This is a genomic window from Collinsella aerofaciens (genome assembly GCF_040926265.1).
Taxonomy (GTDB): Bacteria; Actinomycetota; Coriobacteriia; order Coriobacteriales; family Coriobacteriaceae; genus Collinsella; species Collinsella aerofaciens_BB.
On the sequence record NZ_JBCOIL010000016.1, the window covers coordinates 1 to 56,337 of the forward strand.

A 56,337-nucleotide genomic window follows, 5' to 3' on the forward strand; every position below is an offset into this window, starting at 1 on the left:
GCTCGACCTTCTCCCTGCTGTACATGCGAACCTCCAGTCCGGACCGCCCCGCGGTCCAACTTTCTGTCCGCACCCCCCTTTAGCTGCATAAACAGTCCCTATTTCACCGCAACTTAGGTGGGGTTAGCGGGTGGGGTGCCAGACGTGGAGGGCGCCGGCGAGGATGTCGACCTCGATGCGCGAGGCGACAACGGGCTCGCCGTCGGCCTGAATGGGGTAGTCGGGCTCCTCAAAGGTAAGCTCGGCATGGCGACAGCGGCGCATGCGAACCGGTGGCAGCTTGGTATGGTGGCCATCTTTGGCCGAAAGGAACGTGGGAAGCGCGACCGCGCGCGGAACGGGGCCGCAGGCGTAGCAGACGTCGAGTATGCCGTCGCACGGGTCGGCGTTGGGACAGATGCGATAGCCCGAACCATAGGTGGGTCCCAGCTGGATGGCCATGATAATCGCCCGCACGCGCTCGGCGGGCGCGCCATCAAAGCTGATGGTCATGGGGTAGTTGCGATAGCGTAGGCCAAACTGCTCAAGTCCCGAGAGAGTGTAGAGCGGAGCGCCCGTCAAGCCCGTCTTTTTGCGCAGCTTGGTGGTGCCCAGGCCGATGGCGGCATCGATGCCGACCGAAAGTGTCTGGTCGTAGTACTCAACGGTAGCCTCGCCGCTGCCGCTCGCAGGGCTCCACGAGCGAATGCGCCCGATGTCCTGACGCTGCAGCTCGCAGGTGAGCAGCGCGCCAAAATCCTTGCCGGAGAAATCGTCGATGCCGAGCGTTTGGGCAAAATCGTTGCCGGAGCCCACGGGCAGGACGGCAAGGGCGGGGCGGGTGCCCTCCTCTTGCGTCATAAGCCCGTTGACGACCTCGTGAATCACGCCGTCGCCGCCAAGGGCGATAACGGTGCGATAGCCCTGAGCCTGTGCGGCCAGCTCCTTGGCGTGTCCCATGCGCTCGGTCAGCACCAGGTCAAACTGGGATGCGCGCGCGGTCATATCCAAAAAGCGTTGCAGGCGCTCGGCAACTTCGCGCGCCGCACCCGACTGGGCGGCTGGGTTGGCGATGATGAGCGTGCGGGCAAAATCAGTTGCATGCATGGGGCGACTCCCGGCGTATGACGTGACGGTGCGGTCGCGCTCAGGTCGAATTGCCCCCGATTGTGGCTGCACGGCGAATACTAACGTCTACTCTATCAGGTCGTTGTGGCGCTCGATGGCATCCGCTACCGTACCGCCCTCATCCACAATAAGCGAACGGCGCTTGGGTGAGATGATGCGCTGGGCGGGGTACACGCCGCGGTGACCGGCGGTTAGGTAGCTGATAAAGGCCACGATGACAAAGAACCCGGCTGCCGTGCCGTGGAACAGGTCGATGGCCATCATACAGGTGGTGATGGGCACGTTAAGGCCGGCGCAGAACACACCGAGCATGCCCAGCGCTGCCAGAAAGCTGGGATCGATTCCGACGAGGCAACCTATCCAGCCGCCGAGCGCCGCACCGATGCCAAACAGGGGCGTGACCTCGCCGCCTTGGAAGCCCGCGCCCAGGGTAAGCGCTGTGACGAACAACTTGATGGCTGCGTCCGCCAGGGTGGTGTTGCCGGCAAATCCGGCGCCGGAAAGCCACGTGGAAAGGCCGGCGTAGTTCCAGGCGTCGAGGAGGGCATAGGCGGCCAAAACCACGAGTGCGCCGATGAGTGCGCGAACGAGGTAATTGGTGATAAAGCGACCGTACAGGCTCTTGACGGTTCGAACTGACCAGGCAAAGAGGCGTGCCGTCAGACCGAAGATAATGGCACTGATAACAACGATGACAACCGTCCGTGGTGTCATGTTGGGAACGCTGGCGATAACATTCGCCTCGTACTCGGTTCCCAAGGCAAGCGACGTAAAGTAGCCGGTAAACGAAGCGACCAGGCAGTAGATGCCCGCGGTGTAGTCGATCTTGCCGATGAAGCACATCTCCATGCCAAAGAAAGCCCCGGCAAGGGGCGAGCCGAACACGGCGCCAAAGGCCGACGAGATGCCGGCGAGCATGAGGTCGTGGTGGTCATGCTTTTTGAGGTGGGCGAGGCTCGAGATGTTGCTGGCGATGGTGCCGCCAATCTGCACCGCAGCTCCCTCGCGACCGGCCGAGCCGCCGGTGAGGTGCGTGAGCGTGGAGCAGACGAAGGTGAGGATGGCCATGCGCATATGGATGAGGCGTGTGCCCAGAGCGGAGTCGATGACCAGGTTGTTGCCACGCTTGGCGGCGAGACCGTGGTTTTTGTACACCCATGCGGTGGCAACGCCCACAACGGGAAGCAGCGCGTAAATCCACGCATGGTGCTCGCGATAGTCGGTCGCGATATTTAATGAGGCCAAAAACGCCCAAGCGGCAACGCCCATGGCGAGCGAGACGGTGACGACGAGTACGAGCAACTTAGTGCTCGCTAGTAGGTTGCGGGCGTTGCGGCGCGTGTCGGCAGCCAAGAGATGCTCGGAGCGGGTAAGTTGATGCCTGCCTGCCGTGATGACGTCATTAAGGGGGAAAAAACCGCCGTCGTCGAGCGGCTGGAAATGATCCTGCGCTTTGTTTGCGCTTTCGGGTTTGTCGTTATGAGCCATACGTTCCTCTTTTAGGTTGCAACGCAAGCAATTATAAAACGCGGTAAACGCGACGAGCCGGTGGGTTGGTTTCCATTCTGTTTCGCGGCCTGCAACCGACAGGTGTATTTGCGGGTACAGGCCGAGTCGCGGTCGTGCGTCGGGGGATTATACTGAGACAAGCATAAAGAATTGGCGCCCCTGTTGTGCGCCGTGGCATTAAGAGGTGCATATGGCAGAGAAACTCATACCGTTGGAGGATGCGCAGTCGATTGTTTTGTCGCACGTTGCTCCGACGGATCTCATCGAGATTCCCGTGTGGCAGGCGGCTGGTTTTCCCTTGGCCGAGGACGCGGTGGCCGATATCGACATCTCGCCGTTTGCCAACAGCGCTATGGACGGATATGCCGTGCGCTCGGCGGACTTGGCGCAGGCATCTGGCGAGGCGCCGGTGACGCTCGACGTTATCGGACACGAGGCCGCGGGCCATGTGTTTGAGGGCGCAATCGGCGCGGGCGAGACGGTCCGCATCATGACGGGCGCGCCGGTACCCGAAGGTGCCGATGCCGTGGTGAAGTATGAGATCGTTGATGTGCTCGACGGTGACGGCAACGAGGGCTCGCGTGTGAGGTTCTCGGCGCCGGCCAAGGTGGGGGAGAACGTTCGCTCGGCTGCTGAGGAAGCTCATGCCGGCGACGTCGTGATGCGCGCCGGCGAGGTTGTGGCTCCGGCGGGCGCCGGCCTGCTGGCGAGCGCCGGGTATGCGAACGTGAAGGTGCATGCCGCTCCGCGCGTGGGCATTATCTCGCTGGGCACGGAGCTGGTCGCGCCGGGTGAGCTGCCGGCGCGCGGGCAGATTCGCGATTCCAACTCGTCGGCGTTGATGGCCGAAGCACTCGATGCCGGCGCGGAGCCCGTGTTCTACGGCATTGCGCCCGATGATGAGCAAGCGATCGCCGAGCTGGTGCATCGTGCCGTGCAGGAGTGCGACTTTGTCATTACGAGCGGTGGCGCCTCGGCGGGCGATTACGACTATGTGACGGCGCTCGTCCGGCGTGAGGGCGAGGTGCTGTTTGACCGCATCTCGATGCGTCCGGGCAAGGCCATCACGTTTGGCTTGCTCGGGGGTAAGCCCTACCTGGGGCTTTCGGGCAACCCGGCCGCGGCGTATGTGGGCTTTGAGATGCTTGCCCGTCCGGCGATTCGCAAGATGCGCGGCTTTGCCGAGGGTGCGCGTCCCGTGCAGCAGGCGACGCTAGCGCATAGCGTGAAAAAGCGACAGCATCGCCGCTTCTTCGATCGCGCCACGGTTTTGCGCGACCCCGAGACCGGTGAGTTGTTGGTGACCGAGGCCAAGACGCAGAATTCGGCGCTGCTTGGAACCATGCAGCGTGCGAACTGCCTGTTGCGTATTCACGAAGGACCGTGCGACCTTGCGGCGGGCGACGTCGTGGATGTCGTGCGTGTCGACCTGCCTGAGGGCACGGTGCTATAGGAGGAATGCTATGGAGTTGAAGATTTCGATTGTGACGTGCTCGGATACGCGCGATCTTGCCCAGGACGAGGCGGGTGCTGCGCTCGAGGAGCTTATCGTGGCACAGGGCTGGACGGTCGCCTCGCATGTGGTCGTGCGTGACGACGTCAGCGAGATCGGTGATGCCATTGCGGAAGCCGCCGATGAGTGCCACGCCAATGTCGTGCTCACCTGCGGCGGTACGGGGCTTTCGATGCGCGACGTAACACCCGAGGCGACGCGTGCCGTCTGTGACCGCGATGTGCCGGGTATTGCCGAGGCAATCCGTGCGTATTCGATGACCAAGACGCGCCGCGCTATGCTCTCGCGCGCTATTTGCATGCAACGAGGTCATACACTTGTCGTAAACTTTCCCGGTTCTACGAAGGCCGCCCGCGAAAGCTGGGAGGCCATAGCAGACCAGCTGGAGCATGCGGCTCAGATGACAGCGGGCGGCGGACATACCAACTAAGCGGTTTACCTGCGGCGGGGCGACCTGAACGGCCGCTCCGCCTTTGTTTTCCGCCGAAGCGACGCCGAGGTGCACGGCAACTCGAAACTATATTCTCTAGCGAGAATAATTTCTCATTATCATTATTTGCGCGGAAGTATAATCTAGTAACAGAATAAAGCCTGCGGCGGGGTGCCCGGGCATAGCGTTCGAAAGGGTTGAATATGTTCGATATGGTTTCACGCCGCGGTTTCGTCTCGCTTTCTGCTGCCGCCGGCCTTGGCCTTGCCGGTTGCTCGGGCAAAAAGACGTCCGAGCCCGCTGGTTCCGATGCCGGCTCCGCCAAGTCTTTCTCTAAGAAGAAGGCTGTCGAGCTGCAGGTCTTTGCCGCCAACTCGCTCGAGAAGGCTCTGCCCGAGGTTCAGGAGCTTTACACCGACCAGACCGGCACCACCTTTGCCGACACGCAGTTTAAGGCGTCTGGCGACCTTGTCGAGCAGATGCGCGCCGGTGCCGCCGTCGACGTGCTCATCACCGCTTCCAAGGGTACCATGGACGACGCCGAGGCCGCCGAGCTCGTCGACGCCGACACGCGTGAGGACATGTTCGTCAACGATCTCGTGATCATTCGCGCCGAGGGCTCCGACACCAAGGTCGAGGCCATCGCCGACGTCGCGAACCTGGACGGTAAGATCGCCATTGGCGACGCCAAGACCGTCCCCGCCGGCAAGTACGCCAACCAGGCGCTGGCTTCCGCGGGCCTCTACACCGGCACCGAGGGCGACGACGGCGAGTATGCGCCCGAGATCGCCGAAAAGGTGGCCCTGGCCGACAAAGTTGGTACCGCCGCCGCCTATGTGTCCACGGGCGACTGCGTGGCCGGCTTTGTCTACAGCTCCGATATCTTCCGCTACGACGGCATCGAGGAGGCCTTTGTGTGTCCCGAGGATTCGCACAAGCCCATCGTGTATCCGGGTGCCGTTGCCGAGAGCTCTGAGCACGCCGACGAAGCCAAGGCGTTCATCGACTTCTGTCTGTCCAACAGGAAGGCTCAGAAGATTTGGGCTAAGTACGGCTTTGAGCTTTCCGCGTAGTGCGGCTTGGCGCGATAATTCCATCGTTTTGTGTCTCACTCCGTCCTTATATTCGCTTGGAGCTTTTCGTGCTTAATAGATTCCGCATGCTTGTCGCCTGTGCTTTGACCTTCGCGCTTTGCTGGGTGCCGGGATTTGCGTTTGCTGGGGACGCTGAGCACGGGGCCCAGGTTGCTGCGACCGCTCATGGGCTTTCCTATGGGATCGAAGGTTTTGAGCGGTTGGCCAAGGGGACCGCTCGTGCCATGGAGGGCCAGCCTGAGGGCTACCGGTTTCCCGTTGACGAGGACGTGGACCTTGTAGTGGCGCCTGCCGCCGATCGCGTTGTGGTGTGGATATCGCCCAAGGCGGTCGAGAAGTATGGGTTGGATCCGCAGGACAACGAGTGCGTATCGGGTCTCAAGGCCCTCGTCTGTGAGCTCGACAGCGCAAACTGTATGGGAGGTGCGCAGCTAGGGGACGTGGATCTTCCTTGGTATGTCACGGCGGAAACAACGTTTGATGCCGGCGGGTATACCTATGGCTTTGACGAGCGCGGTGCGGATGGGGGCCGCTATGTGGTGATTGCATCAGCCTCGGGTGATGCCAAAGGCGGCGCGCGTTGGCTTGATAGCGCTCAAATGGTAGAAGCATCGTCTGTCGTGTTGCGGGATGAGCAGGGGCCCTTGACCTCTCTGGCCTCCTTATTGGGCGGCATCGACTACCGACCGTTTTGGGTGTCCATTAAAACGAGCGGCCTTGCCCTGCTGATCTCCTTTGCGCTGGGCCTGTTTGCCGCGTGGAAGACCATGGGCACCTCGAGTCGCATCAAGGGCCTGCTCGACTCGGTCTTTACCATCCCCATGGTGTTGCCGCCCACGGTCTGCGGCTTTCTGCTCCTTATGCTGTTTGGCCGCTCGACCGGGGTGGGCCAGTGGCTTATCGCGCACGGCGTCTCGATTGTCTTTACGTGGCCGGCGGCGGTGATCTCTGCCGTGGTGGTATCGTTTCCCCTGGTCTACCGTACGGCGCTCGGCGCCTTTGAGAGCCTCGACACGCAAATGCTCGATGCGGCGCGCACGCTGGGCTGGTCCGAGCGACGCATCTTCACCAAACTCATGATGCCGCTCGGCTGGCCCTCGATTGCCGCCGGCACGGTGCTCGCCTTTGCCCGCGCCATGGGCGAGTTTGGCTGCACCCTGTTCTTTGCGGGCAACTATGCCGGTATTACGCAGACCATTCCCATTGCGATTTACTTTGAATGGATGGGCGGCAATACGTCGGTGGCCCTCTTTTGGGTCGTGGTCGTAATAGCGTTCAGCTTCCTAGTCATCCTGTTCATCAACATGTACACGGCGCATTCGCAAAAATACCGCGAGCGTGGCCTTTCCCGTGCGGAACGTAAGCAGGCCAAAGATCTCGCCGGACAGGGCGATTCACTCGACCCGGCGGGCGGTGATGCCTTGCGTATCGATCGCGAGGCACTGGCCGAGCTCATGCGCGATGAGCCCGCTATGCAGGGAGGTCGATAGGCCATGTCACTCGTTCTGGACATAAAAAAGCGCTATCCGGGGTTTATGCTCGATATGCAGCTTGAGGCCGGCGAGGAGCGTGTGGCGCTGCTTGGTGCCTCGGGCTGCGGCAAGAGCTGCACGCTGCGCTGCATTGCCGGCGTGGAGACGCCCGACGAGGGCAAGATCGTCGTCAACGGCGTGACCTTTTTTGACTCGGCGGCTGGCATCAACCTGTCACCCCAGGAGCGAAAATGCGCCCTGTTGTTTCAAAACTATCAGCTGTTTCCCAACATGACGGTGGCCGATAACGTATGCGCCGGTGTAAAGGATGCTGGCGACGCCGCCGCGCGCAAAAAGCTCGCCGAGCGCTATTTGGGCATTTTCGGTCTGGCCGATTTTGTCGATCGCTACCCCGCGCGACTCTCGGGCGGGCAGCAGCAACGCGTGGCGCTTGCCCGTATGGTGGCGGCGCATCCGGGCATTTTTATGTTCGACGAGCCCATGAGCGCGCTCGATGCGTATCTCAAGAGCGCGCTTGAGCAAAACATGCTCGACCTGTTCGATGTATGCAACCGCACCGTGCTCTACGTGAGCCACGACATCGACGAAGCGTGCCGCCTGTGCCAGCGCATCTGCGTGATGCACGACGGGCATGTTGAGGAGATCGGCTCCGTCGAGGACGTGGTCCGCCGTCCGCAGACGCTGGCGGCGCTGCGCCTGACGGGCTGCAAGAACACAAGCCGGGCGCGCAAGATCGGGTCTCAGGAAGTTGAAGCCCTGGACTGGGGCATGACCTTTAACGTGGGCCATGAGGTTCCCGATAACGTGACGTACCTCGGTATTCGTGCGAGCTACTTCCATGTTGACAATCGCGCTGAGCGCGGTCGCAACAGCTACGATTTGCACGTGGCCCGTGTGAGCGATTCGCGCTTTGAGCGGCTGGTGCTGCTGGACGTGCCGCGTGCTGATGCGCCCACGCGTCTGCAGTGGAAGGTGAATAAGGTGAGTGTACCCGTGGAAGAGCTGCCGCAGGCGGGTGAGACTCTGCGCATGCATTTTGATGCAAGCAGGATTCATCTCGTTTGCCGATAATGCGGGTGCGATGCGGTCGAGGAGGTAGTCCTCGACCGCTTTGTTTTCACTTCGCCGTTCGCCGATTTCTACATGACTAAACCTTATCAGTCTGATAATTAATTATCAGACAGCGAGATGCTCACATCCCAACGTTGTCGTACGCGTGTCGACGGTGTTCGTCTTGACGACAACCGTTGATATAGTTACCTTCGACGAGAAAAGGAGGGCGCGCCGATGCTGCAGAAGACATATTCGCGTCGCGTTGCCGCGCGCGCCCTGTATATGGCTCGGAGCCGCATATGAGCAGGTATGTTCACGGCTCCGGGAGAGACGACGCACAACTAAATAATCGACCGCAAAGCGGGTTCCCCAAAATTCCGGGTTTGAGCACGGCTGGGTTTTCGCCATCCACCGTGCAGAAATACCGTAGCTATTCATTTTTGGTTCGAGAGGGGAACCGTCATGGCTGAAGAATTTGATTTCCATCCGATGTGGGAGAGCCTCGGCATGAATCTTGCCGACCACGACATGCTGCTGGGCGCTGTGGGCCAGATGTACGGCGATATGTTCCTGACGCAGAACAATCGCCCCAAGTCCACGTCCTACCTGGATTTTGTCGCCACCAACATCCACAGCGGCCGTATTAAGGAGATGCTCGACAAGAAGGAGGCCGGCGAGGCCACCAAGATCGTCGGTTCGTTCTGTGTGTACGTGCCCGAGGAGATCGTACTTGCCTGTGACGGCATTCCCGTTGGTCTGTGCTCGGGTGCCGACTGGGCGACCGACAAGGTCGAGGAGCATCTGCCGCGCAACACCTGCCCGCTCATCAAGAGCTTTGCCGGCTTTAAGCTGGGCGAGGTCTGCCCCTACATTGAGTCGAGTGACTTGGTGGTAGGCGAGAACACCTGCGATGGCAAGAAGAAGGCCTACGAGTTCTTTGCCACGCAAAAGAACATGTACGTCATGGATATTCCCAACGTGCACGACGAGTCGACGCTCGTGACCTGGAAGGCCGAGGTTAAAAAGCTTGCCGCCAAGATCGAGGAAGAGTGCGGCGTCACGATTACGCCTGAGCGCCTGAAGGCTGCCATCCACGCCGTCAACGAGAAGCGTCGCGCCCTGCAGCGTCTGGCTGCGACCCGCGCTGCCGATCCGGCGCCCATCAGCGGTCTCGACAGCCTGCTGACCGTTCAGGCCGCCTTTATGGATGACACGCCGCGTCTGACCGGCGCCATCAACGAAATGGCGGCTGAGTGCGAGCAGCGCGTTGAGGCCGGCGAGGGTGTGGCGCCCAAGGGCACCAAGCGCATCCTGTACACCGGTACGCCCATGGCCGTGCCCAACTGGAAGCTGTTCAACCTCATCGAGAAGGCCGGCGGCGTCGTGGTGGGCGAGGAGTCCTGCACGGGCTCGCGCTACTACAAGGACCTGGTCGACGAGTCCGGTGAGACGGTTGACGAGATGCTCGACGCCATCGCCGAGCGCTACTTTAAGATCAACTGCGCCGTCTTTACGCCCAACGACCAGCGTATGAAGGACATTGTCCAGATGGCCAAGGACCTGCATGCCGACGGCATCGTCGACGTGGCCTTGCAGTTCTGCACGCTCTACGAGATGGAGTCGTTTGCCGTGGAGAAGGCCGCCGAAGAGGCCGGCATCCCGTTTATGCACATCACGACCGACTACGCCGGCGAGGATGCAGGCCAACTGCAAACCAGGATTGAGGCTTTCTTGGAAACCATTTAGGGCTATCCGGTCCAGCGGCTTCCCCAAGCACCCGATCTTGCCGTTCAAACCATCGCTTGCATACCAAAGTACGCGGCGCTCCTCTTTCACGGCAACCTCGGGCACCTGGGAAAGCCGTTTCCTTGGTTGGTTAAAAGGTTTGTTAAGGAGTTATATGTCGGAAAATATTGAGCAGCCGTTGCCGTCCACGTTTGAGGAGTTCAACGAGCAACGCAAGGCGGCGTTTATTCGCGTCAAGGATTATAAGCAGGCGGGTAATCGCCTGGTCGGTTTTCTGTGCAGCTACACGCCGCTCGAGATTATCGATGCCGCGGGGGCTGCGAGCGTGGCGCTGTGCGGCACGTCCGACGAGGTGATTCCCGAGGCCGAGAAGGTGCTGCCGGCAAACCTGTGCCCGCTCATCAAGTCTACGTATGGTTTTGCCTATTCGCAAAAGTGCCCGTTTACGTACTTTAGCGACATGATCATCGGTGAGACCACCTGCGACGGCAAGAAGAAGATGTACGAGCTACTCAACGAGCTCAAGCGCACGCACATTCTGCATCTTCCGCAGGGTCGCGATCGCGCCTACGAGCGTGAAGGCTGGTACGAGGAGTGCTGCCTGCTCAAGGAGGAGCTCGAGAACTTCTACGGCATCACGATTACCGACGATGACCTGCGCGCTGCCGTCCGTCGTCGCAACCGCTTGCGTGCGGCCCAGCTCGAGATGTTTGCGCTGCAGGCCAACCAGCCGGCGGCCATGAGCGGCGTCGACCTGATGAGCACCATGTTTGCCGGCACGTTCAGCTTTGATATCGAGGCCTATGCGCAGCAGCTGGAGCAAAAGATTGTCAAGCTGCGCGAGGCCTACGACGCGGGCGAGCGCCCGGTCGCGGCGGATGCCAAGCGCATTCTGATCACCGGCTGCCCAGTGGGTGGCGTAATCAACAAGATCGGTCGCACCATCGAGTCCAACGGCGGTGTGGTCGTGTGCATGGACGACTGCTCGGGTGAGCGCACGGCGGCCATGATGATCGACCCGGAGGCTCCCGACATCCTGCGCGCCATCGCCGACCGCTACCTGGATATCAACTGCTCGGTCATGACGCCCAACGACGGTCGTATGGAAAACACACTGACCATGTGCGAGAAGTATCATGTCGATGGCGTGGTCGAAAACGTGCTCCAAGCCTGCCACACCTTTAACGTGGAGAGTGCGCGCATGCAGGAGGCTGTCGAGGGTGCGGGTATTCCGTATATGAAGATCGAGACCGATTACAGCAACGGCGACATGGGTCAGATCGAGACGCGCATCGCCGCCTTCATCGAAACCCTCTAGCTTCCTCAGGCACCGGATCTTGCTCCTCAAACCGTCGCTTGCGTACCCAAAGTACGCTGCGCTCCTCTTTCGGGGCAATCTCCGGCACCTGAGAAACCTAGAGCTAAGGCGCCTGAACGCGCCACTGTCTTTGATGTTTAGATTGGGAGAGAGCCATGATAGGGATCGGGATCGATATCGGGTCTACGGCGGCTAAGGCTGCTGTGGTCGATGGGGAGGGTTCGGTGGCGTGGACGTGCGTGCAGCCAACCGGGTTCTCCTCGGTCGATGCTTCCGAGCGGCTGCGCGAGGCACTGGAAGCGGCCGGCTATGACGTGACGGCCGAAGATGCTCGCGTGGTCGCGACCGGCTACGGTCGTGTCGCCGTGCCCTATGCGCACAAGGTCGTGACCGAGATCACCTGCCACGGCACCGGTGCCGTGCGCCTGTTTGGCGATCACGGCACGGTGATCGACGTGGGCGGTCAGGACACCAAGGTCATTCAGCTTAAAAGTGGCCGCGTGGCCAAGTTTGCCATGAACGACAAGTGCGCCGCCGGCACGGGGCGCTTTTTGGAGATCATGGCCGATCGCCTGGGCATTTCCCAGCAGCAGATGGCCGACCTGGCGCGTTCCGGCGAGCCCACCAAGATCAGCAGCATGTGCACGGTGTTTGCCGAAAGCGAGGTCATCAGCCTGATCGGTCGCGGTGAGCCGCGCGAGAACATTGCGCGTGGCGTGATCGACAGCGTGGTCTCGCGCGTGGCGACCATGGCCGGGCAGGCCGCGGGCGCCCCGTACTACCTGACCGGTGGCCTGTGCGAGAACGCCTTCGTGGTGGAGCGGTTGGGCGAGCTGCTGGGGTCGCCGGTGACCACCTCGCCCCAGGCTCGCTTTGCCGGTGCCATCGGCGCGGCGATTCGCGCACAGGCGCTCAATTAATGCATCCGCCGCAGGCTCGCATTCATGCGTATACTGGGAGAAAATGATTGACCGATGAGAGGAGGTATCGATGGCTGACGATCAGATTAAGCTCACGTCTATGACTGCCGCGAGCGGTTGAGCCGCTAAGTTGGCTCCTGGAGCCCTCGCCCAGGTCCTGGGCGATTTACCCAATGTGCATAACGACAACTTGCTCGTGGGGTTCGATACCTCCGACGATGCGAGCGTCTTTCGCGTTGGCGATAACTTGGGTCTCGTGCAGTCCATCGACTTCTTCCCACCGATGGTCGACGACCCGTTTTTGTTTGGCCAGATCGCCGCGGCAAACTCGCTGTCGGACATCTACGCCATGGGCGGGCGGCCGAGCCATGCCATGAACTTGCTGTGCATCCCGAGCTGTCTGGGCGTTGAGGTTGCCGGTCAGATTCTGGCGGGCGGCGCCGACAAGTGCGTCGAGGCGGGTTGCTCCATCGCGGGCGGTCACACCATCAACGACGACGAGCCCAAGTACGGCCTGTCCGTGAGCGGGTTTGTCGCGCTCGACCGCATGCTCGCCAACAGCGGCGCGCGCGTGGGCGATGCGTTACTGCTGACCAAGGCGGTTGGCTCGGGCATCATCACCACGGCCATTAAGGGCGAGCTCATCGAGCAGGACGAGGCCGCAGCCATGTTTGACTCGATGCGCACCCTCAACGAGGCTCCGATTCGTCTGGCCGAGGGACTTGAGCTTCACGGCTGCACCGACATCACGGGCTTTGGCCTGATCGGGCATGCGTGCGAGATGGCCGAGGGCTCGGGCGTGCAGATTGAGCTTGCGTCGGGGGCGGTGCCGCTCTTTGACCAGGTGCTCGACATGGCGCGTTTGGGCATTATCCCCGCGGGCTCCTACCGCAACCAGGACTTCTTTGGCCCGCGCGTGACGGCCGACGAGGACCTTGAGCCGGGCATGCTCGACGCGCTGTACGACCCGCAGACGTCTGGTGGCCTGCTTATCGCGGCACCTGCTGCCGATGTGGATGAGCTTGCGCGCCGTCTGCATGCCGAAGGACGTATTGCCGCCGTCGTCGGTCGCGTGTGCGAGTCGGTGCCAGGCGGTCCTGCCGTCCACGTTGTTCGCTAGCCCGCACGTTTATGTAACTGTTTACCGTTCTCTAGAACGGTTCTTTCGAAAGGAAAAGCTATGTCTACCAAAATTGAAGTCAATGCCATGGGCGATGCCTGCCCGCTGCCCGTCGTCAAGACGCTCAAAGCCCTGAAGCAGCTCGATGGCGAGGGCGCCGTCGTGACCTCGGTCGATAATGAGACCGCCGTCAAGAACATTTCCAAGATGGCGCAGGAGAAAGGCTGCACGGCCTCGGTCGAGAAGGTTTCTGACGCCGAGTGGCACGTGACCGTGGCGACCTCTGGCGCCGTTGCCGTGGCCGATCCCGAGCAGGATGGCGCTGCCTTCTGTGATGCCAGCGCCGGCAAGGGCAAGCTCGTCATTTCCGTCTACACCGACTGCATGGGCCGTGGCGACGACGAGCTGGGCCACAAGCTCATGAAGGCGTTTATCTTTGCCGTGACGCAGCAGGAGGAGCTGCCCGCGACCATGCTGTTCTACAACGGCGGCGCCAAGCTCACCGTCGAGGGCTCGCCGGTGCTCGACGACCTGAAGGGTCTGGCCGAGCAGGGTGTCGAGATTCTCACCTGCGGTACCTGCCTCGATCACTATGGCATTAAGGACCAGCTCGCGGTGGGCGAGGTCACGAATATGTACGTGATTGTGGAGAAGATGGAGCAGGCCGTGCGCGTCGTGCGCCCGTAGCGTATTGGTTGGAGTTGCCATGAGGGAGAAGCGCCCGGCGCTTGTCATCACGTTTCCCACCACGGCGGCCGCCATGGGCTGCGAGTCCCTGTGCATTGAGCGCGGTCTTCCCGGGCGAACGATTCCCGTACCCGGGGAGGTCGCTGCCGGCTGCGGTCTGGCGTGGAAGGCGTTGCCTGCCGATGAGGAACTGCTGCGCGGCGAACTCGCCGCGGCGGGCGTTCCCACCGAGGACTTTACGGTGATTGATATGTGGGAGGTCGTGCGATGATCTACCTGGATAACGCGGCGACGACCATGCACAAGCCGCAGACGGTCATCGATGCCGTGACGCAGGCGATGTGCTCGCTCGGCAATGCCGGACGCGGCGCCACGTCGGGTGCCCTCGATGCCGCTCGTACGATTCACGGTTGCCGCGCCAAGCTCGCGCGCCTTTTGGGTTGCCCGAGGGCGGACCATGTGTGCTTTACGCCCAACTCTACGGCGGCGCTCAACACCGCCATCAACGGGGTGGTGTGCCCCGGCGACCGTGTGGTCACGACGGTGCTCGAGCACAACTCCGTGCTACGTCCGCTTAACCGCCTGGCGGTAGAGCGGGGCGTGACCGTTGAGCATGCGGGCTGCGATGCGAGCGGCGCGCTCGACTACGACGAGCTCGAGCGGCTGGTGACGCCTGACACGCGTGCCGTAGTGGTGACGCACGCCTCCAATGTGACCGGCAATGAGGTCGACATTGCGCGCGTGGCCGCCATGGCCCATGCGGCCGGCGCGCTGGTGATCGTCGATGCCTCGCAGTCTGCCGGCACGGCGCATATCGATATGCAGGCCATGGGGCTCGACGTGGTGTGCTTTACTGGCCACAAGGGACTCATGGGTCCGCAGGGGACCGGCGGGCTGGCCGTGGCGGAGGGCATTGACGTGTGGCCGTGGGCCATGGGCGGCACGGGCGTGCACAGCTTCGATGCGCTGCAGCCGCTTGAGTGGCCCACGCGCCTTGAGGCGGGCACGCTCAACGGCCACGGCATCGCGGGCCTTTCCGCAGGCCTCGACTTTATCGAGGCCCAAGGCGGAGTCGAGGCGATCGCGGCACACGAGCGAGCACTGGCGGATCGCTTTCTCGCTGGCGTGCGCGAAATCCCGGAGATCAAGCTCTACGGTGCGTTTGATCAGCCCGTGCGCTCGGCGATCGTCTCACTCAACGTGGGCGATATCGATTCGGCCGAGATCTCGGACGCGCTCATGCAAGGGTGGGGGATTGCCACGCGCCCCGGTGCCCATTGCGCTCCGCTCATGCACCGCGCGCTCGGGACCGAACGCCAGGGTGTCGTTCGCTTCTCGTTTGGGTATTTCAACACGGACAAGGAAGTCGACACCGCGATTGACGCTTTGCGCGATTTAGCCTGCTAGAGCGTATATACTTGCGGGACGGGTGTTTTTGCCCGTCCCGTTTTTGTTTCGACCCGAAAGGTGTGCCTATGGCCTCATCCGCCCCGCGCGGCCTGCGCTCCGACCATGTCGTTACCGTCGGCATTGCGCTGTTCTCGATGCTCTTTGGCGCCGGTAACCTCATCATTCCGCCGTTGCTGGCACTTCAGGCCGGTACCGCCACGCCACTTGCCATGATTGGCTTTTTGATTGCTGCCATCGGCCTGCCTGTTATGGGCTTTATCGCCGTAGCGCTCGCCGGAACGGCGCGTGAGCTTGCCGGCCGCGTGCACCCCAAGTTCGGTGAGTTCTTTGTCGCGGCGGTGTATCTGGCCATCGGCCCGTGCCTGGCTATTCCGCGCACGAGCTCCACGGCCTTCGAGATGCTGGTGCCGCTGCTGCCCGAGGGCGTCTCGCTCGGTACGGCTCGCCTGGTGTTTGCCGTTAGCTTCTTTGTCGTCGCGTTTGCGCTCACGCTGCGCCCGGGTGTCATCACACGCGTGCTCGGCCGCATTACGGGCCCCGCGCTCATTGCGCTCATTGTGCTGGTCGTGGGTGCTGCCGTGATTTCGCCGCTGGGACCGGCTGCCGCGCCTCAGGCTCCTTACGATGCAGGCGCCGCCGTGCAGGGCTTTCTGACTGGCTATCAGACCATGGACCTGCTCGCGTCGCTCGCCTTCGGCATCATCATCGCCGAGACCATCCACGAGTTGGGTGTTACCGATGACAATCGCGTGGCCTTTGAGATTTCGCGCTCCGGTGTGATCGCCGGCGCACTCATGGCCGTCATCTACTGCGGTCTGGCGCTTGCCGGCATGCAGCTCGGCACGGTTATGCCCGATGTCACCAACGGCGCCGCCATCCTCGCCCGTTCGGCCTCTATGCACTTTGGTCTTGTCGGCACGGTCGTGGTCTTTGCGATTTTCTTCCTCGCCTGCATGAACGTGTGCATCGGCCTCATCAGCTGCTGCTCGCGCTACTTCTGCGAGACGTATGTGGTCGAAGGGGGAGCGGAGGCCTCCGAGGAGGCCATGCGCCGTCCCTTTGCGGTTCTCGCCTTTGTGTTCGCGGCGTTTTCGTGCGTGCTTTCCAACGTGGGCCTCGACGTGATTCTTATGTTCTCGGTGCCCATGCTCAACGCCTTGTATCCCGTTGCCATCGTGCTGGTACTGATGGGCCTGGTGCACGGCTTTTGCGACGCTCATCCGCAGGTGTGGGTCTGGGTCGGCGGTGTTGTCGCGGTGCAGAGCGTAATCACTTCGATCCGCGATGCGTTCTTTGCTGGCGCGTGGCTACCGTTCGATGCGTTGCCGCTGGCAGATATCGGTGCTGCGTGGGCGCCGGTTGCTGTGGTGGCGTTTGTGATTGGTCTGGTTCATAGCAAGTTTGTCGCTCATTCGAGGAGCTAGGGTTTCTGCGCTTGCACGGGCGGGGAGTCTCCCCTATAATTTCCTTCGCTTTGGGACACGCAAGGTTTAGACCTTAGCTGCTCAACACCTTCGGGACGTGGCGCAGTTTGGTAGCGCGCCTGCTTTGGGAGCAGGATGTCGCAGGTTCAAATCCTGTCGTCCCGACCATATCTTGCGGGCGTAGTTCAATGGTAGAATCCCAGCCTTCCAAGCTGATGACGCGGGTTCGATTCCCGTCGCCCGCTCCATAGGATATCTTTAACGGCTTTGGCTCCTTTTGGTGCCAGAGCCGTTTTCATATACATGCCGGGGACCCCACATCCCCTCCTAAGTTGCGGTGAAATACGGACTGTTTTTCGGCTTTTATGGCCCATGTAGTCCGTATTTCACCGCAACTATTTGTAAGGTTGGATTTTGATGCCGTTGGGAGGATCGTAGCGACCGTCTACCGAGAGTGGAAATATTTTTTGAAGCTCTGACCTGCGACGTCAAGCTTTTGGTCAGCTTTTGGCAAGGCCTGCGGACGGAAGCATGCGATAGCGTAATGGTATTCTCTCCGCCGTGATGGTTATGGGGTTGGCCATGCTCGATAAAGGCAAACATTTTCCGCAGTCCTATGCAAGGATGCTATTCTCGGCCGTTGGAATTCATCAAGATGGACAGCTGCTTATAACAATTGATCCTTGGGATGAACGCCGTGCGCGCGAGCTTATGCAGGAAGAGCTCATGCTTCGTCTTTACAACCATGTGTATGCGGATCCGGTCTATTGGAATAATCTTGGGGTTGAAGATCGTATCTTTCAGCTGGCATCCGCTATTGCGGTCGTTGAACCGGATGCTGTGTTTTGCGGAGCGACAGCAGCGCTGCTCTACGGCATCGGCTCGGCGTATACGCTTCTGGATAAAGTGCAAGTGCTGCTGCCACGGTCTACAAGGCGTGATACGTATGAGTTCGTTGAATACAAGCGCTGGCGCCCGGGCGAAGTGTGGCGGCTTGGTCTGTTTACACTGACGGATCCGTGTCGAACGGTTGTTGATATCGCGCGATCGAGCGCCTTTCGCTATGCGCTGGGTTATGTCGATGGCTTGGCCCGTGAGTACGATGTCGAACGCGAAGAGCTGCGAGCATATGCGCAGGCAAATTGTCGAGGGCTGCATGGCATCGCGCGTGCTTTTGACGTTTTTGAGTATATGGACGGCAGGTCAGACAATGGCGGCGAGTCTGAGGCGAGAGCAGCGATGATTCTCGCTGGGGTTGCCGCGCCCGAGCTTCAAGTTGAGATAACGCGACCGGGAAACGCTGGCTATTATCTAGCAGATTATGGCTGGCAGATGCCAGACGGCTCATGGACGCTGGCAGAGCTGCATGGGCTAGGCAAGTTTGAAGACGAGGCTCAAAATGATCCAGAGCGGGCGGCGGCAAAAACGTATCGAGCGGCCCTCATGCGCGACGCGAACCTTCGCGCCATGGGCCACAACGTCATTCATTTCAAACTCTCGGACACCTACGACGTAGAATCGTTCGGTGCCATGATGCGCGGTTACAGCATTCCGACAATAAAACCCTACGCCGACTCCCGATAGCGAAATCGTTCGCGGTCCACCTTCAATAAGTTGCGGTGAAATACGGACTGTTGTGGCCTTTAAAGGCATAAATCAGTCCGTATTTCACCGCAACTTAGGTGGGGATGGGTTTATCTGCGGGGGCGGTGGCGGAGCTTGTCGATGGTGGAGTCGGTACTTCGGCTGCGGGCTTCGGCGGCGCGGTCGCGGGCGTCGGCGGCGGTTTGGCGCTGGCGGCGGTAGTCGATCATGCCTTGGATGATGGGCTTGCCAAAGCTCACGACATCATCGTTGTAGATGGCGGTTCGGGCTGCGAGGAGGCAGTCGGAAAAGTCCATATGGGTCTTGCCAAAGAGTTTGACGGCAAGGGCGACAACGGTGGGCTCGTCGACCATTACGTCATCGAGCAGCCTTTTCATGGCCGTAGCAATCTCAACGCGGGGAACCTTATAGACGTCGCGCAGCGTGACCACGACGCGCGTGATAATCTCGGGGTAGACGCGAGCGGTGCGCGTGGCGATGACCTTGGCGGCGCGCGGTGACAGAACTTCGTCGTCGTCAAGCAGGTAGCGTAGGATGACGGTCTCGTCGATGATGGTGCTACTCATGGATATCTACTTCCTCGGGACCCAAAATCGAATCGTCGCATTCTGTAGCAAGGTACTCAATCCAGGCATTGCGCTCCTCGGAGCGGCGATTGGGGTCCCCATATGCTTTGAGCAGTCCATAGGCGGACATGCCGTCCTTGGAGCGCACGGCGACCGGCTGAAAGGGGAGCTTGCGCATCAAAATACTCTGCGCGACAAATAGACGGACAGCCTCGGCGAGCGATGTGCCCATGGCGTCGTAGAGGCGCTCGGCATGCTGTTTGTCCTCTTCGCGAATGCGCACCTGCAGGATGGCTCGTTTTTGCGTCGATGACATCACTGGCCCCCTTAATGAGCGTGCAATATGAATGGTCAATTACAACATTGGCTAATAATAGCCAATGTTGTAACCACTGCTTTATTGCACTCAAGTAAATGAGCGCGAAATATATATCAAACGTATTACATCCTTTATAAACGAGCGTGAAATCTCCCTTGGATGTACGCGTGTAATACACTCACCTTTATAGCTTCTAGAGAATAATTCCAACCTGCCAAAACCCCTGCAATACACCCGTATTGCAGGGCCTATGCTCACGGTTACCCCCTGCAACTGCGTATATTCAATCTGTATATCGTTGGAGGAATTCTATCGAAGCGCCTGTTTCGCCGCATGCGCTCGATACGCCGATGCCGGGCCACGGGCGGTCCGGGGCAACGTCGACAGGGTCTCTCCGGCATGGGATTCAGGAGGGAGTGAACAACATGGGCAATAAACGAGTCGTGGCTGATTCTTCACGCTGCATTGGGTGCCAAACCTGTATGGCGGCGTGCATCGAGGCGCACGATATTCCCGGCAACATCGCCGCACCTCGCTTGCGCGTAACGCGCACCTACGAGATTTCCGCGCCGGTGGCATGTCACCACTGCGAGGACGCTCCGTGCGCCAAGGCCTGCCCTACGGGCGCCTTGTTCTTTGATCCAAAGAACCATCGCATCGGCGTCAACGAGGACAACTGCATCGGTTGCAAGAGCTGCGTCATGGCATGCCCCTTTGGCGCCGTGAGCGTGGCGACCACGCAGGTCCCCGTCTTGATGGGTGACGTGCGCGTGGGTTCGCAGACTAAGAGCTTCGTGCTCAAGTGCGACCTGTGCGTGGACCGTCCCGGCGGTCCGGCGTGTGCCGAGGCGTGTCCGACCAAGGGCCTCACCCTGGTAGACGAGGAGCGTTTGGCGGAACTGACTGCCGAGCGTGCCCGCGCCACCATCGAAAACGAGGCGTAAGCGTCGGGCGACAGGCCCAATGATTGTCAAATAAGTACCGAGTATTCGGTAGCAGAGAAAGGAAGGAGGGTGTCATGGAGAAGCATAAAGTGATTTGCCCGTACTGCGGCGCCGGTTGCCAGTTTAACCTCTTGGTCCAAAACGGCCAGGTTGTGGGTACCGAACCGCTCAACGGCATCACCAACCAGAGCGAGCTGTGCCTTAAGGGCATGAGCGGTTACGACTTCATCAACGACACCAAGATCTTGACTCCTCGCGTACTGCACCCGATGATCCGTCGCACTAAGGGCGCGGATCTTGAGCGCGTAAGCTGGGACGAGGCACTGGATTTCACCGCATCTAAGATGCAGGCCATAATTGACGAATATGGTCCTAACGCTGTCATGACCACCGGCTCTTCGCGAGGCGGCGGCAATGAGGCGAACTACGTCATGCAGAAGTTTACGCGTGCGTGCATCGGCACCCACAGCGTGGACAACTGCGCCCGTACTTGACACGGCCCTACTGTCCTCGGTCTGATGGACACGGTTGGTTCAGGTTGCATGTCATGCTCCATCCCCGGTATGGAGGATGCGGGCTGCATTTTCCTCTTCGGCTATAACCCTGCCGATTCGCACCCCATCGTCGCAAGGCGTATCGTGCGAGCCAAAGAAAAGGGTTGCAAGATCATCGTCGCCGACCCGCGCCATATCGAAACCGCGCGTATCGCCGATCTCTACCTTCCGATCAAGAACGGTTGCAACGTCGCGTTCCTCAACGCCTTTGCCAACTGCTTGGTCAACGATGGCCTCTACGACAAGGAATTCGTCGCCGAGCACACGAACGGCTTTGACGAGTGGTGGGAGACCATCAAGAACTACACTCCCGAATCCGTACAGGACATCACGGGTGTTGAGCCCGCGTTGATCCACCAAGCTGCCGAGATGTACGCCACGGCGAAGCCCTCTGCCATCATTGGCTGGGGCATGGGCGTATGCCAGCAGAAGCAGAACCTGAAGACGGTGCACACCATCGCCTCCATCGCCTGCGTTGCCGGCCAAATCGGCAAACCCAATTCTGGCCTCGCGCCCGTGCGTGGCCAGAATAACGTCCAGGGCTCCTGCGATATGGGCATGCTGCCCAACCTGTACCCTGGCTACCAGAAAGTCACCGACCCGGCTGTGCGCGCCAAGTTTGCAAAGGCTTGGGGCGTGCCCGAGGAAAAGCTCCCGCTCGAGGAGGGCTACAAGCTCACCGACCTGGGCCACCTGGTCGACGAGGGCAAGGTGCACTGCTTCTACAACTACGGCGAGGACCCGGTGCAGACCGAGCCCGATTCGGCCGGTATGCGCAAGACGCTCTCCGAGCTGGATCTGTTCATTTGCCAGGACATCTTTATGACGCAGACGACCATGCTCGCCGACGTCATCCTGCCTGCCACCTCTTGGGGCGAGCACGAGGGTGTCTTTACCGCATCCGACCGTAGCTTCCAGCACTTTGACGCGGCCGTTCCGCCCAAGGGCGAGTGCCGTCACGACTGGGAGATCTTCGCGGACCTGTCCACGCGCATGGGTTACCCCATGCACTACGACAACACCGAGCAGATTTGGAACGAGTGCATTAGCCTGTGCCCCAACTTTGTGGGCGCGACCTACGAGAAGATGGCTCCCGAGGGCGGTTACGCCCAGTGGCCGGTCAAGAGCACCGATGTGAACGACCACGGTACGCCCGACATGTTCGCCGGTGGCAAGTTCACCACCAAGGACGGCCGCGCCAACCTGATGGCGCACGACTGGGAGGCGCCCTCCGAGCTTCCCGATGATGAGTACCCGCTCATCCTGTGCACCGTCCGCGAGGTCGGTCACTACAGCTGCCGCTCGATGACCGGCAACTGCAAGACGCTGGCGCTGCTTGCCGACGAGCCCGGCTTCGTTCGCATGAACCCTGCTGACGCGAAGGCCCGCGGCATCAAGAACGGCGACATCGTGAGCATCCACTCCCGCCGCGGCCAGGTTTACAGCCGCGCGGACGTGTCCGACCGTATCAACAAGGGCACGGTCTATATGACCTACCAGTGGTGGATCGGCAAGTGCAACGAGCTGACCATGCACAAGGTCGACCCGGTCTCGCACACGCCCGAGGACAAGTTCTCTGCCTGCCAGGTCGACGCCATCGCCGACCAGGTGTGGGCCGAGGGCGAGGTGGAGCGTCAGTACACCGAGCTCAAGCAGGCTCTGGTGGACGCTGCCGCTCCCCAGGACGTTGAGCCCGGCGCCGCCAAGTTCGACGACGAGACGCACGTGAACCAAATCGTGTAGTCCCGTTCTCGTTGGCTTTTTGGGCCGGGCGTCCAAGCGCATCGGACGCCCGGCCCGTTATTTTGAAAGGAAGTGGGGATGAACCGCTTCATCGATATCAACCCGGAGAGGTGCATCGGCTGCGGAACATGCCAGTCCGCCTGTGCCGACGCCCACCGGATGCAGGGTCTTCAGGACACGCCGCGTCTGGCGCTCGTGAAGACCGGCGGCATCTCGGCCGCCCTGGCCTGCCACCATTGCGAGGGTGCCCCTTGCGCCGAGGTCTGCCCGGTGAACGCCATCGAGCACGATGGCGACCGCATCCACGTTAAGGAGCAGGAGTGCATCGGGTGCAGGCTGTGCGCCATCGCGTGCCCCTTCGGCGCCATCCATCCGGACGGCACGTCTATTGCCGGTGTCGCAGGCATGTGCGACCCGACGCCTTCGTACCCTAAGTCCCTGAGCAGCCTGCTTACGTGGGCTCCTGGTCAGTACACCTGCGCTGTCAAGTGCGACCTGTGCGCATTCGATCCGGACGGCCCGCATTGTGTGGCGGCGTGCCCCACCAAGGCGCTGACCGTCATGGGCGGCGCGGCTGATCGCGAGCTCGACGAGGCCAAGCGCCTGCGCTCGATCGAAAACGGTCCGGCCGTCGACGTTGCCGCTGTGGCCCAGGGCCTGTCCGAGAAAGCAGAAGGGAGCGTAAACAATGGATAGCATGACGCTGTTTATCGCATCGCTTGCCGTCTCGTGCATCGGTGCGCTCGCCTCGGTTCTGCTGATCAAGGCCGATAACGCCGCCAAGACCGCCGGCTGCCTGATCGGCGCCGTCGCGGCCGTGCTGTCGTTCATCGCGGGCCTCGAGGCCGTGCTTGGCGACGTTTCGTCCCTCAACACGGTCTTCTTCTTCCCGTTCGCCCGTCTCGAGCTCTTGCTCAACGGCCTTGCGGGCCTGATCGTGGTCCTCATCTCGATTCTCGCCTTTGCGGGCTTCATCTACGGTCTGTCCTACTTCGACGAGTACCCGGGCAAGGTCGGGCGCGCCGGCTTCTTTATGAACACCTTCGTCGCCTCGATGATGCTCGTCATCACCGCCGACAACGTGTTCTGGTTCCTGGTCGCCTTTGAGCTCATGTCCCTTACGAGCTACTTCCTTGTCGTTATCGAGGAGAACAAGAACTCCATTAGGGGCGGTTGGCTCTACTTCGTCATCGCGCACGTGGGCTTCGTTCTCATCATGGCGAGCTTCCTGCTCATGACCAACGGCGTGGGCGGTTCCTTCAGCTTCAGTGATTTCCGTACGCATGACTTTGGACCCGCCGTCTCCTCCGCGTGCTTCGTCCTCGCGTTCTTCGGATTTGGCGCGAAGGCCGGTATCATTCCGCTGCACTCCTGGCTGCCCCAGGCGCACCCCGAGGCGCCGTCCAACGTGTCCGCCCTCATGTCCGGCGGCATGATCAAGATCGGCATCCTGGGAATCCTCAAGGTCGGTCTCGACCTGCTCGCGGGTTCGGGCGTCCAGCTCTGGTGGGGCCTCATGGTCCTGGTCTTCGGATCCATCTCGTCGGTCCTGGGTGTCGTCTACGCCCTCCACGAGCACGACATCAAGCGCCTGCTTGCCTATCACTCCGTCGAGAACATCGGCATCATCTTGCTCGGTGTCGGCGCGTCCATGACGGCGCACGCCCTGGGCAACGACGTCATCGCGACGATCGCGCTCATGGCCGCCCTCTACCACACGCTCAACCACGCCATGTTCAAGGGCGAGCTGTTCCTCGGCGCGGGCTCCCTGCTCTATGCCACGGGTACGCGCAACATGGAGAAGATGGGCGGTCTGTTCCGCCGCATGCCGGTCACGGCCGTCTGCTTCCTCATCGGTGCCCTTGCCATCTCGGCCATCCCGCCGCCCAACGGCTTCGTTTCCGAGTGGTTCACCTACCAGTCCCTGTTCAACATCTCGACGCTCTCCGACCCGGTCGTCATGGTGTTCGCCGTCGCCTCCGCGGCCGCCCTCGCCATCACCGGTGCCCTGGCCGTCACGTGCTTCGTGAAGGCCTACGGCGTCTCGTTCGCGAGCAGCCCTCGTTCCCAGGAGGCCGCGAACGCCAAAGAGTCCCCGGCTCCGATGTTGTTCTCGCAGATGCTCCTCGCGGCCATCTGCGTGGTACTGGGAATCGGCTCCCCGGTCATCGCCCCGGTTCTGGGCGACGTCGCCCAGAGCGTGCTTGCCGGCTCCGCCGTCACAGCCACCTCGGGCGTGTCTCTCGTGAACGAGATTTCCGGTGCCGCCACCTCCACCCCCGCGATCGCCATCGCGCTCGTGGTCCTCACCGGCCTCGCGTTCGCGTTGAGGTCCTGCCTCGGCGCCAAGGCCCCCGCTAAGAAGACCGACCCTTGGGCGTGCGGCTACGAGCCCAACGAGCACATGCCCGTCGTCGCCACGAGCTTCGCGTCCGACGTCGAACTCTTCATGGGCCCGCTCTACACCCTGCGCGAGGTATGCACCAAGATCTGCTGGTCCATCGCGCACGTGTTCCAGAAGCTCACCGGTGTCGCCCAGGGCGTCGAGCCCCTGCCCGACCGTTTCCTGGTCGATGCACCGAGCGAGGGTGCCGACAAGCTGACCGGCCTCGCCTCCAAGATCGAGGGCGGCAACTACTCCGTATACATCTGCTACATCGTCGCGGCGCTCGTGGTCTTCCTCGTGCTCGCCGTGGTCATGGTCTAGAGAGGGGAGAGGATATTATGAACATCGTTCTTGCGATGGCGCAGGGCCTCGTGGTCATGCTGGTCGCGCCCTTCTTCTCCGGCCTCGCCCGTGTGATTCGCGCGAAGATGCACAATCGCCGCGGTCCGTCCATCCTTCAGGATTACCGGGACCTCGCGAAGCTCATGGCGCGTCCCGAGTCCGTGAGTTCCGACTCGAGCTTCGTGCTGCGCATCATGCCGCCGCTGTTCCTCGCGGTGTCGTTTATGCTCGCCATGGGCCTGCCCATGTTCACGCTCCAGAGCCCCATGCCCGTCTTTGGTGACGCCATCACCATCATGTACGCGCTCGCGCTGTCCCGCTTCTTCTTCGCGCTGTCCGGCGTGGATTCCTCCAACGCCTACGCGGGCTTCGGCGGTATCCGCGAGCTCCTCATGAGCGTGCTCATCGAGCCGTCCATGCTCATCGCGCTGTTCACCGTCGCCATCGTGTGCGGCTCCACGGACATTGCGACCATGGGTCAGCACATCGTTACGGGCAACGTCTCGAGCGTCGTCGCCGTTATCCTCGCCGGCGTCGCCTTCGCGGCCGCCTGTTACATGGAGCTCGGCAAGCTTCCGTTCGATCAGGCCGAAGCCGAGCAGGAGCTCCAGGAGGGCCCGCTCGCCGAGCTCTCCGGCCCGTCCCTGGCCATGATGAAGCTCGCCATGGGCATGAAGCAGGTCGTGGTCGTCGCTTGGTTCACCTCCATCTTCATCCCCTGGGGAGAGCCCGCGACCATCGGCGTCACCGCTCTCGTGGGCGCCGTCGTCTTCCTCGTCAAGTGCCTGGTCGATTTCGTCGTCTGCGGCGTGCTCGAGAACTCCGTTTCCCGTTCGCGCTTCAAGGTGCTCGGTAACCAGACCTGGGCCGTCGTCGGCATCGCGGTCCTCGCGTTCGTCTTCGTCGTCGTAGGCGTGTAGGGAGAAGGGAGAAACTATGTCAATCGAATCGAGCTTGTCCCTCTTTGCCATGGTGGCGATCGCCGTCCCCATGCTGGGCTCCCTGCTCATCGTCATGCTGCCGCGTCCCTACGCTAAATGGATCTGCGCCTTTGCCGGCGGCATCGCCACGGTCGCTTCCGTTGGCTTGGCCGCGACGTTTGCCGGAAACGGCATGAACGCGGTCGATGTAACCTGGGCGAGTATGGGCCAGACCTTGGTCATGGGCTTCATATTCGACCGGATGAGCACGCTGCTCGCACCCGCGTTCGTCGCTATCGGCCTGCTCGTCGTCATCTATTCGTTCCCGTACATGAGCGATAAGAATAAGGAGCATCCCGACGCGCCCCGTCGTCGCTTCTACGTGTACTTCTCCACGTTCATCGGCGCCATGGCCGGTCTCGCCTACAGCTCCACCATCGTCGGCCAGCTCGTTTTCTTCGAGATCACCGGTGTGTGCTCCTGGGGCCTCATCAGCTACTACATGACGCCCACGGCCAAGAAGGCCGGTATGAAGGCGCTCATCATCACCCATATCGGCGCTCTGGGACTCTACATCGGCGCGGCCTTCCTGTTCGCCGGAACCGGCACGTTCGCGCTGAGCGCGATCTCCCAGCTCGATTCCGGTATGAAGACCGTCGTGCTGCTGCTCATCCTGTTCGCTGCTTGGGCCAAGTCCGCCCAGTTCCCGCTCTACATGTGGCTGCCCTCCGCAATGGAGGCCCCCACGCCCGTTTCCGCCTACCTTCATGGCGCGTCCATGGTTAAGGTCGGCGTGTGCGTGTTCGCCCGCGCTCTTGCGAGCGCCGGCGATATCCCCGAGATCGTCGGTTGGGTCGCCATCATCGACGCCGTCGTGACCATGCTCTTCGGCTTCCTCATGTACCTGCCCCAGAAGGATATGAAGCGCCTGCTCGCCTTCTCGACGATCGCGCAGCTCGCCTACGTGTTCTTTGGCCTGGGCCTCTCCGTGTTCGGAAGCCAGATGGCGTTTAACGGCGCCGTCGAGCACATCTTCAACCACGCGTTCACCAAGACCCTGTTCTTCCTCATCGCCGGCTCCCTCAGCTTCACGCTGGGAACCCGTATGCTGCCCAAGATCCAGGGCCTCATGAAGAAGTACCCGGTCACGGGCGTGGGCTTTGCGGTCGCCGCGACCGCTATCGCCGGCGTGCCCCCCATGAGCACGTTCTTTTCCAAGTTCCAGATCATTTCCGGTGGCTTCGCGGTTGGTGCTACCAACACGGTCATCTTCGTCCTCGTGTGCGTCATGGTCGTCGAGACCGTCGCCACCTTCGCATGGTTCCTGCGTTGGATGGGTAAGGTCCTGCCCGGTGAGCCGAGCGAGACCGTGGCCGCCGGCCAGCCCCTTCCGCGCGCCATGGCGTTCGTGTTCGTCGTCCTCATGATCATGGTCGTCGTCGCCGGTCCTCTGTCCTCTAGTTGGATGGGTTAGGAGGTAGGACATGGGTTATTCGTTAGTCAATATCCTGGGCGGTCTTCTGATCGTGACCTCCACCATGGTGGTCGTCTCGAAGACCATCCCGTCCGCCATTAAGTGGTACGCGATCCAGTCGGTTGTCCTGGTGGGCGTGCTGCTCACCCTGGGCCTCACCACCGGTGCCACCGAGCTTCTCATGTGGGCCGCGTCGGCCTTCGTCACCAAGGTGATCCTCGTTCCGTTCATTCTCAACCGTGCCTACAAAAAGATGGGTTCGCCTGCCGATAGCACGCTGACCTCCTCCATCAAGCCGGCCTGGACCATCATCCTCACCGGTCTGGAGGTGGCCATCTGCTTCGCGGTGGTCACGCGCCTGAGCCTGCCCACCGCTGAGGTGGCTACTCCGGCCCTCGCCATCAGCTTCGCGCACTTCTTCGTCGGCCTCACGTGCATCATCTCCCAGCGCAACATCCTCAAGCAAATCTTCGGGTACTGCCTTATGGAGAACGGTAGCCACGTGACGCTCGCCCTGCTCGCGCCCACGGCCCCCGAGATCATCGAGATCGGCATCGCCACCGACGCCATTTTCGCCGTCATCATCATGTCCGCCGTCGTCGTGAGGATCTGGAACGACACCAAGTCGCTCGACTCCCACGACCTGACCGAATTGAAGGGGTAGGCCATGGATGTTTCAATGCTGACGGTCGCCCTGCTCGCTTGTCCCCTCGTGTTCTCCCTGATTATGGCTGCGCTCCCCAAGACGACGTCCTACAGCGTCTTTGCGGGGCTCAACACCATCTCCGTCGCGGCGACCCTCGTCCTTTCGGTCGTCACCGCGGGAACCATGCTCTCGAGCGGGCAGAATATCGACGCTTTGGGCCTGTGGCTCCATCTCGATTCGCTCTCGTCGATCTTCGTCCTTCTGGTAGGCATCATCGGGTTCATCACCGGCGTGTACTCCATCTCCTATATCAAGATCGATATCGAGGAGAAGACCATGCCGGCCGAGCGCACCAAGCAGTACTACGCGCTGTTTAGCCTGTTCGTTTTCACGATGCTGCTCGCCTGCCTGTCCAACAACATCATCCTCACCTGGGCGGCGGTCGAGGCCACCACGCTGTCGACCGTGTTCCTCGTGGGCATCTACAAGAACAAGCAGGCGCTCGAGGCGTCTTGGAAGTACGCGATGGTCTGCACCGCCGGCGTGGCCTTCGGCCTGTTCGGCACGCTGCTCATCTACGCGAACGCCGCCGATATCATGCCCAACGCGCATGAGGCAGCCTTCCTCACCTCCATCATGCCCTACGCCGACCAGTTCGACCCGATGCTCGTGCGCCTCGCGTTCGCGTTCATCGTCATCGGCTTCGGCACCAAGGCGGGCCTGTTCCCCATGCACACTTGGCTGCCCGACGCGCACTCCCAGGCTCCGAGCCCGGTCTCCGCGCTGCTCTCGGGCGTGCTGCTCAAGTGCGCCATGCTGGTGATCATCCGCTTCTACTCCCTGTCCATCATCACGGTGGGCGACACCTATCCGCGTACGCTCCTGCTCATCCTGGGCACGCTGTCCATCCTGGTGGCCGCCCTGTGCATCTTTAAGCAGGACGATATCAAGCGCCGCTTCGCGTACTCCTCCGTCGACAACGTCGGCGTGGTCGCGCTGTGCCTGGGTATCGGTGGTCCGCTCGGTATCGCCGCCTGCCTGCTGCACTGCATCTTTCACGGTTTCACGAAGGCGCTCGCCTTCTGCATGGCCGGCAACATCCAGCACATCTACCACACCCGCGACCTGAACAAGATCAAGGGCGTCGTCGAGATCGCTCCCGTCACGGCAGCGCTCACCATCATCGCCCTGCTCGCGCTCGCCGCCTTCCCGCCGTTCGCCCTGTTCATCTCCGAGTTCCTCACCTTCGTGGCCGGCGTCCAGTCCGGTCCCATCTGGGTGGTCGTGCTCGTGGCCATTGGCCTCACCGGCGTGTACTTTGCCCTTACCGGCATCGCGCTCAAGTCCATCTTCGGCAAGGCGCCCGAGGGCATGAAGCGCCACGAGGTGCCCGCCCTCATGATCATCCCCGAGATCGCCCTCGCGATCGTGGTCATGTGGTTCGGTATCGCCACCCCGGTCGCCATCACGAGCGGCGTCGAGGATGCAACGTCCGTCGTTTTGAACCAGAGCGTCGAAGAGCTCCACGAGGCTCCTCTCTACCGCATGGTGTTCAGTTCCCAGACCAAGACAAGCGAGGTGAATTAGCACCATGGCAGAACCTGAAAAGAAGGACTACGCTCGTCGTTGCGAAAGCCACGTCGAGGCCCTGCGCCGCGCCGTTCCGGGCTGCATCGAGAAGGTCGAGTGGCAGTGCGAGGACCAGCTGACGATCACCGTCAAGCAGGACAAGCTGCCCGAGGCCGTCCACTACCTGTACTACGAACGCTACGGCTGGATCCCCGTGATCATCGGCAACGACGAGCGCAGCCTGTGCGGCCGTTATGCCGTGTACTACGTCATCTCCATGGAGGGGGAGGACCCCGGCTGGGTGACCGTGCGTGCCGAGGTCGATCCCGCCAAGATGACGTTCCCGTCCGTGACGCCGTTCGTTCCCGCCTGCGTGTGGGGCGAGCGCGAGCTGCGCGATATGTTCGGCCTGATCCCCGAGGGTCTGCCCGATCGTCGTCGCCTGGTGCTGCCCGACGATTGGCCCAGCGGCCTGTACCCGCTGCGCAAGGACTCCATGGACTACCGCTTCCGTCCCGCTCCCGCGAGCGACATGGAAAACTACGAGTTCTTGGCCGATACCAAGGGCAAGGAGACGACGCTCGTTCCCATGGGCCCGTTGCACATTACCTCCGACGAGCCTGGCCACTTCCGCCTGTTCGTTGAGGGCGAGACGATCGTCGACGCCGACTACCGTCTGTTCTACGTGCACCGCGGCATGGAGAAGGTTGCCGAGACGCGCCTGAACTATGACGCCGTGACGTTCCTCGCCGACCGCATCTGCGGCATCTGCGGCTGCGCCCACTCGGTGGCCTACGCCGAGGCCGTCGAGCGCGCTCAGGGCATCCATGTCCCGCCGCGCGCCCAGTACATCCGCGCCATCATGCTCGAGGTTGAGCGCCTGCACTCGCATCTGCTCAACATTGGCCTGGCGTCGCACTACACGGGCTTCGACTCCGGCTTCCAGCAGTTCTTCCGCGTCCGCGAGAAGTCCATGGACCTGGCCGAGAAGCTCTCCGGTCACCGCAAGACCTACGGCCTCAACGTGATTGGCGGCGTGCGTCGCGACATTTTGGCTGAGCAGAAGCTCTCCACGCTCACGACCATCCACCAGCTGCGCTCCGAGGTTCAGGAGCTCGTCGACGTGCTGCTCTCCACGCCCAACTTTATTGAGCGTACGAGCGGTATCGGCATCTTGGACCGCAAGATTGCACGCGACTTCTCGCCGGTCGGCCCGCTCATGCGTGGCTCGGGCTATGCCCGCGACGTGCGCTTTGACCATCCCTTCGACGGCTACGCCGATCCGGACGTCCAAAAGATGCACGCCGCCACGGCCGACACCTGCGACGCCTTCGGCCGTACCGCCGTCCGCATCCAGGAGGTCTACGATTCGATCGACATGATCGAGACCATGCTCGAGAACTGCCCGTCGGGCCCCATCCTCACCACGGATTGGGAGTACACCCCGCACAAGTACGCCATCGGCGCCACCGAGGCGCCGCGCGGCGAGGTCGTGCACTGGGCCATGCTCGGCAATAACCAGAAGTGCTACCGCTGGCGCGCCAAGGCCGCCACGTACAGCAACTGGCCGGTCCTGCGCTACATGTTCCGCGGCAACACCGTGGGCGACGCGGCGCTGATCGTCGGCTCGCTCGACCCGTGCTACTCCTGCACCGATCGCGTGACGGTGACCGATGTCGCCGCCAAGCGCGACCACGTGCTCGACAAGGAGCAGTTCGAGAACGTCTGGCGCGACAAGTCGCCGCTTGCGGGCGAGGGCACCATGGCCGCTCCGCTCGATGAGGAGGCGCTCTAATATGCTGAAGCTTTGGAAGGTTAACGCCAAGGCCGGCGACGCGACGGTCAAGTACCCGTTTGCGCCGTTCCCCACCAACAAGGACATGCGCGGCAAGCCCGAGCACAATGCCGAGCTCTGCATCGCCTGCGGTGCCTGCGGCGTGGCGTGCCCGGCCGATGCCATTCGCATGGATACCGACCTTGCGGCCGATACCATCACCTGGTCAATCGACTACGGCCGCTGCATCTTTTGCGGCCGCTGCGAGGAAGCCTGCCCCATGGAGGCCATCAAGCTCACCGAGGAGTTTGAGCTGGCCGTCATGAGCAAGGACGACCTCACCAGCAAGAGCGTCTATGCGCTCGAGCACTGCTCGCGTTGCGGCAAGCCGTTTGCCCCGCACAAGGAGATCGACTATGCCAAGCGCCTGCTGCAAAAGGCCGGCGGCATGGAGGCCGAGCAGGCCGCCCGCACCGTCGGTATGTGCCAGGAGTGCAAGCGCGAGCTCGACGCCCTGCGCGCCGCATCGGCCGTAAAGACCGGCAACGCACACGGCATGGCTGCCAACGAGACGCTTGCGTCCGGCGAGCCCCAGGGCCCCGGCATGGAGTATCTGGGCGGCCACGGCGTGAACCCGGAGTATATCGACCGCGAGCTTAACCCCGATGCGCCCGAGATTCCCGCCGGTCCGGCGCCGGTCGAGGGCATCATCATGGATTTTGAAACGAAGGAGGAGTAACCATGGCCGAACCCACGCTTTTGCCCGAGCGGCTTCAGTACCGCCCGACCAAGATCGAGCTCGACGAGAGCATCGAGAAGGCCAACGCGACCCTTCTTAAGAAGATCAAGCGCTCGGTGTACGTCTACCGTGTCGACTGCGGCGGCTGCAACGGCTGCGAGATCGAGATCTTCGGTTCTATCACGCCCGTCTTTGACGTCGAGCGCTTTGGCATCAAGGTCGTGCCCTCGCCCCGTCACGCCGACGTGCTGCTGTACACCGGCGCCGTGACGCGTGCCATGCGCATGCCGGCCCTGCGCGCCTTTGAGGCCGCACCCGATCCCAAGATCGTGGTGTCCTATGGCGCGTGCGGCTGCACCGGCGGTATCTTCTACGACAACTACTGCGTCTGGGGCGGCACGGACAAGATTCTGCCGGTCGACGTCTACATTCCCGGCTGCCCGCCCAGCCCTGCGCAGACCGTCTACGGCTTTGCCATGGCGCTCGGTCTGCTGGACCAAAAGCTCCATGCCGAGACCACGGTGGAGGCCGCCGGCGAGCAGGCCGATATCCTGCATCCCGGCGTGCCGTACAAGCTGCGCGTTGCCATTGAGCGCGAGGCTCGCGCCATGAGCGGCTACCGTTACGGCCGCGACCTGGCCAACGAGTTTATGGATACGCTCGAGGGCGCACCCAAGGGCGATATCCGCGGTGCCATGGCGCTGCTCATCGACAAGCAGGACGATCCGCGCCGCGTTGAGGTCTACTCTGCGCTGCAGGATCTGGTGCTGGCCGGAGGTCGCTAGATGGAGCTCACGGACCGCTCTGGTTACTTTGCGGGCCCCGGTATGCTCGGCGGCTCCTTTGGCGACGCCTCGCGCGCAAGCGTCGAGGCCGCCGAGGGCGTCGCCGACCCCTGCCTGGGCCATGCGCCCGACCAGGTGGTCTTCTACGAGCTCACGCGTAAGTTTGTGGAGACCGAGGAAGACGTTCCCCAGGAGGCCTGCGACGTGCTGTACTACACGCTCGCCGTGGGCCACCACACCGGCGTGCTCGACTGCTTTGAGCCGCGTCTGTCGGTGCCGGTGGATGTGTTCTATTCGCTCGTCGACGCGCTGCCGGAGGGGGAGGCCAAGACCAAGTTCGAGGCCATCCGCTCCTTTGGTGAGTGCCAGCTCGACAAGGCGGCGGTGCCGTCACTGCTCGAGGCCTGCGATGCGCTGCTCGACGAGCGCGGTTTTCGCGGGTCGGCCAAGGCCGGCATCTCGGTGTTCGACGACGACTTTGGCCTGCATGCCCAGCAGGTCGCGTTTCTGATGAAGTTCCGCGATCTGGTTGAGCGCGTGCGCGATGTGTCGGGCGTGTATCTGACGGGAAGGTTGCAGTAATGGGTCGCGTTGTGGATGGCCGTGTGAACGGTGCCCCGTTTGCGGGTATCGTGCTCACGGCGGGAAGCGTGCTGCGTGCCGACGATGCCGCCGGCCCCGTGCTCTCCAAAAAGATGGAGGACGCGCCCATCGCCGGTTGGTACACCATCGACGGCGGGCAAACGCCCGAGGATGACATCATCGAGGTCAAGCGCGAGCGTCCGCCGCGTTTGGTTTTGGTCGATGCCGCCGACATGGCGCTGCCCGTTGGCGCCATCCGCTTGCTCGACAAACGTGACGTGGCTCGCAAGTCGATGTTCACCACGCATTCGCTCCCTTTGTCGATTCTGATCGAGGAAATCGAGCAATCGTGCGAAGATATCGTCTTCATAGGGATTCAGCCGGGCGATACGGAGTTCTACAACCCCATGTCCCCGGAGGTCTTTGAGGCCGTCGACGCCGTGTACGACGCCGTGGCCGCCAACGACTTTTCCCACTTTGTCCGCTTGGGGCAGGAGCTGTAACAGCGCTTGTCCCTGCCGATTAGGAAAGAAGTGATTGACATGGCAGATTCCAAGGCGGAGTTCCCCGCTCCCGATTGCCTGGCGCCCGCCGCGATCGAGGCCAAGACCGAGGCCGCCGGCGTGACCAAGGCTAACCTGCCGGTCGCTAAGGCCTTTCTGTTGGCAATGTTCGCCGGCGCGTTTATCGCCTTCGGCGGTTTGTTCTTTACGGTGTTTTTGAGCGACAGCACGCTGGGCTGGGGTGCCCAACGCGTCGTGGGCGGTCTGTGCTTTTGTCTGGGTCTGGTGCTGGTGCTTGTGTGCGGCGCCGAGCTGTTTACCGGCAATTCGCTTATGGTCTGCGCGCTCAAGAGCAAAAAGATCACCCTGGCTCAGATGCTCAAGGCATGGGTCGTCGTATGGGTCGGTAACTTTGTCGGTGCCTTGTTCATCGTCTTTTTGGTGTACATGGCCGGCATTTACAAGCTCAACGGCGAGGCGGTCGCCAATTCCATGGTAAGCGTCGCCGCCGGCAAGGTGACGATCGACTGGGTGACGATCTTCTTCCGCGGCATCCTGTGCAACATCTTTGTGTGCCTGGCCGTGTGGATCGGTACCGCCGGCAAGACCGTGGTCGATAAGGTTGTGGGCATTCTGTTGCCCATCGCTGCCTTTGTGGCCTGCGGTTTTGAGCACTGCGTCGCCAACATGTACTTTTTGCCCATGGGTGCCGTGATGCACGCGTGCGGCTATGGTGTCGACGTCGCCGGCGCCGATGCACTCAACGTTGCGGGCATTGCGTTTAACCTGTCCGCCGCCACGCTGGGCAACATCGTGGGCGGCGCGGTTCTGATCGCGCTCGGCTACTGGTTTGTCTACGCCAAGAAGTCCGAGGCGTAAGGTACCGTCTGTTTGACGTTGGGCCTCCCGCGGGGCGTTGCCGTGCGGGAGGCTTTTTGGGTCTGTGGCTCGTTGTCGGGCTGTTGGCCTGTTGTGTTTGGCTGGTGAAAGGGGTAATCGAGATGGCATCTGCTGTGAAGCGTGACGGTCGCGCCGTGGTGACCACATGCGGGGGATGCTATGCCGATTGCGCCTTTACGGCACGCGTTGAGGACGGTCGCGTGGTGGCCGAGTTGCCGGTGCCGGGGCACCCGTGCGCGGCGCGAGCCCTGTGCGCCCGCGGACGGCATCGTCTGGCAATGCCGTTTGACGAGCGCGACCGCATTTTGCACCCCATGCGCCGCCGCCAGGATGGCTCGGGTTTCGATGCCGTGAGCTGGGACGAGGCGTTCTCGGATATTGCGGAGCGCCTCGCGGAGATTATTGACGAGCATAGTGCCCGTGCGCTGGGCATGACGCTCGGCGTGCCCTCGTTCGACCGCTACTGGGCGTATCGTTTTATGCATGCGCTGGGTTCGCCCAACGTATACGGTGCCGATGGTGCCTGCGAGGTTAGCCGACTTACCGGTTGGGAGCACAGCCTGGGCTATAGTCCCGCCTCCGACCTGGCGCATACCGACTGCATCATGTACCTGGGGCGTTCCATTGTCGATTCGTCGACGATGGGGGCCGTTGATGCACTCAACGATGCGCGCCGGCGCGGGGCGAAGATCATCGTGGTCGACCCCCGGCGCAGCGGCTCGGCTGCGCTTGCCGACCGCTGGTTGCGCGTACGCCCGGGCTGCGACTTGGCGCTGCTGTTGGGTATTGCCCACGTGTTGATTGCCGAGGATCTGTACGACCACGAGTTCGTGGACCGCTATACCACGGGTTTTGACGAGCTGGCGCAGGCGGCCCGTCCTTGGACGCCCGAGTGGGCCGAGTCGATGTGCGACGTGCCGGCCGCAGAGATTGTCGCCACGGCGCGCGATCTCGCTGCCGCCGCGCCTGCCGCTGTGGTGGATGCGGGCTTTCATGGTGGCATCGGTATCGCGTATGCCAATAGCACCCAGACCACGCGCGCTATCTGCTTGGTCGATGTGCTGCTGGGCTGCATCGGGCATGCGGGCGGCGCGCTCAATCCGCCCACGCCGCTTGTGTTGGGCGACCTCGATCCCACGCGCTTTGCGACGCCGCCGGTGCCGCGTGGGCCCAAGCTGGGGTCCGAGCGCTATCCGCTCGTCGATCCCGAGCGCGGCCTGTGCACGACCATCGGTCAGTCGATTCTTGCCGGCGATTTGCGTGGGCTCATCGTCTATGCCAGTAACCCCGGTGCGGGCTATGGCAATGCACAGGCTTGGTTGAGTATTTTGCAGCGGCTCGACTTGCTTGTGACGATTGATATTCGCTGGTCCGAGACGGCACGTGCTTCTGACTTCGTGCTGCCCGACGTGACGTATCTGGAGGCCGACCGCGGCGTGGGAACGGTGGCGGGCGTCAACGATGCGCGCGTGTTCTACCGCAACGCCGTGCTGCCCGTGCAGCATGACGACACACGTCCCGGTCGGGAGATTTTTGCCTGTCTGGCGCAGGCGTGTGGCGCGGGCGAGTACTTCCAGTTTACGTCCGACGATCTAGCGGCTGCCCAGGTGGCGCCGTTTGGGATCAATCTGGACGAGCTCAAGGAGCGCGGCTGGGCCGACACGGGTGTTGCGTTGCCGTCGCGTACAGGCGAGCCGGTGATTCCGCTTGCCGGCGGCAAAATTGCGCTGGCAAGCGACGTGTGGGAACGAGCCGGTCTGGGACGCGTGCCAGGCTGGATTGCGCCGATGGTGGAGCCCGGCCCGGGGATGTTTCGCCTCATTAGCGGCAACCGTCCCTTTGAGTCGCATACTTCGCGCAGGCTCGCGGCCCAAGGTGCCGCTGAGGCTGGATCGGACCTGGATGCCGTGCAGATGAATGCCGATGCCGCTGCGCACATGGGCATCGCCGATGGCGAGGTCGTCGAACTTGTGAGCGATTTGGGCCGCGACCGCGTGCGCGTGGAGACGACGCCGTATCTGCATCCGGCGTGCATCTTCACCTCGGCCGCCCCCGGCGGGCGTTCGTTTGGCGCCGATGCCGGTGGCGCTCAAGCCTTGGGCGTGGGCCCACTCGACCATACGCCGCTGCGCTGGGACCCGTTGACGGGTGCCGCGCTCACCCAGGAAAACGCCGTTCGCGTGGAAAAGATCGCGGCGCGCGAGGATAATAACGAGTAATTGACTCAGCTGATGCATTCGACTGATCCACGTTTCTTTTGAAAGGCCGTACATGAGCGATAGCCAGAACATGTCCGATGAGGTACGCGCCCGCCTGCGCGCCATTCCTTCCGTCAACGAGCTGCTTGCCGAGTGGCCGGTAGTGAAGGCGGCGGGGGAGACCTGCGACGCGGTGGTGCATGCCGCCGTGACGGCTGAGCTTGACGAAGAGCGCGCCGCGATTCGTGCCGGTGCCGCCCCGCGTTCCAAGCGCGAGCTGGCCTCGGCTATCGAGTGGCGTGCCCACCGCTCCGCGCTGCCGAGCCTGCGTCCCGCCGTCAACGCCACGGGTGTTGTTATCCATACAAATCTGGGTCGAGCCCCGCTCGCGGAGTCGGCCGCCAAGGCCGTGGCCGAGGTCGCGCGCGGCTACAGCACGCTCGAGTACAGCGTGGATACCTGCTCGCGCGGGTCGCGCAAAGAGCATGCCGCGCAACTCATCCGCTCGCTTACCGGTGCCGAGGATGCGCTGGTCGTCAACAATAACGCGGCCGCCGTGCTGTTGGTGTTGGCAACCCATGCCGCGGGCAAGGAAGTCATCGTGAGCCGTGGCGAGCTCGTCGAGATTGGCGGCAGCTTCCGCATCCCCGATGTCATGGTGGCCTCGGGCGCCAAACTCGTCGAGGTCGGGGCCACCAACCGCACGCATTTGAGCGACTACGAGCGCGCCATCACGCCCGATACGGCGATGATCCTTAAGGTTCATCCTTCCAACTATCGCATCGAGGGTTTTCACGAGGAGGTGGGTTCTCGGGAGCTTGCGGCGCTTGCTCACAAGCATGGCCTGCTGTTCTACGAGGACCAGGGGTCGGGTGCGCTGTTGCCCGACGACATCCTGGTGCGCGGCGGCGAGGAGACTACGCCGGCTTCGGTTTCGGCAGGGCTCGATCTGGTGTCGTGCTCGGGTGATAAGCTGCTGGGCGCCGCGCAGGCGGGCATTATCATGGGCCGTCGCGATCTGGTCCAGGCTTGCGGGTTGCATCCGCTCATGCGTGCCCTGCGCCCGGGCAAGTTGGCGCTCACGGCGCTCGAGGCTACATTGCGCATCTACATGGACGGGGCGGATGTGGCCCATCGTGATATTCCGGTGCTCAGCATGCTTACGCTGCCGCAGGCCCACTTGGAACGACGTGCCCGCAAGCTGCGCGATCGTATGGTCGCCGGGCTCGATAAGGCGGGTTGCCCGTGCGCCGTTCAGGTGGAAATCGTCGAGGAGTCGTCGACTCCCGGCGGCGGCTCGCTGCCTACCGTCGAGCTGCCCACCATGTGCGTTGCCGTGTGCCTCGTCGATGAGCGTCTTTCCGTTGATGCGCTCAAGCGGTCGCTCGTCCAAGATTTCGACACGCCGGTCGTCACGCGAACCTCGCACAATCGCATTCTGTTTGACGTCCGTACGCTTGTGGGCGACCGCGATATCGAGACGGCGGCGTCGACGCTTGCCGCATGCGTTGTCAAGGCGGTGCGCCGATGAGTGAGACCGAAGCGCTGGTGGAATGCCCCGTTATCGTAGGTACGGCGGGCCACGTCGACCACGGTAAGTCGGCGCTGATCGAGGCGCTGACCGGCAAGAATCCCGATCGCCTGGAGGTCGAACGTCGTCGCGGCATGACGGTGGAGCTGGGTTTTGGCGAGCTGGCACTGCCGAGCGGCAAGATCGTCGGCCTGGTTGATGTGCCGGGCCACGCGCATTACCTGCGCGCCATGGTGCAGGGTGCCACGGGTATCGACGTGGCCGTGCTGGTGGTCTCTGCCGTTGAGGGTGTAATGCCGCAGACGCGCGAGCACGTGCATGTACTGGAGTTGCTGGGTGTCACGCATATGGTGGTGGCGCTGACCATGCGCGATCTGGCCGATGCCGAGATGACCGAGCTTGCCGAGCTCGATGTCGATGACTTTTTGTCGGGTACCGTGTTTGCGGGCGCGCCGATTGTGCCCGTGTCGTCTAAGACGGGCGAGGGGATCGACGGGCTCCTTGCGGTGCTCGACGAGCAGGTAAGTGCCTGCTGGGATTCCTGTCGCGAGCGTGCCGAGCGTGGCGATGCCGCGCCGCGCCTGCCGATTGACCGCTGCTTTACGATCAAGGGCGTCGGCACCGTCGTGACGGGAACGCTGCACGATGCGCCGGTTGCGGTGGGCGACGAGCTGATGGCCTTGCCGTCGCGTACGGTCTGTCGCGTGCGCGGGATTCAGGTGCATGGTGACACGCCGCTGGCACTGCCCGGACAGCGCGTGGCGCTCAACTTGGTGGGCGATGCTGTCGCCGCGCTCGATCGCGGTGAGATGCTCGGCGTGGAGGGCCGTTTTGGTCAGACGTTGCGCTTTATGATGACATTCACCTACCTGGGTCGCGAGGGCGCCAAGCCGCGCGTGCTCGAGTCGGGCGCGCGCGTGCATGTGATGGCCGGCACGGCCGAGGTTGTTGGCCGCATCATGCTTTTGGAGGGCGAGGCCCCCATGGCGGTGGGCGAGACCCGTACCGTACAAGTGCGCTTGGAGGAGCCGCTGCCGCTGCGAGCCGGAGACCATGCCGTGGTGCTGTCGTATTCGCCCGTTATGCTCATTGGCGGCGGGCGTGTGCTGCTTTCGCGCTGCCGTCGCTCGCGCGAGCTTTCGGCGGGGGAGCGCACGCTGCTTGCAGCGCTTGAGGCCGGCGATGCCGTCGCTGGTGTTGAGGCGTGGTTGGCGCTGCAGACGTTGCCGGTCGTGGCTGCCGACGTTGCCGCGGCGCTAGATTTTGTTTCCGGTGAGGCCGATGCCGCGCTGAACGAGTTGGTAACGCGAGGTATTGTGTGCGAGCTTGCCGGCTCGGGCGGTGCGCTGTATGTGAATGCTGCCGCGCTCGACGCCGCGATGGATGCACTGGCGGCGACCCTGACCGCCATGCACGCGGCGGCTCCCAAGGAGACGGGCTTTACGCCCGGCGCCGTTGCCCATGCTGCGTGGCCTGCCGCTGATGAAGTCGTTGCCGCGGCTCTGATTGCCGAGGGCTGCTCGCGTGGTGTGTGCGCCGCCGAGGGTGCCGAGGTATTCGATCCGCATTCGGCTGCCGCGGCGGCACGCGTGGTGCGAGAGGCATGCGAGCGGATCGTCGCGCTGCTTGACGAGGCCGGCCTGGATGCACCGACGTTGCCCGAGGTGGGCGAACAGCTGCAGCTCGGCCGCGACACCATGACGCGTGCCCTGCGCGAGCTTTCGCTCAATCGCTCGATCGTTAAGGTCGAGCGCGACGTTGCCCTGTCCGCTTCCGCCGAGGCCCATGCGCGTGAGCTTGTCGCCGCCGCCATCGCCGATGCCGGTGGCGCTGCCACCACGAGTGTGCTGCGCGAGGCCCTGGGCGTGTCACGCAAACGTGCCATCAGCATCTTGGAGCACCTGGATGCCGTACGCTTCACAGTCCTCGACAAGGATGCCGGCGGCCTGCGCTCCCTGCGCTAGATTGGCTGCTCGGTTTGGTAAAATACCGGCGCACTTGGGAACGGATGGGCTCCGGTGGGCTCCGCGGTCCTCAAAACCGTTGCGAGGCGTGCAAAACGTCTTGGATGTGTTCGATTCACATACGTTCCCGCCATACGCTACCAGCGCTTTTGTGCTCGCGGTCTTGCTGCGTGCCGCAAAGGCGCTGTTTTGTTTTTGCACGGGCTTTTCGTAGCGCCGCTATTTCGGCGGCTGTATTTAGCTTCGTGCACCGGGTTTCGAGCATACCGATGGGGGTGGTTTGCCGTATGACTACCGTAAGACGTGCCGATCTTTCTTGTGTCGTCCAGGCGGGCGGGCTGTCCTCGCGCATGGGCTGCGATAAGGCGCGCATGGCGTTTTGCGGCGAGCCGCTTATCGAGCGCGTGCTGGGTCGGCTGGCGCCAGTTGCCGGCGAGTTGGTCGTGACGACTTCGCGTCCCAGCGAGCTGGCCTATCTTGAGGAGCGCACGTTTGGCGGTCTGGTGCCGCGTGTGGTGGCGGACCTTGAAGGACCGGCGGGTGCCATGCGCGGCATCGCGAGCTCGTTGGCTGCGGCCCGATTGCCGCTTGTGGCGATCGTCGCCTGCGATATGCCGTTTGTCTCGTCGGGACTCATCGGCGCGCTTACCGATCGTGTCGAGGCCGAGGCGCTCGACGTGTGCGTGCCGCGCGAGGAGCGGGGGATTGAGCCGCTTTGTGCCGTCTGGCGCCGTGACGCGTGTGCGCCGGTCGCCCAAGAGTTGCTCGCCTGCGATCGTCAGCGCATTCGCTGCCTGATCAATCGCGTTCAGGCCGGTTATATAGATGAGCCGCAGATCGTTAAGGCCACGGGCTCCACGCTCTGCTTCGAAAACGTCAATACGCCCGAGGAGTTTGCGGCGGCCGAGTTACTCGCCTAGACGATTGGAGTTGCGATGTCTCACGATATTTGTCCCGACACGGGAGAACCTTGTACTTGCGACGGGTCCGAACCCTGTACCTGCGGTTGCGGTGGCTGTGGACATACCGCGGAAGAGGAAGCGGCCGCCGCGGCGTATCGTGAGGCACACCGTGAAGGCCCGACCGGTGATGCCCTCGATCGCGAACGCAAAATCATCGTTTCGTTCGACAGCACCTTCGATGTGATGGAATGTGAACAGCTGTGTCTTGCCGCCGGCGTGCCCGGGCGCATCATGCCGCTGCCCGGCTCCATTACCGCAGGTTGCGGCCTGTGCTGGGTCATGCCGTTCTCGGGCGATGCCCTTGCCGCCTTCCGTGCTGCCACCGAAGGCCGCATAACCCCCGCCGACTACCATCAGCTCGTCCTCTAACCATCAAAACCACCACAAAGGTGCCTGTCCCCAATGTGGTGGTTTGGAACACGTGGACGAAACAGGTTTGAAACACGGGTTTTGCACGTCAGACTCTCAAAAACGCTTCTACCTGCATCGTAATCAAAACGAAACATCCGCTCGTCGGCTTATGCGAAACTTTGCTGCAACAGTGCGATATTATCCATACTCGATAAAGTTCGCGGCGCATAGGGTGCCGCGAACGACACCTTTCTTTTCCATCAATTGGAGGAAGCATGAGCTACACGCAGAAAGTTCTCGACGAGCTCAAGGCCCGCTATCCCGAGCAGCCTGAGTTCATCCAGGCCGCGACCGAGATCCTCGGCACCATCCAGCCGGCGCTCGACGCCCACCCCGAGTACGAGGAGGCCGCCCTACTGGAGCGCCTCGTCGAGCCCGAGCGCATCGTCATGTTCCGTGTTCCCTGGGTCGACGACCAGGGCAAGGTCCAGGTCAACCGCGGTTACCGCGTCGAGTTCAACTCTGCCATTGGACCCTACAAGGGCGGCCTGCGCTTTAACCCGACGGTCACCCTGGGTATGCTCAAGTTCCTGGGTCTGGAGCAGATCCTCAAGAACAGCCTGACCACCCTTCCCATGGGCGGCGGCAAGGGCGGCTCCGACTTTGACCCCAAGGGCAAGTCCAACAACGAGATCATGCACTTCTGCCAGTCCTTCATGACCGAGCTCTATCGCCACATTGGCCCCAACACCGACGTTCCCGCAGGCGACCTGGGCGTTGGCGGCCGCGAGGTTGCCTACCTGTTCGGTCAGTACAAGCGCCTGACCAACGAGTGGACCGGCGTTCTTACCGGCAAGGGCCTCTCCTTTGGCGGCTCGCTCGCCCGTACCGAGGCCACCGGTTACGGTCTGGCCTACTTTGTGGACGAGTACCTCAAGAGCCGCGGCGACTCCTTCGAGGGCAAGAACGTCGTCGTTCACGGCTCCGGCAACGTCGCTATCTACGCGGTCCAGAAGGTCACTCAGCTCGGCGGCAAGGTGCTCGCCTGCTCCGATACCCACGGCTGGGTCGAGGATCCCGACGGCATCGACTACACCGTGCTCGAGCACATCTACAACAAGAAGCGCTCTGGCCACGACAAGGGCGTTACGCTCGCCATGTACGTTGACGAGAAGCCCAACGCCGTGTGGCACGAGGGCGACGGCCGCGGCGTTTGGCAGCTGCCCTGCGACATCGCGCTGCCCTGCGCTCGCGAGAACACGCTGCTGCTCGAGGATGCCCAGGCGCTCGTCGCCAACGGCTGCAAGGTGGTCGGCGAGGGCGCGAACATGCCCACGACCATCGAGGCCACGACCTACTTCCAGGAGAACGGCGTTGCCTTTATGCCCGGTAAGGCTGCCAACGCCGGCGGTGTTCTCGTGTCCGGCCTGGAGATGAGCCAGAACGCCGAGCACCTGTCCTGGACCTTCGAGGAGGTCGACGGCAAGCTCGAGCAGCTCATGCGCGGCATGTTCCACAACGTGGACGACACCGCCAAGGAGTACGGCCAGGAGGGCAACTTCGTTATGGGCGCCAACATCGCCGGCTTCCTGAAGGTCGCCGACGCCATGCTCGCCCAGGGCGTCTGCTAAATCTTCGCTCGGCATAGCATGTGATAAGGCTCCCAGCTATCTGGCTGGGAGCCTTTTCTATCCAGGAGGACTCCTCATAACTTGCGGTGAAATACGGACTGATTAGCCGTTCTGGGACGCTAAACAGTCCGTATTTCACCGCAAGTTATGGATGGATGGGTGGATTTTGTCCTAAAACGGTGTGCGTCTCCTCGTTTGGTACACTTAAAAGTACTGGACAAGTGAAGAGATGGGGGAGAACGTGCTCAAGTTCGGTACCTACGTCCGTGTTGGAAACGCGGCCGAAGCCTATGAGCTCTTACAGAAGAACCGCAACAACAAGATTGTGGGCGGCGGCATCTGGATGCGCCTGGGTTCGCGTCGCGTGGCGACGGCAATTGACCTTTCGGCCTGCGGTCTCGATCAGATCGAGGAGACCGAGACTGAGTTTCGCATCGGTGCCATGTGTACCCTGCGCCAGCTCGAGCGCCATGCCAAGCTCAACGCGCTTGTCAACAATGTCTTTGAGTTCGCCGTTCACGATATCGTGGGCGTGCAGCTGCGCAATACCGCCACGGTGGGCGGCAGCATCTACGGCCGCTTTGGCTTCTCGGACGTTCTCTCCGCTTTCCTCGCGCTCGATTCGTATGTTGAGCTGACGGGCGCCGGCCGCGTGCCGCTCGCCGAGTTCGTCGATATGGGTTACGTGCGCGACGTGATCGAGCACATCGTGGTCGTTAAACACGACTACCGCGCGAGCTATGAGGCCGTGCGCAAGGCTGCGACCGACCTCCCCTCGCTCAATGTCACCGCCGCCTGGTGGGACAACAGCTGGCATGTCACCGTGGGCGCCCGCCCGCTGCGCGCGACCCTGCTGCAGGGCGAGGCATGCGGCCTTACTGCCGAGCAGCCTTCCGAGGACGAGCTTCGCGCCCTGGCCGCGTCCGTACGCGCACTGAGCTATGGCACCAACCTGTGGGGCTCGGCCGACTACCGTCGCCGCATCTCGGCCCCGCTCGCCATCCAGGCCGTGCGCCGCGCCGCCGGCATCGAGCTTTCTGCCGCGCTTGCCCGCGAGCTCGAGACCGTGCAGGTCCCCAAGTTTGCCACGGACGAGTATTCCTGCCGCCGCGTGCCCGGCGTCGATTCTAGCGAGGTGCGCTAATGGCTGCCAAACTCATCGATCTTTCCTTTACGCTCAACGGCCGTAAGGTCAAGGTTCAGATTGCCCCCGACACCATGCTCTTTGCGCTGCTGCGCGAGCAGGGCTGCGCTTCGGTGCGCTGTGCCTGCGAGACCACCAACTGCGGCCTGTGCACAGTGTGGCTCGACGGCGACCCGGTGCTGAGCTGCTCGGTTCCCGCCGTGCGCGTCGAGGGCCGCTCCATCACTACGCTCGAGGGCCTCAAGGCCGAATCTGAGGCTCTCGCCCGCGCAATGGCTGCCGAAGGCGCCGAGCAGTGTGGTTTTTGCGCTCCCGGTCTCATCATGAACGTGCTGGCGCTCGCCCGTGCCGCCAAGGAGGACCCGAGCCTTGTTGCCACGCGCGAGGAGCTCTCGCGCCAGCTCGCCGGCAACCTCTGCCGCTGCAGCGGCTATGAGAGCCAGCTGCGCGCCATCGTCCGCTTCCTCAACGAGTCTGGCGTGCAGGTGGGCTTCGAGATGCCCGAGCTGCCGGTCAACGACACCAGCTGCGACGGCGTCGCGTACAAGCAGATTACCCACAAGCAGCCCAAGAAGGACTCGAAGGCCCTGCTCGAGGGTCGTCCCGTCTACACGGGCGACATGGTGCCCGCCGGCGCGCTCATCGTCAAACTCAAACGCAGCCCCTATGCCCGCGCCAAGATCCGCTCCATCGACACGTCTCGCGCCCTTAAGGTACCCGGCGTCGTGGGCGTCTACACCTATGAGGACGTGCCCAAGCGCCGCTTTACCATCGCCGGCCAGAGCTATCCACAGCCGAGTCCCTACGACCGCCTGATCCTCGAGAACCTCGTGCGCTATCAAAACGAGGAGGTGGCGATCGTCGCTGCCGAGACCGAGGAGGCCGCCGACAAGGCGCTCAAGCTCATCAAGGTCGACTACGAGGTACTCGAGCCCCTGCTCGACTTTACCCAGGCGCTCGATAACGACATCGTGGTACACCCCGAGGGCGACGTGACCTTTATGTTCCCGCAGGGTGGCGACGTTCCGCGCAACCTAGTGTGCAGTGGCACGAGCGATTTTGGCAACCTTGACGAGGCGTTCGCCCAGAGCGACATCGTCTTTGAGCGCACCTACACCAGCCAGGCCACGCAGACCGCGCCCATGGAGACTTTCCGCGCCTTCGCGACGACCGACGCGTTCGGCCGCATCTCGGTGACCACCTCGACGCAGGTGCCCTTCCACGTGCGCCGCATGGTCGCGCAGTCGCTCGACATTCCGCAGTCGCAGGTGCAGGTCATCAAGCCGCGCATCGGTGGCGGCTTTGGCTCCAAGCAGACGGGCTGCTGCGAGATCTTCGTGGCGTTCGTGACCCAGCAGACTGGCCGTCCGAGCTACTGCTGCTACACCCGCGAGGAGACTATCACCGCGGGCAACTCGCGCCACCAGATGCAGATGACCGTCAAGCTGGGCGCCATGAACGACGGCACCATCACGGCCATCGATCTGCACACGCTGTCCAACGCCGGCGCGTACGGCGAGCACGCTACCACGACGATCGGTCTTTCGGGCCACAAGAGCCTGCCCATCTACAACCATGTGAAGGCGAGCCGCTTTAGCTGGGACGCCGTCTACACCAACACTAACCGCGGCGGCGCGTATCGCGGCTACGGTGCCACCCAGGGCCAGTTTGCTGTGGAGAGCGCCGTCAACGAGCTCGCCGACATGCTGCACATGGACCCCGCCGACCTGCGCCTTAAGAACATTGTGCGCGAGGGCGAGATCATGCCGCAGTACTACAACGAGAAGCTCAACGCCTGCGCACTCGACCGCTGCCTGCTGCGCGCGATGGACATGATCGGTTGGCGCGACAAGCCGCTGGCCGTCGACCTGGGCGATCGCGTGCGCGCCCTGGGCTGCGCGCTCACCATGCAGGGCTCGGGCATTTCCAACGTGGATATCGCCGGCATCGACATGCGCCTGGAGGAAGACGGCTTCATTACCATCGGCACCGGCGCCACCGATAACGGCATGGGCGTCGACACGATCCTGGCGCAGATTGCCGCCGAGGAGCTGGGCGTGGAGAGTTCCCTGATCGTGGTGCGCGGCGTGGACACCGACGTGTCGCCGTTCGATGCCGGCTCGTACGCGAGTTCGGGCACGTACGTAACGGGCCTGGCAGCCAAGAACGCTGCGGCCGAGCTGCGCGAGAAGATCTGCGCCAAGGCCGCCCAGATGTGGGACGTGGACGCCGCCGACGTGGTCTTCGATGGCCAGTACGTGCGTCTGTCCGACGAGCGCGCCGCGCGCGAGCAGAACCGCTACCTCACGCTGCGTGACTTTGCCAACCTGTGCGTCAAGAACATCGCGGGCGGCGACGCGCTCACCTCGCATGCCTCTGCCTGCCTGCCCGTTTCGCCTCCGCCGTTTATGGCCGGCATTGCCGAGGTCGAGGTCGACAAGGCTACCGGCAAGGTGACTGTGGTGGACTATGCGGCGGCCGTTGACTGCGGCACTGTGATCAACGAGGCGCTCGCGCGCGTCCAGGCCGAGGGCGGCATTGCCCAGGGCATTGGCCATGCGCTCTACGAGATTGTCGAGCACGATGACCGCGGCCGTCTGCGCACCGGCAACTTTATGAGCTACAAGCTGCCCACACGCCTGGATATCGGCAGCATTCGCGTGGCCTTTGAGCCGAGTTACGAGCCGACGGGTCCGTTTGGTGCCAAGTCGATCGGCGAGGTCGTCATTAACACGCCGCTCGCCGCCGTGGCCTCGGCCGTGGCGCACGCCACCGGCCACCAGGTTCGCTCGCTGCCGATCACGCCCGAGAAGGCCCTGCTAGGGGAGTAGCGGGTCGGCGAACAAGTCGTAATGGGCGGGGCGGGGTAACTCGCCCCGCCTTTTGCACTCGTGGTGAGGTCGTGAGCCTGTAAAAGGTGTGCGTGCGCTTGCCGTTCGTATCTGCTATCATTCATAGTCTGTGCGCTCATGCGGGCGTGGCGGAATTGGTAGACGCGCCAGATTTAGGTTCTGGTGGGATTCCCGTGAAGGTTCGAGTCCTTTCGCCCGCACCAACGCACCTGCGTCGGCTCCTGCCGTCGCGACTCTTTGTTGCATAAAGGTACCAGCACCTCAGATAAGCTGGGCAGTATGAGGAGGAACGTGTTGAACATCACCGCTTCTGACGTCAAGGACGCCAAGCTCACCGCTACGGTCACCATCCCGGCCGCCGACGTCGACGCCGCGATCAAGAAGGCCTACAAGGACACCGCCAAGAAGTACCGCTTCCCGGGCTTCCGCGCCGGTAAGGCTCCCCGTCCGGTCATCGACTCTGCTCTTGGCGCCGAGGCTACCCTCGCTCAGGCCACCAACGACCTGATTGCCGCCAACGAGCCCGTCGTCCTCAACGAGCTGGACATCGTCCCCACCAAGAACGGTGACTACAAGGAGCTCGACCTCGCCAAGGATCACGAGGACTACACCTACACCGTCGAGTTCTCCCTGCGTCCCGCTGCCGAGCTCTCCTCCTTCGATGCCGTTGAGATCGAGATGCCTCCCGCGGAGGTCACCGAGTCCGAGATCAACAACCAGGTCGAGATGCTCCTCAACTACCGCGCCACCTTCGAGGACGTCGAGGGTCGCGCCGTCGAGGCTGACGACTATGTGACCGTCGACCTCAAGGCCGTCGAGAACGCCGACAACTTCGCCGCCGAGGGCCGCATGCTCATCGCCGGTAGCGACAGCAACCCCAAGGAGTTCAACGAGGCCCTGATCGGCGCTAACGTTGACGACGTCAAGACCGTCACCTGGACCGACGAGGTCGAGGAGGGCGAGGAGGCCGAGACCCACACCGTCGAGGTCACCGTCAAGGGCATCAAGGTCCGCAACACCCCCGAGCTCACCGACGAGCTCGTCAAGTCCGACTTTGGCTTCGACAGCATCGACGCTATGCGCGATGCCATCAAGATCGAGATTGAGCAGGACAAGGCTTCCCGCCTGCCGGCCGAGAAGGAGAACCGTTGCGTCTCCGCTCTCGCCGAGCGTCTGCAGCTCGACGAGATGGACGCCGACTATGAGCAGTCCGTCTTTGAGGAGCTTGGCCAGAACTTCCTGTCCAACCTCGCTGCCCGCGGCATGACGCTGGACACCTGGCTGCCCGCTTCCGGCCTGACCATGGAGCAGTTCATCGGCGACCTGCACAAGCAGGCCAACGACGTTGCCCGTGAGTCCCTGGCGCTCGACGCGCTCGCCCGTGAGCTCAAGATCGAGGTCACCGAGGACGACATCAACGCCGAGTTCGAGAAGGCCGGCGTCAAGGACGTCGAGGCTTCTAAGGCCGAGTTCATTGCCGATGGCCGCATGCCTGCCGTCCGCGAGTCCATCCGTCGCTCCAAGGCCGTCGATCACCTGGTCGAGAACGCCAAGGTGACCGAGGTCGATGAGACTGCCAAGGACGCCGAGTAATTCTCGCCACCTTTTCCGCGAGCGCATGGATGCGCCCGTGATGGGGTAAAGTTATAAGCCGGTTATCCGGTTGCTTCGTACGGTGCCAGCCAATGCATAGCATGCGGGCACCGTACGTTTGTCTAGAACCAATTTGGTCCGTAAGAGAAATGGAGATGCGTATGATCGCTAAGTTCGATTCCGCCCTCGTGCCATACGTTATCGAGCAGACGCCGCGCGGCGAGCGCAGCTACGATATCTATTCGCGCCTGCTCAACGACCGCATCATCTTCTTGGGCGAGGAGATCAACTCCGTCAGCGCCAACCTGGTCGTTGCCCAGCTGCTGCATCTTGAGAGCCAGGATGCCGAGAAGGATATCTCGCTCTACATCAATTCGCCCGGCGGCGAGGTCTACTCCGGTCTGGCGATTCTGGACACTATGAACTTCATTAAGCCGCAGGTCTCCACCATCTGCGTCGGTATGGCCGCGTCTATGGCCGCCGTGCTGCTTTCGGCTGGCGCCAAGGGCAAGCGCTTCTGCCTGCCGCACTCCAAGGTCATGATTCACCAGCCCAGCGGCGGTGCCCAGGGCCAGCAGACCGAGATCGAGATCGTGGCCGAGGAGATCAAGAAGACCCGCCGCGAGCTCAACCAGATCCTGTCCGATGCCTCGGGCCAGTCCATCGAGAAGGTCCAGGCCGATACCGAGCGCGACAACTACCTGACCGCTGCCGAGGCCCTCGACTACGGCCTGATCGACCGTATCGTCACCTCGCGCGACCTCGCCGCGAAGGACGCCTAGGATGGCAGGTAACATGCAGGACAACTTTGACGAGAACGGCAACCCCATCCGCTGCTCCTTCTGCGGAAAAGAACAGGGACAGGTCCGTCGTCTCGTAAAGGGTCCGACCAACATCTTTATCTGCGACGAGTGCGTCGCCGCCTGCTCCGAGATCCTTGAGGAGTCGCTGGCTTCGGACTTTATGGACGCCGCCCGCAACGGCAATCTCCCGGGTTTCCTCAACGACCACGGCCAGGCTGCGTCCCAGCCCGCCGCTGACCCCGAGACCGAGGGCTTTGAGCTCGAGGACGACCGTCAGGTCATCACGCACGTGCCGACGCCGCACGAGATCTATGACGAGCTTTCGGCCTATGTTATGGGCCAGGAGGACGCCAAGCGCGCCATGTCGGTTGCCGTGTACAACCACTACCGTCGCGTGATCGAGGGCGGTGCCGCAGTGTCCGCCCTTGACGAGGCATCGGGCATGGGCGCTCAGTTTGACGATGACATGGACGAGGTGGAGCTCGCCAAGTCCAATATCTTGCTGCTCGGCCCTACCGGTACCGGTAAGACCCTGCTCGCCCAGACGCTCGCGCGCATCCTCGAGGTGCCGTTTGCCATTGCCGACGCTACCGCGCTCACCGAGGCTGGCTACGTTGGCGAGGACGTGGAGAACATCCTGCTCAAGCTCATTAACGCTGCCGATGGTGACATTGAGCGTGCGCAGGTGGGCATTATCTACGTGGACGAGATCGACAAGATCGCCCGCAAGGCCGAGAACCTCTCCATCACCCGCGATGTCTCGGGCGAGGGCGTTCAGCAGGCTCTGCTTAAAATTCTTGAGGGCACGGTGGCCAGCGTTCCGCCCACCGGCGGCCGCAAGCATCCCCAGCAGGAGCTGCTGCAGATCGACACGACCAACATCCTGTTTATCTGCGGCGGTGCCTTTGTGGGTCTGGACAAGATCATCGCCGACCGCGTGGGCAATAAGGGCGTGGGCTTTAATTCCGAGATCGCCGGCCCTACCTCGGTCGACGAGAACGACCTGCTGCGTCAGGTGCTCCCGCAAGACCTCAACGCCTTTGGCATGATCCCCGAGTTCGTGGGCCGTACGCCCGTCGTCACCCAGACGCAGGCGCTCGATGAGGACGACCTGATGTCGATCCTGACCGAGCCCAAGAACGCCGTGGTGCGCCAGTACCGCAAGATGTTCCAGCTCGAGGACGTTGAGCTTGAGTTTGAGGACGCCGCCCTGCACGAGATCGCCCGCATGGCGCTTGCCCGCAAGACCGGTGCCCGCGGTCTGCGTGCCATCTGCGAGGACGTGCTGCAGCAGACGATGTTCGACCTCCCCAGCGAGGAGGGCGTTGCCAAGGTCGTCGTAACCGAAGCCGCCGTAAAGGGCGAAGAACAGCCCCAACGCATCTACGGGTAAATAGTTTGAATCCAGGCCCCGCGGCAACCACCGCGGGGCCTGCCATTTAGGGACAGGTTTATTTTGGTCGGTTTTATATGGGCAAATGTCGTTTCCCCTGATAAAACCTATCAAAATAAACCTGTCCCTTTTCGGCAGGTATGCCTGTGCTATTCTGTGAGATTGTCAAGTTAGTACCTTCAGACTGAAGTAATCGATACCTAAGGCGTGTCCGCCTGCTTGGTTTTCGTAGATTCCGCACGAGCCGAAGAGCACTTAATGTGCTCTTCGTGCGAGCCAGGACCTGACCGAGCGAAAACCAAGCAGGCGGACACGCCGGCGGGACAGGGAGAGATATATGGAAGAAATGCCCAAGAACTACGATCCGTCGACTAACGAGCCGGCGATCCTGCAGAAGTGGCTCGACGGCGGTTACTACAAGCGCCGCGAGGGCGTGGGCGATTGCACCGTCACCATTCCGCCTCCCAACGTGACCGGCAAGCTCCACATGGGTCACGCCACCGACGACTCCATCCAGGACGCCATCGTCCGTATGGCCCGCATGCGCGGCAAGTCCACGCGCTGGGTGCTGGGCACCGACCACGCCGGTATCGCCACGCAGACCAAGGTCGACAAGAAACTCAAGAGCGAGGGCATTAGCCGCCTGGAGATCGGTCGCGACAAGTTTGTCGACGCTTGCTGGGATTGGACCCACGAGTACGGCGGCATCATCGTCGAGCAGATCAAGCGCATGGGCTGCTCCGTCGACTTCGATAACGAGCGCTTTACCATGGACGAGGACTACGCCCAGGCCGTGCGCAGGGTCTTCTGCGACTGGTACCACGACGGCCTGATCTATCGCGGCAAGCGCATCGTCAACTGGTGCCCCAACTGCACCACCGCTATCTCGGACGACGAGGCCGAGTACAAGGACGAGAAGGGCCACCTGTGGCACCTGCGCTACCCGCTGACCGAGCCGGTCAACGGCCAGGACTACATCGTCGTCGCCACCACGCGCCCCGAGACCATGCTCGGCGACACGGGCGTCGCTGTCTCCCCGAAGGACCCCGAGAAGGCCGCCTTCGTGGGCAAGACCGTCAAGCTCCCCATCGTCGACCGCGAGATTCCCATCTTTGAGGATTGGCATGTCGACGCCAACTTTGGTTCCGGCTTTGTCAAGGTCACCCCGGCTCACGATCCCAACGACTACGCCATGGGTCAGGCTCACGACCTGCCGCAGATCAACATTTTCGATGAGCACGCGGTGGTCGTCGAGGGCTACGGCGAGTTCACCGGCATGAACCGCGACGAGTGCCGCGAGGCCGTCATCAAGTGGTTCGAGGAGCACGACCTGCTCGATCACGTCGAGGACCTCGATCACTCCGTCATGCACTGCTATCGTTGCGACTCCGCGCTGGAGCCGTGGCTGTCCGAGCAGTGGTTCGTCGCCGTCGACAAGCTCAAGGGGCCGGCGCTCGACGCCGTCAATTCTGGTAAGGTCACCTTCCACCCCGCGCGCTGGACGCAGACCTACACCACCTGGATGGAGAACCTTAAGGACTGGTGCATCAGCCGCCAGCTGTGGTGGGGCCACCGCATCCCCGTGTTCTACTGCGAGGACTGCGGCTGGGAGGACGCCCTTACCGAGGACACCGACGTGTGCCCCAAGTGCGGCGGCCACCACGTGCATCAGGACGAGAACGTGCTGGACACCTGGTTTAGCTCGCAGCTGTGGACCTTCGCCACGCAGGGCTGGCCGCAAAAGCCGGAGCTGCTCGAGGGCCATCATCCCACGACGGCGCTGGTCACCGCGCGCGACATCATCGCGCTATGGGTCGCCCGCATGGTCATGAGCTCGCTGTACTTCCTGGACGAGGTTCCGTTTAAGGACGTCGTCATCTACCCGACGATCCTGGCCAAGGACGGCAGCCGCATGTCCAAGTCGAAGGGCAACGGCGTTGACCCCATGGATCTCATCGGCATGTACGGTGCCGATGCCATGCGTTACAACCTGCTGACGCTGTGCACCAACAACCAGGATGTTAAGTTCGACGCGAACATCGACAAGAAGACCAAGAAGCTCATCGACAGCCCGCGTACCGACCAGGCCAAGTCTTTTGTGACCAAGATCTGGAACGCCAGCCGCTTCCTGCTCATGAACATGGAGGGCTACACGCCCGGTGAACCCGTCGTGGAGACGCCGGCCGATGCTTGGATGTTTAGCCGCCTGGCCAAGGCTGTGAAGATGGTCACCGAGGGCATCGAGAACTACACCTTTGGCGACATGGCCCGCGGCGTGCAGCAGTTCTTCTGGAACGAGGTCTGCGACTGGTACGTCGAGGTCACCAAGGCCCGCCTGAAGGGCGAGGGCCGTCTACAGGCTCAGCGCAACCTGATTTTTGTGCTCGACACCTCCATTCGCCTGATGCACCCACTTATGCCATTTGTCACCGAGGAGATCTGGGACAACATGCCGGCGAGCGTGCTCGATCTGGACGCCGAGGGCAACGTCGACCGCGCCGACGCGCTCATGATCGCCAAGTGGCCTGAGCCCGCCGACTACGCCAAGTACGTCGACGAGGACGCCGAGCGCGCCTTTGAGCTGTGCCGCACCGTCGTTTCCGCCGCCCGCGCCACGCGTTCGCGTTATCGCTTGAGCCCCAAGGCCGAGCTCGACGTGGTCGTGCGCGCCGGTGCCGAGGACATCGAGAAGCTCGAGAGCCTGCGTTCGACCATCGAGCCGCTTGCGAACACGGCTTCGCTGGTTATGGGCACCGACGTTGAGAAGCCGGCCGCGAGCATCGCCGTTGTTGACAGCGGCGTCGAGGTCTTTGTGGTGCTCGAGGGCAAGGTCGATCTTTCGGCCGAGAAGGCGCGTCTTGAGAAGGAGATCGCCGCGGCGCAGAAGGAGCTCGCCGGCTGCGAGAAGACGCTCGCCAACGAGGGCTTTGTGGCCAAGGCCGCGCCTGCGGTGGTCCAGAAGAAGAGGGACCGTGCAGCTGAGCTCAAGGAGATCCTGGCGGCGCTGAACTCGCAGGTTGCTGACTTCTCGTAGGCGGTACTGGGGGACGCGGTTTGGGGCTTTGCTCGCTACTGCGGACAGTCCTGCTCGCACGAAGGCCACATTAAGTGGCCTTCGGCTCGTGCGGAACTTGTATCGAGCAAAGCCCCAAACCGCTCCCAGTTCGTTTACGTGGTTGTCTGCGCCCGGCATGTTAGGGCCACTGGGTTGTGGCCTTGAGGTTGCTGCAAAGCGGTGTTTGGCTGATTTTTTGAACGCGAGGGGCTCATTCTATTTAATGGGCCTCTTTTTCTGTTATGGGGGACTTTGGGTTATGGCTAAGCGTTCTGGGTCGTATGTCGTTCCTTTCTCGTTTGAGCTGCTTTCGTTTGATGAGGCTGTGGGGCTGGCTGCTGATACGGGGCGGATTTCTGGGGATGCTGGTCCTCTGCTCGAGACGGTTATCGATATGCTCGATGAGCTGGGGCGTCCGGACGAGTATTTTGATTGCATTCAGGTCGCCGGTACCAATGGTAAGACTTCGACCACGCGTTTTTCGGCTGCCATTCTTCGCGGCGAGGGGCTCAAGACCGCGCTGTATACGTCGCCGCAGCTGGTGCGCTATCCCGAGCGCATGGAGGTCGATGGACGCGTCGTGAGCGACGAGGCGTTTGCTCGTGGCGTTTCGGCCGCTGTTGAGGCGGGGCATCGAGTGAATGCCCGTCGTGTGGCGGCGGGGGAGCGCGCCTATACCATCACGCCGTTTGACCTGCTGACGGCCGCTGCGCTTGTGGTGTTTGCCGAGGCTCGCGTGAATGTTGCCGTGCTCGAGGTTGGTATGGGCGGGCGCTGGGACGCCACGAGTGCGACCGATCCCGTCGCCGTTGCCATTACGGGCATTGGGCTCGATCACACACGTATTTTGGGCGATACGCTCGAGGCCATTGCGGGTGAGAAGGCTGCGGTTATTAAGCCTGGGCGCCTGGTTGTTCTGGGCGAGGGCGCGCATGAGGCTAGCGTTCAGCGTGTGATGGACGCCCGTTGTCGCGAGTGCGGCATTGTGCCGCTGGTGGTGAACCATGCCACGACCAAGGTGCCGGAGCACGTGGGCGATACGGTTGAGTTCAGCTGCACCACTCCGCGTGCGATCTATACGTCGAGCATGGTTAAGCCAGCATATCAGCCGCAGAATGCTGCGTGCGCGATTATGCTGTGCGAAGGGTATCTTGGCCGTGAGCTTGACCACGAGGCGCTGGATGCGTCGCTTATGGGTTGCCCCACACCGGGTCGCTTTGATGTGCTGGGAACCGAACCGCTCAAGCTGATCGACGCCTGCCATAATCCCCAGAGCTGCGAGAACTTTGTGAGCGCGCTGGACGAGATCGATCCGTGCGTGGAGAATCGCCCCACGCTGCTGTGTGCCGCGCTGGCCGATAAGGACGTGGCGGGTATCGTCGACGTTCTGGTTCCGGCGTTCCCCCGGGTGGTCGTGACCCAGACCGATTCCGATCGCGCCCTGCCGGCAGAGGAGCTCGCCGCCCTTGTGGACGCCGATAAGCTCACGGGCGTATATCCGAGTGTGTCCGAGGCCCTCGCTGCCTTCGATGCCGCGGGCGAGTCCTTCGTAGCAGCCGGCACTATCACCCTAGCCGGCGAAGTAGCCGGCCTGCTGCGCTAACCCATCCCCCCAGCAGTTGCGGTGAAATAGTTCCTGTTTGGGGGTGCGGACAGAAAGTTGGACCGCGGGGCGGTCCGGACTG

Annotated in this window: 45 protein-coding genes, 4 tRNA genes and 1 pseudogene; 46 read left to right on the top strand and 4 right to left on the bottom strand. The window is 62.4% G+C overall.

Annotated elements, in window-relative coordinates; translation table 11 throughout:
* Nucleotides 1-123 precede the first annotated feature (123 nt).
* Both AB5767_RS05980 and AB5767_RS05985 read right to left on the bottom strand, forming a co-directional pair.
* A complete protein-coding gene (locus AB5767_RS05980) occupies nt 124-1,086 on the bottom strand; it encodes a diacylglycerol/lipid kinase family protein (RefSeq protein ID WP_368132314.1) in 963 nt (320 codons plus the stop codon).
* A gap of 87 nt (nt 1,087-1,173) precedes the next feature.
* Nucleotides 1,174-2,595, bottom strand: coding sequence for a chloride channel protein (locus AB5767_RS05985; RefSeq protein WP_368132315.1), 1,422 nt, complete (start codon nt 2,593-2,595; stop codon nt 1,174-1,176).
* Between the two features lie 211 nt (nt 2,596-2,806).
* Here AB5767_RS05985 and AB5767_RS05990 point away from each other — a divergent pair, with 211 nt between their 5' ends.
* The 16 genes from AB5767_RS05990 (at nt 2,807) to AB5767_RS06065 (ending at nt 18,408) form a co-directional block, all read left to right on the top strand.
* On the top strand, nt 2,807-4,069 hold the full coding sequence (locus AB5767_RS05990) for a molybdopterin molybdotransferase MoeA (RefSeq protein WP_368132316.1): 1,263 nt from the start codon (nt 2,807-2,809) through the stop codon (nt 4,067-4,069).
* A gap of 10 nt (nt 4,070-4,079) precedes the next feature.
* Nucleotides 4,080-4,559 (top strand): MogA/MoaB family molybdenum cofactor biosynthesis protein, encoded by a 480-nt coding sequence (locus AB5767_RS05995; protein WP_035138021.1) that lies wholly within the window; start codon nt 4,080-4,082, stop codon nt 4,557-4,559.
* Between the two features lie 203 nt (nt 4,560-4,762).
* Nucleotides 4,763-5,632, top strand: a complete 870-nt coding sequence (gene modA, locus AB5767_RS06000; protein WP_368132317.1) for a molybdate ABC transporter substrate-binding protein — start codon at nt 4,763-4,765, stop codon at nt 5,630-5,632.
* Nucleotides 5,633-5,700: 68 nt separating this feature from the next.
* Entirely contained in the window at nt 5,701-7,143 is a 1,443-nt protein-coding gene (modB, locus tag AB5767_RS06005; RefSeq protein ID WP_368132318.1) for a molybdate ABC transporter permease subunit, read from the top strand.
* A gap of 3 nt (nt 7,144-7,146) precedes the next feature.
* Entirely contained in the window at nt 7,147-8,217 is a 1,071-nt protein-coding gene (locus tag AB5767_RS06010) for a sulfate/molybdate ABC transporter ATP-binding protein (RefSeq protein WP_138374455.1), read from the top strand.
* Nucleotides 8,218-8,661: 444 nt separating this feature from the next.
* On the top strand, nt 8,662-9,945 hold the full coding sequence (locus AB5767_RS06015; protein WP_195544610.1) for a double-cubane-cluster-containing anaerobic reductase: 1,284 nt from the start codon (nt 8,662-8,664) through the stop codon (nt 9,943-9,945).
* Between the two features lie 154 nt (nt 9,946-10,099).
* Entirely contained in the window at nt 10,100-11,263 is a 1,164-nt protein-coding gene (locus AB5767_RS06020) for a double-cubane-cluster-containing anaerobic reductase (RefSeq protein WP_368132319.1), read from the top strand.
* A 155-nt stretch (nt 11,264-11,418) separates the two neighbouring features.
* The gene (locus AB5767_RS06025; RefSeq protein ID WP_368132320.1) at nt 11,419-12,183 is read left to right on the top strand and encodes an acyl-CoA dehydratase activase; all 765 of its coding nucleotides are present in this window, start codon (nt 11,419-11,421) and stop codon (nt 12,181-12,183) included.
* Between the two features lie 70 nt (nt 12,184-12,253).
* Nucleotides 12,254-13,303 (top strand): selenide, water dikinase SelD, encoded by a 1,050-nt coding sequence (gene selD / locus AB5767_RS06030; RefSeq protein WP_082421864.1) that lies wholly within the window; start codon nt 12,254-12,256, stop codon nt 13,301-13,303.
* A 60-nt stretch (nt 13,304-13,363) separates the two neighbouring features.
* Nucleotides 13,364-13,990 (top strand): sulfurtransferase-like selenium metabolism protein YedF, encoded by a 627-nt coding sequence (gene yedF / locus AB5767_RS06035; protein ID WP_055286145.1) that lies wholly within the window; start codon nt 13,364-13,366, stop codon nt 13,988-13,990.
* 19 nt (nt 13,991-14,009) lie between these two features.
* Nucleotides 14,010-14,261, top strand: a complete 252-nt coding sequence (locus AB5767_RS06040) for a putative Se/S carrier protein (RefSeq protein WP_055286147.1) — start codon at nt 14,010-14,012, stop codon at nt 14,259-14,261.
* Nucleotides 14,258-15,397 carry an aminotransferase class V-fold PLP-dependent enzyme gene (locus AB5767_RS06045; protein WP_368132321.1) on the top strand — a complete coding sequence of 380 codons (1,140 nt, stop codon included), beginning with the start codon at nt 14,258-14,260 and terminating at the stop codon, nt 15,395-15,397. Before AB5767_RS06040 ends, AB5767_RS06045 begins: the two co-directional genes overlap by 4 nt.
* A 68-nt stretch (nt 15,398-15,465) precedes the next feature.
* The gene (gene brnQ / locus AB5767_RS06050; protein WP_368132322.1) at nt 15,466-16,824 is read left to right on the top strand and encodes a branched-chain amino acid transport system II carrier protein; all 1,359 of its coding nucleotides are present in this window, start codon (nt 15,466-15,468) and stop codon (nt 16,822-16,824) included.
* 91 nt (nt 16,825-16,915) lie between these two features.
* A tRNA-Pro gene (locus AB5767_RS06055) sits at nt 16,916-16,992 on the top strand.
* A gap of 6 nt (nt 16,993-16,998) precedes the next feature.
* Nucleotides 16,999-17,072: transfer RNA gene (locus AB5767_RS06060), tRNA-Gly, on the top strand.
* A gap of 334 nt (nt 17,073-17,406) precedes the next feature.
* Nucleotides 17,407-18,408 carry a hypothetical protein gene (locus AB5767_RS06065; protein ID WP_195919480.1) on the top strand — a complete coding sequence of 334 codons (1,002 nt, stop codon included), beginning with the start codon at nt 17,407-17,409 and terminating at the stop codon, nt 18,406-18,408.
* A gap of 110 nt (nt 18,409-18,518) precedes the next feature.
* On the opposite strand, the gene AB5767_RS06070 is transcribed toward AB5767_RS06065, so the two are convergent.
* Nucleotides 18,519-18,995, bottom strand: coding sequence for a type II toxin-antitoxin system VapC family toxin (locus tag AB5767_RS06070; RefSeq protein ID WP_368132097.1), 477 nt, complete (start codon nt 18,993-18,995; stop codon nt 18,519-18,521).
* Nucleotides 18,988-19,311, bottom strand: coding sequence for a type II toxin-antitoxin system RelB/DinJ family antitoxin (locus AB5767_RS06075; RefSeq protein ID WP_368132098.1), 324 nt, complete (start codon nt 19,309-19,311; stop codon nt 18,988-18,990). The genes AB5767_RS06070 and AB5767_RS06075 overlap by 8 nt, the downstream gene beginning before the upstream one ends.
* Nucleotides 19,312-19,739: 428 nt before the next feature.
* Between AB5767_RS06075 and AB5767_RS06080 the strand changes: the two genes are divergently transcribed.
* The 30 genes and pseudogenes from AB5767_RS06080 to AB5767_RS06220 all read left to right on the top strand — a co-directional run bounded on the left by AB5767_RS06080 (nt 19,740) and on the right by AB5767_RS06220 (nt 56,255).
* Nucleotides 19,740-20,258, top strand: a complete 519-nt coding sequence (locus AB5767_RS06080; protein ID WP_022095206.1) for a 4Fe-4S dicluster domain-containing protein — start codon at nt 19,740-19,742, stop codon at nt 20,256-20,258.
* Nucleotides 20,259-20,332: 74 nt separating this feature from the next.
* Nucleotides 20,333-20,482 (top strand): annotated as a pseudogene (locus AB5767_RS10025) (hypothetical protein); the annotation flags it as partial.
* Nucleotides 20,468-22,555 carry a formate dehydrogenase subunit alpha gene (gene fdhF, locus AB5767_RS06085; protein ID WP_497197807.1) on the top strand — a complete coding sequence of 696 codons (2,088 nt, stop codon included), beginning with the start codon at nt 20,468-20,470 and terminating at the stop codon, nt 22,553-22,555. The pseudogene AB5767_RS10025 and the gene fdhF, both read left to right, overlap by 15 nt.
* A 78-nt stretch (nt 22,556-22,633) precedes the next feature.
* Nucleotides 22,634-23,251 carry a 4Fe-4S dicluster domain-containing protein gene (locus tag AB5767_RS06090; RefSeq protein ID WP_161115541.1) on the top strand — a complete coding sequence of 206 codons (618 nt, stop codon included), beginning with the start codon at nt 22,634-22,636 and terminating at the stop codon, nt 23,249-23,251.
* Nucleotides 23,244-25,262, top strand: coding sequence for a hydrogenase 4 subunit B (gene hyfB / locus AB5767_RS06095; RefSeq protein ID WP_368132100.1), 2,019 nt, complete (start codon nt 23,244-23,246; stop codon nt 25,260-25,262). The genes AB5767_RS06090 and hyfB overlap by 8 nt, the downstream gene beginning before the upstream one ends.
* A 17-nt stretch (nt 25,263-25,279) precedes the next feature.
* The gene (locus AB5767_RS06100; RefSeq protein ID WP_006234113.1) at nt 25,280-26,203 is read left to right on the top strand and encodes a respiratory chain complex I subunit 1 family protein; all 924 of its coding nucleotides are present in this window, start codon (nt 25,280-25,282) and stop codon (nt 26,201-26,203) included.
* A gap of 16 nt (nt 26,204-26,219) precedes the next feature.
* Nucleotides 26,220-27,677: a hydrogenase 4 subunit D gene (locus tag AB5767_RS06105; RefSeq protein WP_006234112.1), complete on the top strand. Its 1,458-nt coding sequence runs from the start codon at nt 26,220-26,222 to the stop codon at nt 27,675-27,677.
* Nucleotides 27,678-27,687: 10 nt separating this feature from the next.
* Nucleotides 27,688-28,341, top strand: a complete 654-nt coding sequence (hyfE, locus tag AB5767_RS06110) for a hydrogenase 4 membrane subunit (RefSeq protein ID WP_035138044.1) — start codon at nt 27,688-27,690, stop codon at nt 28,339-28,341.
* A 3-nt stretch (nt 28,342-28,344) separates the two neighbouring features.
* Entirely contained in the window at nt 28,345-29,910 is a 1,566-nt protein-coding gene (locus AB5767_RS06115; protein ID WP_035138046.1) for a hydrogenase 4 subunit F, read from the top strand.
* 4 nt (nt 29,911-29,914) lie between these two features.
* Entirely contained in the window at nt 29,915-31,687 is a 1,773-nt protein-coding gene (locus tag AB5767_RS06120; protein WP_368132101.1) for a hydrogenase large subunit, read from the top strand.
* Nucleotide 31,688: 1 nt separating this feature from the next.
* Nucleotides 31,689-32,405 (top strand): formate hydrogenlyase complex iron-sulfur subunit, encoded by a 717-nt coding sequence (locus AB5767_RS06125; protein ID WP_349073719.1) that lies wholly within the window; start codon nt 31,689-31,691, stop codon nt 32,403-32,405.
* A gap of 2 nt (nt 32,406-32,407) precedes the next feature.
* Nucleotides 32,408-33,190, top strand: a complete 783-nt coding sequence (locus AB5767_RS06130; RefSeq protein ID WP_368132102.1) for an NADH-quinone oxidoreductase subunit B family protein — start codon at nt 32,408-32,410, stop codon at nt 33,188-33,190.
* Nucleotides 33,191-33,772 (top strand): formate hydrogenlyase maturation HycH family protein, encoded by a 582-nt coding sequence (locus AB5767_RS06135; RefSeq protein WP_368132103.1) that lies wholly within the window; start codon nt 33,191-33,193, stop codon nt 33,770-33,772.
* A complete protein-coding gene (hycI, locus tag AB5767_RS06140; protein ID WP_022095193.1) occupies nt 33,772-34,275 on the top strand; it encodes a hydrogenase maturation peptidase HycI in 504 nt (167 codons plus the stop codon). The genes AB5767_RS06135 and hycI overlap by 1 nt, the downstream gene beginning before the upstream one ends.
* Before the next feature lie 39 nt (nt 34,276-34,314).
* Nucleotides 34,315-35,154: a formate/nitrite transporter family protein gene (locus tag AB5767_RS06145; RefSeq protein WP_368132104.1), complete on the top strand. Its 840-nt coding sequence runs from the start codon at nt 34,315-34,317 to the stop codon at nt 35,152-35,154.
* 122 nt (nt 35,155-35,276) lie between these two features.
* The gene (locus AB5767_RS06150; RefSeq protein WP_368132105.1) at nt 35,277-37,394 is read left to right on the top strand and encodes a molybdopterin-containing oxidoreductase family protein; all 2,118 of its coding nucleotides are present in this window, start codon (nt 35,277-35,279) and stop codon (nt 37,392-37,394) included.
* A 52-nt stretch (nt 37,395-37,446) separates the two neighbouring features.
* Nucleotides 37,447-38,904, top strand: a complete 1,458-nt coding sequence (selA, locus tag AB5767_RS06155) for an L-seryl-tRNA(Sec) selenium transferase (RefSeq protein ID WP_368132106.1) — start codon at nt 37,447-37,449, stop codon at nt 38,902-38,904.
* Nucleotides 38,901-40,868 carry a selenocysteine-specific translation elongation factor gene (gene selB / locus AB5767_RS06160; RefSeq protein ID WP_368132107.1) on the top strand — a complete coding sequence of 656 codons (1,968 nt, stop codon included), beginning with the start codon at nt 38,901-38,903 and terminating at the stop codon, nt 40,866-40,868. Before selA ends, selB begins: the two co-directional genes overlap by 4 nt.
* Nucleotides 40,869-40,904: 36 nt before the next feature.
* A tRNA-Sec gene (locus AB5767_RS06165) sits at nt 40,905-41,001 on the top strand.
* 154 nt (nt 41,002-41,155) lie between these two features.
* Nucleotides 41,156-41,788, top strand: coding sequence for a molybdenum cofactor guanylyltransferase (mobA, locus tag AB5767_RS06170; RefSeq protein WP_368132108.1), 633 nt, complete (start codon nt 41,156-41,158; stop codon nt 41,786-41,788).
* A 15-nt stretch (nt 41,789-41,803) separates the two neighbouring features.
* Nucleotides 41,804-42,199, top strand: a complete 396-nt coding sequence (locus AB5767_RS06175; RefSeq protein WP_368132109.1) for a putative Se/S carrier protein — start codon at nt 41,804-41,806, stop codon at nt 42,197-42,199.
* Nucleotides 42,200-42,456: 257 nt separating this feature from the next.
* Nucleotides 42,457-43,812, top strand: a complete 1,356-nt coding sequence (gene gdhA / locus AB5767_RS06180; RefSeq protein ID WP_368132110.1) for an NADP-specific glutamate dehydrogenase — start codon at nt 42,457-42,459, stop codon at nt 43,810-43,812.
* A 241-nt stretch (nt 43,813-44,053) separates the two neighbouring features.
* Nucleotides 44,054-44,956, top strand: a complete 903-nt coding sequence (locus AB5767_RS06185) for an FAD binding domain-containing protein (protein WP_368132111.1) — start codon at nt 44,054-44,056, stop codon at nt 44,954-44,956.
* The gene (locus AB5767_RS06190; protein WP_368132854.1) at nt 44,956-47,787 is read left to right on the top strand and encodes a molybdopterin-dependent oxidoreductase; all 2,832 of its coding nucleotides are present in this window, start codon (nt 44,956-44,958) and stop codon (nt 47,785-47,787) included. Before AB5767_RS06185 ends, AB5767_RS06190 begins: the two co-directional genes overlap by 1 nt.
* A 140-nt stretch (nt 47,788-47,927) precedes the next feature.
* Nucleotides 47,928-48,011: transfer RNA gene (locus AB5767_RS06195), tRNA-Leu, on the top strand.
* Nucleotides 48,012-48,099: 88 nt separating this feature from the next.
* Nucleotides 48,100-49,401 carry a trigger factor gene (gene tig, locus AB5767_RS06200; protein ID WP_227790170.1) on the top strand — a complete coding sequence of 434 codons (1,302 nt, stop codon included), beginning with the start codon at nt 48,100-48,102 and terminating at the stop codon, nt 49,399-49,401.
* A gap of 161 nt (nt 49,402-49,562) precedes the next feature.
* Nucleotides 49,563-50,183 carry an ATP-dependent Clp protease proteolytic subunit gene (locus AB5767_RS06205; protein WP_368132114.1) on the top strand — a complete coding sequence of 207 codons (621 nt, stop codon included), beginning with the start codon at nt 49,563-49,565 and terminating at the stop codon, nt 50,181-50,183.
* Between the two features lies 1 nt (nt 50,184).
* Nucleotides 50,185-51,597: an ATP-dependent Clp protease ATP-binding subunit ClpX gene (clpX, locus tag AB5767_RS06210; RefSeq protein ID WP_368132115.1), complete on the top strand. Its 1,413-nt coding sequence runs from the start codon at nt 50,185-50,187 to the stop codon at nt 51,595-51,597.
* A gap of 337 nt (nt 51,598-51,934) precedes the next feature.
* Nucleotides 51,935-54,631: a valine--tRNA ligase gene (locus AB5767_RS06215; protein ID WP_368132116.1), complete on the top strand. Its 2,697-nt coding sequence runs from the start codon at nt 51,935-51,937 to the stop codon at nt 54,629-54,631.
* Between the two features lie 280 nt (nt 54,632-54,911).
* Complete coding sequence (locus tag AB5767_RS06220) at nt 54,912-56,255, top strand: bifunctional folylpolyglutamate synthase/dihydrofolate synthase (protein ID WP_368132117.1); 1,344 nt, start codon at nt 54,912-54,914, stop codon at nt 56,253-56,255.
* Nucleotides 56,256-56,337 lie beyond the last annotated feature (82 nt).

Coding starts and splice junctions, on each gene's coding strand:
- AB5767_RS05980 (WP_368132314.1), bottom strand. CDS start 1,086: ATGCATGCAACTGATTTTGCCCGCACGCTCATCATCGCCAACCCAGCC.
- AB5767_RS05985 (WP_368132315.1), bottom strand. CDS start 2,595: ATGGCTCATAACGACAAACCCGAAAGCGCAAACAAAGCGCAGGATCAT.
- AB5767_RS05990 (WP_368132316.1), top strand. CDS start 2,807: ATGGCAGAGAAACTCATACCGTTGGAGGATGCGCAGTCGATTGTTTTG.
- AB5767_RS05995 (WP_035138021.1), top strand. CDS start 4,080: ATGGAGTTGAAGATTTCGATTGTGACGTGCTCGGATACGCGCGATCTT.
- modA (WP_368132317.1), top strand. CDS start 4,763: ATGTTCGATATGGTTTCACGCCGCGGTTTCGTCTCGCTTTCTGCTGCC.
- AB5767_RS06010 (WP_138374455.1), top strand. CDS start 7,147: ATGTCACTCGTTCTGGACATAAAAAAGCGCTATCCGGGGTTTATGCTC.
- AB5767_RS06015 (WP_195544610.1), top strand. CDS start 8,662: ATGGCTGAAGAATTTGATTTCCATCCGATGTGGGAGAGCCTCGGCATG.
- AB5767_RS06020 (WP_368132319.1), top strand. CDS start 10,100: ATGTCGGAAAATATTGAGCAGCCGTTGCCGTCCACGTTTGAGGAGTTC.
- AB5767_RS06025 (WP_368132320.1), top strand. CDS start 11,419: ATGATAGGGATCGGGATCGATATCGGGTCTACGGCGGCTAAGGCTGCT.
- yedF (WP_055286145.1), top strand. CDS start 13,364: ATGTCTACCAAAATTGAAGTCAATGCCATGGGCGATGCCTGCCCGCTG.
- AB5767_RS06040 (WP_055286147.1), top strand. CDS start 14,010: ATGAGGGAGAAGCGCCCGGCGCTTGTCATCACGTTTCCCACCACGGCG.
- AB5767_RS06045 (WP_368132321.1), top strand. CDS start 14,258: ATGATCTACCTGGATAACGCGGCGACGACCATGCACAAGCCGCAGACG.
- brnQ (WP_368132322.1), top strand. CDS start 15,466: ATGGCCTCATCCGCCCCGCGCGGCCTGCGCTCCGACCATGTCGTTACC.
- AB5767_RS06065 (WP_195919480.1), top strand. CDS start 17,407: ATGCTCGATAAAGGCAAACATTTTCCGCAGTCCTATGCAAGGATGCTA.
- AB5767_RS06070 (WP_368132097.1), bottom strand. CDS start 18,995: ATGAGTAGCACCATCATCGACGAGACCGTCATCCTACGCTACCTGCTT.
- AB5767_RS06075 (WP_368132098.1), bottom strand. CDS start 19,311: ATGTCATCGACGCAAAAACGAGCCATCCTGCAGGTGCGCATTCGCGAA.
- AB5767_RS06080 (WP_022095206.1), top strand. CDS start 19,740: ATGGGCAATAAACGAGTCGTGGCTGATTCTTCACGCTGCATTGGGTGC.
- AB5767_RS06090 (WP_161115541.1), top strand. CDS start 22,634: ATGAACCGCTTCATCGATATCAACCCGGAGAGGTGCATCGGCTGCGGA.
- hyfB (WP_368132100.1), top strand. CDS start 23,244: ATGGATAGCATGACGCTGTTTATCGCATCGCTTGCCGTCTCGTGCATC.
- AB5767_RS06100 (WP_006234113.1), top strand. CDS start 25,280: ATGAACATCGTTCTTGCGATGGCGCAGGGCCTCGTGGTCATGCTGGTC.
- AB5767_RS06105 (WP_006234112.1), top strand. CDS start 26,220: ATGTCAATCGAATCGAGCTTGTCCCTCTTTGCCATGGTGGCGATCGCC.
- hyfE (WP_035138044.1), top strand. CDS start 27,688: ATGGGTTATTCGTTAGTCAATATCCTGGGCGGTCTTCTGATCGTGACC.
- AB5767_RS06115 (WP_035138046.1), top strand. CDS start 28,345: ATGGATGTTTCAATGCTGACGGTCGCCCTGCTCGCTTGTCCCCTCGTG.
- AB5767_RS06120 (WP_368132101.1), top strand. CDS start 29,915: ATGGCAGAACCTGAAAAGAAGGACTACGCTCGTCGTTGCGAAAGCCAC.
- AB5767_RS06125 (WP_349073719.1), top strand. CDS start 31,689: ATGCTGAAGCTTTGGAAGGTTAACGCCAAGGCCGGCGACGCGACGGTC.
- AB5767_RS06130 (WP_368132102.1), top strand. CDS start 32,408: ATGGCCGAACCCACGCTTTTGCCCGAGCGGCTTCAGTACCGCCCGACC.
- AB5767_RS06135 (WP_368132103.1), top strand. CDS start 33,191: ATGGAGCTCACGGACCGCTCTGGTTACTTTGCGGGCCCCGGTATGCTC.
- hycI (WP_022095193.1), top strand. CDS start 33,772: ATGGGTCGCGTTGTGGATGGCCGTGTGAACGGTGCCCCGTTTGCGGGT.
- AB5767_RS06145 (WP_368132104.1), top strand. CDS start 34,315: ATGGCAGATTCCAAGGCGGAGTTCCCCGCTCCCGATTGCCTGGCGCCC.
- AB5767_RS06150 (WP_368132105.1), top strand. CDS start 35,277: ATGGCATCTGCTGTGAAGCGTGACGGTCGCGCCGTGGTGACCACATGC.
- selA (WP_368132106.1), top strand. CDS start 37,447: ATGAGCGATAGCCAGAACATGTCCGATGAGGTACGCGCCCGCCTGCGC.
- selB (WP_368132107.1), top strand. CDS start 38,901: ATGAGTGAGACCGAAGCGCTGGTGGAATGCCCCGTTATCGTAGGTACG.
- mobA (WP_368132108.1), top strand. CDS start 41,156: ATGACTACCGTAAGACGTGCCGATCTTTCTTGTGTCGTCCAGGCGGGC.
- AB5767_RS06175 (WP_368132109.1), top strand. CDS start 41,804: ATGTCTCACGATATTTGTCCCGACACGGGAGAACCTTGTACTTGCGAC.
- gdhA (WP_368132110.1), top strand. CDS start 42,457: ATGAGCTACACGCAGAAAGTTCTCGACGAGCTCAAGGCCCGCTATCCC.
- AB5767_RS06190 (WP_368132854.1), top strand. CDS start 44,956: ATGGCTGCCAAACTCATCGATCTTTCCTTTACGCTCAACGGCCGTAAG.
- AB5767_RS06205 (WP_368132114.1), top strand. CDS start 49,563: ATGATCGCTAAGTTCGATTCCGCCCTCGTGCCATACGTTATCGAGCAG.
- clpX (WP_368132115.1), top strand. CDS start 50,185: ATGGCAGGTAACATGCAGGACAACTTTGACGAGAACGGCAACCCCATC.
- AB5767_RS06215 (WP_368132116.1), top strand. CDS start 51,935: ATGGAAGAAATGCCCAAGAACTACGATCCGTCGACTAACGAGCCGGCG.
- AB5767_RS06220 (WP_368132117.1), top strand. CDS start 54,912: ATGGCTAAGCGTTCTGGGTCGTATGTCGTTCCTTTCTCGTTTGAGCTG.